Source organism: Brevibacterium permense (assembly GCF_013280495.1).
GTDB classification, from domain to species: Bacteria; Actinomycetota; Actinomycetes; order Actinomycetales; family Brevibacteriaceae; genus Brevibacterium; species Brevibacterium permense.
This window is the reverse complement of the sequence record NZ_JABSSX010000007.1, coordinates 115,344-160,691: the sequence shown is the minus strand read 5'-3', so window position 1 is coordinate 160,691 and position 45,348 is coordinate 115,344. Positions and strand designations below refer to the sequence as shown.

General features: G+C 65.7%; 35 protein-coding genes and 2 tRNA genes (1 of these 37 cut by a window edge). 25 read left to right on the top strand and 12 right to left on the bottom strand.

Going from position 1 to position 45,348, the window contains the following annotated elements; all coding sequences use genetic code 11:
• Positions 1 to 203 precede the first annotated feature (203 nt).
• From HK353_RS11620 to HK353_RS11610, 3 genes are all read right to left on the bottom strand, one after another.
• A tRNA-Gly gene (locus HK353_RS11620) sits at positions 204 to 274 on the bottom strand.
• Positions 275 to 472: 198 nt separating this feature from the next.
• Positions 473 to 2,125, bottom strand: a complete 1,653-nt coding sequence (locus HK353_RS11615) for a solute symporter family protein (RefSeq protein ID WP_173156297.1) — start codon at positions 2,123 to 2,125, stop codon at positions 473 to 475.
• Positions 2,122 to 2,463: a DUF485 domain-containing protein gene (locus tag HK353_RS11610; RefSeq protein ID WP_173156295.1), complete on the bottom strand. Its 342-nt coding sequence runs from the start codon at positions 2,461 to 2,463 to the stop codon at positions 2,122 to 2,124. Before HK353_RS11610 ends, HK353_RS11615 begins: the two co-directional genes overlap by 4 nt.
• Before the next feature lie 107 nt (positions 2,464 to 2,570).
• Between HK353_RS11610 and HK353_RS11605 the strand changes: the two genes are divergently transcribed.
• Positions 2,571 to 3,452, top strand: a complete 882-nt coding sequence (locus HK353_RS11605) for a helix-turn-helix transcriptional regulator (RefSeq protein ID WP_173156293.1) — start codon at positions 2,571 to 2,573, stop codon at positions 3,450 to 3,452.
• 15 nt (positions 3,453 to 3,467) lie between these two features.
• On the opposite strand, the gene proC is transcribed toward HK353_RS11605, so the two are convergent.
• The 3 genes from proC to HK353_RS11590 form a co-directional block, all read right to left on the bottom strand.
• Positions 3,468 to 4,304 (bottom strand): pyrroline-5-carboxylate reductase, encoded by an 837-nt coding sequence (gene proC, locus HK353_RS11600; protein ID WP_173156291.1) that lies wholly within the window; start codon positions 4,302 to 4,304, stop codon positions 3,468 to 3,470.
• A 134-nt stretch (positions 4,305 to 4,438) separates the two neighbouring features.
• Positions 4,439 to 5,440: a sugar phosphate isomerase/epimerase family protein gene (locus tag HK353_RS11595; RefSeq protein ID WP_173156289.1), complete on the bottom strand. Its 1,002-nt coding sequence runs from the start codon at positions 5,438 to 5,440 to the stop codon at positions 4,439 to 4,441.
• A gap of 94 nt (positions 5,441 to 5,534) precedes the next feature.
• Positions 5,535 to 8,942, bottom strand: a complete 3,408-nt coding sequence (locus HK353_RS11590) for a bifunctional proline dehydrogenase/L-glutamate gamma-semialdehyde dehydrogenase (RefSeq protein WP_217278427.1) — start codon at positions 8,940 to 8,942, stop codon at positions 5,535 to 5,537.
• Between the two features lie 154 nt (positions 8,943 to 9,096).
• Here HK353_RS11590 and HK353_RS11585 point away from each other — a divergent pair, with 154 nt between their 5' ends.
• The 5 genes from HK353_RS11585 to HK353_RS11565 all read left to right on the top strand — a co-directional run bounded on the left by HK353_RS11585 (position 9,097) and on the right by HK353_RS11565 (position 15,238).
• Positions 9,097 to 10,638 (top strand): FCD domain-containing protein, encoded by a 1,542-nt coding sequence (locus HK353_RS11585; protein ID WP_173156287.1) that lies wholly within the window; start codon positions 9,097 to 9,099, stop codon positions 10,636 to 10,638.
• Positions 10,639 to 10,690: 52 nt separating this feature from the next.
• The gene (udk, locus tag HK353_RS11580; protein ID WP_173156285.1) at positions 10,691 to 11,302 is read left to right on the top strand and encodes a uridine kinase; all 612 of its coding nucleotides are present in this window, start codon (positions 10,691 to 10,693) and stop codon (positions 11,300 to 11,302) included.
• A gap of 86 nt (positions 11,303 to 11,388) precedes the next feature.
• Entirely contained in the window at positions 11,389 to 13,002 is a 1,614-nt protein-coding gene (locus tag HK353_RS11575) for an HNH endonuclease (RefSeq protein ID WP_173156283.1), read from the top strand.
• A gap of 132 nt (positions 13,003 to 13,134) precedes the next feature.
• On the top strand, positions 13,135 to 13,638 hold the full coding sequence (locus HK353_RS11570; protein ID WP_173156281.1) for a hypothetical protein: 504 nt from the start codon (positions 13,135 to 13,137) through the stop codon (positions 13,636 to 13,638).
• Between the two features lie 88 nt (positions 13,639 to 13,726).
• Entirely contained in the window at positions 13,727 to 15,238 is a 1,512-nt protein-coding gene (locus tag HK353_RS11565) for a hypothetical protein (protein WP_173156279.1), read from the top strand.
• A 19-nt stretch (positions 15,239 to 15,257) separates the two neighbouring features.
• Here the strand turns inward: HK353_RS11565 and HK353_RS11560 are convergent, their stop codons facing one another.
• The gene (locus tag HK353_RS11560) at positions 15,258 to 17,192 is read right to left on the bottom strand and encodes an FAD-binding monooxygenase (protein WP_173156277.1); all 1,935 of its coding nucleotides are present in this window, start codon (positions 17,190 to 17,192) and stop codon (positions 15,258 to 15,260) included.
• A 45-nt stretch (positions 17,193 to 17,237) separates the two neighbouring features.
• Positions 17,238 to 18,641 carry an MFS transporter gene (locus HK353_RS11555; protein WP_173156275.1) on the bottom strand — a complete coding sequence of 468 codons (1,404 nt, stop codon included), beginning with the start codon at positions 18,639 to 18,641 and terminating at the stop codon, positions 17,238 to 17,240.
• 118 nt (positions 18,642 to 18,759) lie between these two features.
• On the opposite strand from HK353_RS11555, the gene HK353_RS11550 reads away from it, so the two are divergent.
• The 6 genes from HK353_RS11550 to HK353_RS11525 are packed head-to-tail and all read left to right on the top strand — an operon-like array spanning position 18,760 to position 25,167.
• Entirely contained in the window at positions 18,760 to 20,250 is a 1,491-nt protein-coding gene (locus tag HK353_RS11550; protein WP_173156273.1) for a fumarylacetoacetate hydrolase family protein, read from the top strand.
• Positions 20,211 to 20,951 carry a GntR family transcriptional regulator gene (locus HK353_RS11545; RefSeq protein ID WP_173156271.1) on the top strand — a complete coding sequence of 247 codons (741 nt, stop codon included), beginning with the start codon at positions 20,211 to 20,213 and terminating at the stop codon, positions 20,949 to 20,951. Before HK353_RS11550 ends, HK353_RS11545 begins: the two co-directional genes overlap by 40 nt.
• Positions 20,948 to 22,453 (top strand): aldehyde dehydrogenase, encoded by a 1,506-nt coding sequence (locus HK353_RS11540; RefSeq protein WP_173156269.1) that lies wholly within the window; start codon positions 20,948 to 20,950, stop codon positions 22,451 to 22,453. The genes HK353_RS11545 and HK353_RS11540 overlap by 4 nt, the downstream gene beginning before the upstream one ends.
• A 7-nt stretch (positions 22,454 to 22,460) precedes the next feature.
• On the top strand, positions 22,461 to 23,597 hold the full coding sequence (gene hpaD / locus HK353_RS11535) for a 3,4-dihydroxyphenylacetate 2,3-dioxygenase (protein WP_173156267.1): 1,137 nt from the start codon (positions 22,461 to 22,463) through the stop codon (positions 23,595 to 23,597).
• 11 nt (positions 23,598 to 23,608) lie between these two features.
• Positions 23,609 to 24,394 carry a fumarylacetoacetate hydrolase family protein gene (locus tag HK353_RS11530; RefSeq protein WP_173156265.1) on the top strand — a complete coding sequence of 262 codons (786 nt, stop codon included), beginning with the start codon at positions 23,609 to 23,611 and terminating at the stop codon, positions 24,392 to 24,394.
• Positions 24,379 to 25,167, top strand: a complete 789-nt coding sequence (locus HK353_RS11525; RefSeq protein WP_173156263.1) for an HpcH/HpaI aldolase family protein — start codon at positions 24,379 to 24,381, stop codon at positions 25,165 to 25,167. Before HK353_RS11530 ends, HK353_RS11525 begins: the two co-directional genes overlap by 16 nt.
• A 62-nt stretch (positions 25,168 to 25,229) precedes the next feature.
• Here HK353_RS11525 and HK353_RS11520 read toward each other — a convergent pair whose 3' ends face one another.
• Positions 25,230 to 27,185 carry an LPXTG cell wall anchor domain-containing protein gene (locus HK353_RS11520; RefSeq protein WP_173156261.1) on the bottom strand — a complete coding sequence of 652 codons (1,956 nt, stop codon included), beginning with the start codon at positions 27,183 to 27,185 and terminating at the stop codon, positions 25,230 to 25,232.
• Between the two features lie 790 nt (positions 27,186 to 27,975).
• On the opposite strand from HK353_RS11520, the gene HK353_RS11515 reads away from it, so the two are divergent.
• Both HK353_RS11515 and HK353_RS11510 read left to right on the top strand, forming a co-directional pair.
• Positions 27,976 to 29,358 (top strand): PrsW family intramembrane metalloprotease, encoded by a 1,383-nt coding sequence (locus tag HK353_RS11515; RefSeq protein WP_245395963.1) that lies wholly within the window; start codon positions 27,976 to 27,978, stop codon positions 29,356 to 29,358.
• Between the two features lie 9 nt (positions 29,359 to 29,367).
• Positions 29,368 to 30,558, top strand: a complete 1,191-nt coding sequence (locus HK353_RS11510) for a MarP family serine protease (RefSeq protein WP_173156259.1) — start codon at positions 29,368 to 29,370, stop codon at positions 30,556 to 30,558.
• 6 nt (positions 30,559 to 30,564) lie between these two features.
• Here the strand turns inward: HK353_RS11510 and HK353_RS11505 are convergent, their stop codons facing one another.
• The 3 genes from HK353_RS11505 to upp all read right to left on the bottom strand — a co-directional run bounded on the left by HK353_RS11505 (position 30,565) and on the right by upp (position 33,327).
• Positions 30,565 to 31,506 carry an endonuclease/exonuclease/phosphatase family protein gene (locus HK353_RS11505; protein ID WP_173156257.1) on the bottom strand — a complete coding sequence of 314 codons (942 nt, stop codon included), beginning with the start codon at positions 31,504 to 31,506 and terminating at the stop codon, positions 30,565 to 30,567.
• A gap of 75 nt (positions 31,507 to 31,581) precedes the next feature.
• The gene (locus HK353_RS11500) at positions 31,582 to 32,400 is read right to left on the bottom strand and encodes a winged helix-turn-helix transcriptional regulator (RefSeq protein ID WP_173156255.1); all 819 of its coding nucleotides are present in this window, start codon (positions 32,398 to 32,400) and stop codon (positions 31,582 to 31,584) included.
• A 288-nt stretch (positions 32,401 to 32,688) separates the two neighbouring features.
• The gene (gene upp, locus HK353_RS11495) at positions 32,689 to 33,327 is read right to left on the bottom strand and encodes a uracil phosphoribosyltransferase (RefSeq protein WP_173156253.1); all 639 of its coding nucleotides are present in this window, start codon (positions 33,325 to 33,327) and stop codon (positions 32,689 to 32,691) included.
• 72 nt (positions 33,328 to 33,399) lie between these two features.
• Between upp and HK353_RS11490 the strand changes: the two genes are divergently transcribed.
• The 11 genes from HK353_RS11490 to gcl all read left to right on the top strand — a co-directional run.
• On the top strand, positions 33,400 to 33,951 hold the full coding sequence (locus HK353_RS11490; RefSeq protein ID WP_173156251.1) for a tRNA adenosine deaminase-associated protein: 552 nt from the start codon (positions 33,400 to 33,402) through the stop codon (positions 33,949 to 33,951).
• 11 nt (positions 33,952 to 33,962) lie between these two features.
• Positions 33,963 to 34,415 carry a nucleoside deaminase gene (locus HK353_RS11485; protein WP_425350547.1) on the top strand — a complete coding sequence of 151 codons (453 nt, stop codon included), beginning with the start codon at positions 33,963 to 33,965 and terminating at the stop codon, positions 34,413 to 34,415.
• Between the two features lie 63 nt (positions 34,416 to 34,478).
• A tRNA-Ser gene (locus HK353_RS11480) sits at positions 34,479 to 34,570 on the top strand.
• A gap of 287 nt (positions 34,571 to 34,857) precedes the next feature.
• The gene (locus HK353_RS11475) at positions 34,858 to 36,318 is read left to right on the top strand and encodes an NCS2 family permease (RefSeq protein WP_173156249.1); all 1,461 of its coding nucleotides are present in this window, start codon (positions 34,858 to 34,860) and stop codon (positions 36,316 to 36,318) included.
• Between the two features lie 195 nt (positions 36,319 to 36,513).
• Positions 36,514 to 37,971, top strand: a complete 1,458-nt coding sequence (locus HK353_RS11470) for a xanthine dehydrogenase small subunit (RefSeq protein WP_173156246.1) — start codon at positions 36,514 to 36,516, stop codon at positions 37,969 to 37,971.
• Entirely contained in the window at positions 37,971 to 40,349 is a 2,379-nt protein-coding gene (gene xdhB, locus HK353_RS11465; protein ID WP_173156244.1) for a xanthine dehydrogenase molybdopterin binding subunit, read from the top strand. The genes HK353_RS11470 and xdhB overlap by 1 nt, the downstream gene beginning before the upstream one ends.
• Positions 40,346 to 41,131: a xanthine dehydrogenase accessory protein XdhC gene (gene xdhC, locus HK353_RS11460; RefSeq protein WP_173156242.1), complete on the top strand. Its 786-nt coding sequence runs from the start codon at positions 40,346 to 40,348 to the stop codon at positions 41,129 to 41,131. The genes xdhB and xdhC overlap by 4 nt, the downstream gene beginning before the upstream one ends.
• 48 nt (positions 41,132 to 41,179) lie before the next feature.
• Positions 41,180 to 42,457, top strand: a complete 1,278-nt coding sequence (guaD, locus tag HK353_RS11455) for a guanine deaminase (protein WP_173156240.1) — start codon at positions 41,180 to 41,182, stop codon at positions 42,455 to 42,457.
• Positions 42,458 to 42,632: 175 nt separating this feature from the next.
• Entirely contained in the window at positions 42,633 to 43,457 is an 825-nt protein-coding gene (locus tag HK353_RS11450; protein ID WP_173156238.1) for a TIM barrel protein, read from the top strand.
• 35 nt (positions 43,458 to 43,492) lie between these two features.
• On the top strand, positions 43,493 to 44,380 hold the full coding sequence (locus HK353_RS11445; RefSeq protein WP_173156236.1) for a 2-hydroxy-3-oxopropionate reductase: 888 nt from the start codon (positions 43,493 to 43,495) through the stop codon (positions 44,378 to 44,380).
• Positions 44,381 to 44,471: 91 nt separating this feature from the next.
• On the top strand, positions 44,472 to 45,348 hold the start of the coding sequence (gcl, locus tag HK353_RS11440; protein ID WP_173156234.1) for a glyoxylate carboligase. Its footprint extends 917 nt past the window's final position; the window shows 877 of its 1,794 coding nt (coding positions 1-877); the start codon lies at positions 44,472 to 44,474; its stop codon lies beyond the right edge, outside the window.

The window sequence follows — 45,348 nt, the reverse complement described above, 5'->3', positions numbered from 1 at the left end:
GAAGAACGCGTCGAGGTGGTCGAAAGGCACTGGTCGCATGATGGGCTCCTTCTCAAGTGCTGTCCCGACCCGACCGTGCTGGTCAGGCCGGGTGTTGCACTAGAAGATAGAAACCGCCGCGCGAAAAGTATCCGATGGTGACCTGAAGTTTCGGAATACCGCGTAGGCACCAAGAGATGTGCACACAGAACGGGCATCAAGAGAGCGGGCGACGGGAATCGAACCCGCGTCATCGGCTTGGGAAGCCGAAGCTTTACCATTAAGCTACGCCCGCACGTCACCGCTGGTCAGCAGGCACCCACCCAGGTGAAACCCGGTGCAGACATGCCACGATCGGCGACTCGACCCAGTCTACAGCTTCCCGCCTTCGCGAACGGCGACGGGGCGTCCTCAGACAGCCACAACCGCGTGTTCGAAGTGCATGCGTGCTGATCGGAATCGGGTCGTCTGCACTTCGAACACGCGGATGGGGTCAGTGCTCGACAGCCTCCTCGGCGCCGAATCCGGTATGGGCGCGGACGTCCATCTCGGCGGCCAGCTCGGGACTCTCCACCGTCTTATCGGTCACCGAGGCGATCCAGCCGAGGATGAAGCCGAGCGGAATCGAGATGATGCCGGGGTTCGACAGCGGGAAGATCGCGAAGTCGGCCCCGGGGATCATTGCGGTCTCGGAGCCGGAGACGACCGGCGAGAAGGCAATGAGCACCATCGCCGAGATCAGTCCGCCGTAGATCGACCACACCGCGCCGCGAGTGGTGAAGCGCTTCCAGAACAGCGAGTACACGATCGTGGGCAGGTTCGCGCTGGCGGCGACGGCGAAGGCCAGCGCCACAAGGAATGCGATGTTCTGCCCCTGCACTCCGATGCCGCCGATGATCGCGACCGCACCGATGACGACGACGGTGCGACGGGCGATCTTGACCTCCGCCTCGGAGTCTTCGACCTTGCCCTTCTTGATGACGTTGGCGTAGATATCGTGAGCGAACGAGGCCGCCGCGGTGATCGCCAGGCCCGCCACCACCGCGAGGATCGTGGCGAAGGCGACCGCGGAGATGAAGCCCATGAGCAGAGGCCCACCGAGCTGAAGCGCCAGGAGCGGAGCCGCGGAGTTCACGCCGCCAGGAGCGTTCTTGATCGCGTCGGCGCCGACGAGTGCGGCCGCACCATAGCCGAGTACGAGGGTGAAGAGGTAGAACGCACCGATGAGCCAGATCGCCCACACCACGGATCGGCGAGCTTCCTTAGCCGTGGGGACTGTGTAGAAGCGCATGAGCACGTGGGGCAGACCCGCCGTGCCCAGCACGAGCGCCAGAGCCAGGGAGATGAAGTCGAGCGGATTCTCGCCGTACTGCAGACCCGGGTTGAGGACGCCTTCCCCGACTCCTTCGGCTGCGTTGTCCACGGCCGAGGCCAGAAGGGTTGAGAGGTTGAAGCCGTTGAGTGCGAGCACCCAGATGGTCATGGCGAAAGCACCGGCGATGAGCAGAATCGCCTTGACGATCTGCACCCAGGTGGTGCCCTTCATTCCGCCGACGAGAACGTAGATGATCATCAGCGCGCCGACGACTGCGATGACCAGCGACTGGCCGACCTTGCCGTCGATGCCCATGAGCAGAGACACGAGTCCGCCGGCGCCGGCCATCTGCGCGAGCAGGTAGAAGAAGCAGACCGCCAGGGTCGACAAAGCGGCTGCCATGCGCACGGGGCGCTGCTTGAGCCGGAACGACAGCACATCGGCCATGGTGAACTTGCCGGTGTTGCGCATGAGTTCGGCGACGATGAGCAGAGCGACGAGCCAGGCGACGAGGAAGCCGATCGAGTAGAGGAATCCGTCGTAGCCGTTGACGGCGATCGCACCGCAGATGCCGAGGAAAGATGCGGCAGAGAGGTAGTCACCGGCGATGGCGAAGCCGTTCTGCGGTCCGGTGAACGACCGACCGCCCGCATAATAGTCCGAAGCGGACTTGTTGTTGCGGCTCGCCCGCAGAACGATGAACATCGTGACCGCGACGAATGCGGCGAAGATCGTGATGTTGAGGACCGGGTTGTTCTCCACCTCGGTGGTCGCTGCGCTCAGGAGGTCGACTCCCGAAGCGACGAAGTCTCCGATTGCCAGAGTGGTCATGAGCGGTGTCCTTCCGATTCGGCCTGCAGTCGTTCACGGATCGCTTCCGCGGGAGGGTCGAGCTTCTTATTCGCGAACGAGACGTAGAACATCGTGATCGCGAAGGTCGTCACGAACTGCAGCAGCCCGAATACGAGTCCGACGTTGATCTCCCCCACGACCTTCGTCGACATGAAATCGTGGGCGTACGTGCTGAGGATGACGTAGAGGAAGTACCAGACGAGGAACGCGATCGACAGCGGGATCACCACCGAGAAGCGCTTGCGTTTGAGGGCCTTGAACTCCGGCTTCTCCTCCTCTGCGAGGAAGTCAACACCGGTGTTGACAGGGTCAGTCATTCTATCTCCTTTGAATGGACAGAACATCAGTGTCCTGAATCACATGACCCAAAGGTAACGTTCAGCATGCGCTAGGGAATACCACCGAAAGTTGGTAGCTTGTTCACATGAATGCGCACGCCAAGGAAACGCGGGCTCTCAAGGTCGAGACCCGTCGCCTATTCGTCGAAGCAGTCGATTCCCTGCACCAGAGCGGCACCGGTGACGTCGTCTTCGGAGGCATGGTCGAAGAGGATTCGGTCGCGGTCGAAGCCGTCGCCGGCGCCGACAAGGACCTGCTCTCGACCCTCATCGTCAGCACCGGGCGCGGCCTCGGCGGACGGGCCATGACCGAAGGCACTCCCCAGCTCACCCGCGACTATGAGATCGACCCTCTCATCACCCACCATTACGATGAGCAGGTCCTCGGCGAGGGCATCCGCGTCCTCGTCGCCGTCCCGACTCTCCACGGAGGTGAGGTCACCGGTATGGTCTACTGCGGCCACCGCGCGGACTACAGCGCCGCCGCCCCGCAGACGGGAGACCTCGTCAGACGGGTACGACAGCTCTCGGTCGATCTCGCTCGACTCGGATATCGACAGGAACCGCGCGGCCCCGTCAAGGAGGAACCGCTCTACTCGGATCTGGATCCCTCGGGACGCGAAGCTCTCCGGCACACCTATGCCGAGCTGAGGGCCATCCGCTCCGGGATCGTCGATGAGGAGACCCGGGAGAAGCTCACCGGCGTCGAGGCGCGCCTGGCCGATATTCTCTCCGGACACAATCCGGAGAACTTCCAGACGCCGGAGCCCGCAGTCAGGCTGTCGCCGAGGGAGACCGACATCCTCTCGCATGTCGCCTTGGGCTGGCCGAATGCCCGCATCGCCGAGGCGCTGTCCCTGCGCGAGTCGACGGTGAAGTCCTATCTCAATACGGCGATGGTCAAGCTTTCGGCACGGACTCGACATGAGGCCGTGTCGATCGCCCGCTCGTCCCACGTCCTCCCCTGAGCGAGGAGATCCGGCTCAGCGGTTGATGACCTCGGAGTTCTCCTGTTCCATCTCCAGGGAACGGTCCGCTGCCGCCTGCGCGGCCGCCTCGGCGATATCGAAGATCCCGGAGTCGAGGAACTGCTGGAGACCGGCCAAGGTCGTCCCGCCCTTGCTGCTCACGGCCTGACGCTGCGCGGCGGGGTCGGGCTTCTCGGTCAGGAGTCGGCCGGCGCCGTCGGCGGTGGCCACGACCATCTGACGGGCGACGTCCTCGCTCAGGCCCTGCTTGACGCCGGCGGCGATCATGGCTTCGGCGAGGAGGAAGAAGTACGCCACTCCGGACCCGGAGATCCCGGTCATGGCCGGGATCTGGGATTCGTCGAGATCGACGACGAGGCCGGCGCCCGACAGCAGGGACTTCAGTGTGTCCACGCTGGCGGCGGTCACCTCGGCGGTCGGGGCCAGCGCGATGACGCCGTGGCCGATGGAACTCGGCGTGTTCGGCATGATCCGCACGATCGGATTCTCGGGGGCGAGCTTCGCAAGGTCTGCGGCGGCGACGCCGGCCGCCATGGACACGAGCACGGAGTCCGGGTCGAGGTCGTCGGCGAGTTCACGCAGGGTCTCGGCCATCATCCACGGCTTCACGCCGAGGAACACGAAATCGGCTCCGGACACGGCTTTCCGATTCGCTTCGGCTTCGTCCTCCAACGCGGTGACCGTGGCGGTGGGCAGATCGGTGCGGAGCCACTGCGCCGAGGCGGTCGAATTCGTCGTCGCGCGGACCGTGATGCTCGGGTCGGCGGTGAGGATTCCCTGGATGAGGGCCGTGCCCATGTTGCCGGTTCCGATGGAGGCGATGGTCGTCAAAGTGCGTCAGCCTTTCGATATCTGTTGTGTGATGGTCGGTGGGTGTCCATGCGCCTAAGCGTGCCGGTGCGAGGTCGGGCGTGGCGATGCAAAGGCGGGCAGGGTGATGTGCGGCCTGGCGGTCGTTCGCGTGTTCAGCTCTCGGCGCCGGCTTTTCCGGATCGCGAGGGCTTGTGCTCGGAGGTGCGGGTGTGGCTGTGGGCATTTCGCCGCGGAGTATCCGCGTCGAGGCCGAGGTGCTCACGGGCGAAGGCGATGGAGTCGGCGAGCATCTTCTCGCGCGCGGACTGTCTGCGGACGAATCGGGTGTTGACTTCGACGACGACGTCGCCCTGCCAATTATGTTTGGCGAGGTATTGCAGGGTCTCGGCGACGGGCATGGTGCCTTCGCCCGGAACGAGATGTTCGTCCTTGAGTGAGCCGGCACCGTCGGTGAGGTGAACGTGGCGGAGCTGGTCGAAGATCTCGCCCACCGTCTCCAGGGCGTTCATGCCGGCGGTGGAGGCGTGGGAGAAGTCGAAGGTGAGGTCGTCGTAGTCCTCGTCCAAGGGGTTCCAGTCGGGGTAGTAGACCTGGATCTCGCGCAGGCCGGCCCGCCAGGGATACATGTTCTCCACGGCCAGTCTCACACCGGTCTCCTGGGCGACCTGGCGGACGCCGTCGACGAAGCCGAGGGCGTATTCGCCCTGCCAGCGGAACGGCGGGTGGAGGACGACCGTGTCGGCGCCCACTGCCTTGGCGAGGTTCGCGGTGATCCGCAGCTTCTCCCAATGGTCTTTGTGCAGCACCCGGGGCAGGAACAGCAGGGTCGGCGCGTGCAGGGAGATGACGTCGAGTCCGGTGTCGCCGGCGAGTCCGTTGATGAGGTCGACGCCTCGCGTCTCGGGGTTATGGGTGACCATGATCTCGACACCGTCGTAGCCGTGTTTGGCCGCTTGGGTGAAGGTCTCCTCGACGGTCATTGGTGAGACGGAGGAGCTGGAGAGGCCGAGCCGGATCCGGTTGTCGGAGACGTGATGGGCGTCTTTCTCATAGATATCGTGCTTGTCGAAGTAATCCTTGTGGCGCTTCGAATTCGAGCGCGCAGAATTCTTGGTGGTCAACACCTTCCGCTGGGACTTCGACTTCTTGCTCATCTCTTCCAGTCTAACGCGGCTCCCCCACCCCAGAACTACCTGACGGCGGCCCAGCAACCGCGCGCGAGGGTGCTGGGCCGCCGTCAGGTAGCAATTAGGAGGTGAGGGTGGCGGCGAGCTCGTGGAAGTCGCGGCTCGGGTTGCCGAAGCGGTGGAGGGTCATCGACACCGCCTGCTCCTGCACGTAGTACCGCAGCTCCACCCGACCCGAGGTGGTCACCGGCTCGTCGATGATCGCAACCTCCGGGCGAGGCGCGGCCGCGGCCAGCAGCTCGTTCTCGAACCGACCGAGGACGCGGATGCGGGCACCCACGGTGTCGTCGTAGCGACCCTGTCCGACCATCTCGGCGAACAGATCCGCCGACTCCGTGCGGGCCGGGACATCGGCGTTCGTCACGGCGATCTTCACCTCGGCCGGCACATCCTCGGCGACGGACAGCTGCACCGTCGACCCCACCGTGGCGGCGGCATGGAGGGAGCGTTCGAGATCGAACAGGCTCGCCTCGGCAGTGACGCGCAAGGTGACCGGGCGAGGACGGTAGCGGAAGATGTTCGCCTCCGCGCGCAGTCCCGTGTGGTCCTTCGCGCCACCGAATTCGGCCTCGAACCAGCGCTTGTCATCGGCCTTGGCCGCCTCGAGGTTCTGGCTGCCGGCATCGGCGAAGTGGCCGAAGAGCATGAGGTAGTTCGGGCCGCCGGCCTTCGATCCCAGGCCGACCGACGACTGCTTCCAGCCGCCGAACGACTGCCGACGCACGATCGCACCGGTGATCCCGCGGTTGACGTAGGCATTGCCGACCTCGACGCGGTCGAGCCAGGTGGAGACCTCCCCGGGGTCGAGGGAATGGATGCCGCCGGTGAGGCCGAAGTCCACGGCATTCTGGAACTCGATGGCCTCGTCGAGGTCCTTCGCATGCATGAGGCCGAGCACCGGACCGAACACCTCGGTGAGGTGGAAGAACGAACCGGGCTTGACCCCGTCCTTGATTCCCGGGCTCCACAGACGCCCCGAATCGTCGAGCTGCTTGGGCTCGAGCAGCCAGGATTCGCCGGGTTCGAGCGACGTCAGCGCTCGACGCAGCTTGTCTGAGGGATCCTCGGTCAGCGGACCCATGGTCGATGCGAGGTTCGACGGCCAATCGACGACCATCGACGAGGCGGCATCGATGAGCTGGCGACGGTAGCGCTCGGAATCGTAGGTCGATCCGACCATGATGCCCAACGAGGCGGCCGAGCACTTCTGCCCGGCATGTCCGAAGGCCGAGTACACGAGGTCGGCCATGGCGAGGTCTCGGTCCGCCGCCGGCGTGATGACCAGGGCGTTCTTGCCCGAGGTCTCCGCGTTGACGTGGAGTTCGGGGCGGAAGGATTTGAACAGGGACGCCGTCTCCGAGGCACCGGTGAGGATGACCCGGTCGACGTCCGGATGGGAGACGAGATGCTGGCCGAGCTCGCGCTCGATCGGAGCGCACAGCTGCAGCACGTCCTTGGGCACTCCGGCCTGCCACAGGCAGTCGATGATGAGCGCCGAACAGTGCGGGGTCGGCTTCGAGGGTTTGTGGATGACCGCCGAACCGGCCGCCAGTGCCGCCACGGTGCCGCCGGTGGGGATCGCCACAGGGAAGTTCCACGGGGGAGTGATGACGACCATCTCATCGGGAGTGAAGGTCGCACCCTCAAGGTTCTCGAGCTCGAGTGAGTTCAGCGCGTAGTAGCGGATGAAGTCGATGGCCTCGGACACCTCGGGGTCGGACTGCGATGGCATCTTGCCGACCTCGGCTGCCTCGACGGCGATGAACTCGCCGCGACGGGCAGCGAAGATGTCGGCGGCGCGGTGGAGGATCTCCGCGCGACCGGCGGCGCCGAGGGCCCGCCAGTCGGCGGCGGCGGCGCGACCGCGGGCGATCATTGCATCGAGTGCGTCCGTGGATTCGACCTTGGGCGCGTTCGGACGGTCGTCGAGGTAGCCGGGGGCGGTAGCCTCGGCGATGATTTTGCGCACCCACTCCTGGTTGGCCGGAAGGGACGGGTCGGTGTCGGGTTCATTGAAGAACTGGGTCGGCACCACGGTCTCGCCGAGTGTTTCGCTCGACCGGTTCTGGTGGCGGTTCGGGGCCGGTGCGGTCTCGCCCTCGGCGTCGAGGATCGATTCGAGTTGGTTGACCGATGCGGTGAATCGGTCGGCTTCGCGCTTGAACACGTCGTTGCCGTTGGCGAGGTCGAAGATTCCGGACATGAAGTTCTCGGACGCAGAGTTCTCCTCGAGCCGGCGCACGAGGTAGGAGATCGCGACGTCGAACTCCTTCGGATGAACGGCCGGAACGTAGAGGAGTAGGTCTCCGACGTCCTCGGTCACGGCGGCGGCCTGCTCGCTGGCCATGCCCTGGAGCATCTCGAATTCGACGCGGTCGGTCACGGAGCGTTCGACGGAGAGGTGGTGGGCGAAGGCGATGTCGAAGAGGTTGTGTCCGGCCACGCCGATGCGCAGCCCCTTCATCCGCTCCGGGGTGAACAGCCAGTGCAGGACCCGCTTGTAGTTCGCATCCGTGGACTGCTTCGAATCGCACGTCGTCGCAGGCCAGCCCGCGATTTCGGCGTGCACGGTCTCCATCGCGAGGTTCGCGCCCTTGACGAGGCGGACCTTGATTCCGACCCCGCCGTTCTCGACACGACGGGAAGCGAACTCGCTCAGCCGCTGCACCGCGCCGAGCGCATCGGGCTGGTAGGCCTGGATGACGATTCCGGCCTCGAGATCTTTGAACTCCGGTTCGGAGAGCAGACGCGTGAACACCGCGATCGTCAGCTCGAGGTCCTGGTACTCCTCCATGTCGAGGTTGACGAACTTCGCGCCGGTCGGGGCCTTCGCGGCCTGCTGGTAGAGGGGGCGGAGGCGGTCGACGACATAGTCGACGGTCTCGTCGAAGGCCCACATCGAGATCTGCGAGGCCACGGAGGAGACCTTCACCGACACGTAGTCGACATCGTCGCGGGCGAGCAGCCGGTGGGTCTGCTCCAGGTGGTTGTCGGCTTCGCCGTCACCGAGCACGGCCTCGCCGAGGAGGTTGATGTTGAGCCGGTGACCGTCGGCGGTGAGGGCGGCGACGGTCTTGCCGAACTGCTTGTCCCGGGCGTCGACGACCATATGGCCGACCATCTGACGCAGGCGGGTGCGGGCGGCGGGCACGACGACCTGCGGGGCGATCTTGGCCAGTGCGGCACCGGCCTTGATCTGCGCACGGTCGAGGTACGACATCGTCTCGGGTGCCAGCTTGCCGACCTCGGTCAAAGCGTCGGCGGCGGCGTGGACATCGTCGGTGCGCACGACCCGATCGACGAACCCGACGGTGAAGTCGAGGCCGTTGTCGTCGGAGAGGACGGCGGAGAGGCGTTCGGCCGCGGGGTTCTTCGCCGTGGTCATCGACGTCGACACTCGCAGCCACCGGCGGACGGTGTCGATCGACTGGGCAGTGAGCGTGGCGAGGTCGGTTTCGGTATGCAGCAACTGTGCTCCTTCGGTGCTCGGATTCGGTGCTCCCACGCGTCGGCGCTGACCGTGGAACCTTGGTGTGAGATCAGTATGCGCGGCCGAAATCCAGGGGTGAAGAGGCGGAGCCGACCGCTGGGAATGTTTGAGTCAGAAGTTCTAAGATAGAGGGATGTATTCCGCTGAGTTCCGTCGTGACGCCGTGACGCTGCTGACGACGTCGACTCTCGCCGAGGCGGCCGCGCGCACGGGTGCATCACCGTCGACCCTGCGTCGTTGGGCTCGTCGGTCCGACCTCGAAGATCGTCCCCGCAGCGGCCGCCCGCCGATTCAGGAGACCGCCGACCGGGTCGTCGAAGCTCTCGTCGCGACCGCGGGGGCCAGGGTCTCCGGACGGGACTATTCGACCCGTGCTCTGGCAGAGGCGACGGGGTTGAGTCAGAGCATCGTCTCCCGTTCCGTGCGGGCACTGACGATCCCCGTCGTCGAGGTGGCCGGCGGCTCGGAACTCGTCCTCGCCGCCAGTGGGTTTCCCCTCGTCATCGTCGGTATTCGCAGAAAAGATGCAGGTGGGGAAGGCCCCGGTGGAGAGTCCACGACGATCGTGCCGCCTCGGCGAATCCAGCGGCGCATCGCGGGAATCACCGCGGCCCTGCGCACCGCGGGCGTCGGGCGGTGGGCGCAGCGCTTCGACAGCGAGCATCGGCAGGTGCCCACCGCCGAACTGCTCGCCCTGCTTCACGGTGACGGTGACTTCCTCGTCTTCGACCCCCTCGGCGAGGTTCCTGATGACCCCTCCGAAGCGGCGGGAGGCCAGGTGAGGGTGTGCGCGGATTTCGATGATTTCGTCACCGCACTCAAGAGCCGCCTCGGCGAGTGTCAGGATATTCCCGGGTCCCTGCTCGATCTGCTCGCCGACCGCGTCCGGAACGGACTCGAAGGTGTGCTGTGGTGGGAATCGGCCCCGTATGAGCCTCAGATAAGTTCCATGACTTCTGACTCAATGGAGATATCGTCGTGGCTGCCGAAGGAGACCCGGTCGATCACCGAGCACCTGGCGATCGCTTTGCGCGAGGAGATCATCGACTCCGGCTACGAACCCGGGGACCGGATCAATCCGCGCCTGCTCTCCCGCCGAATGCAGGTGCCCAGGGCCTCGGTCGATGCGGCGCTGCGAAGGATGGTCGATGACAAACTGCTCGAGGGATCCCGCGGCGGCGCGCGGATTCCTTTGATCACGACCGTCGACGTGCTCGACCTCTACGCCGCGCGCATGGCCATCGGGGAGGTTGTGCTCAGGTCCCTGGCCCTGCGTCCGCAGCGCTACCTCGTGCCCGTGCAACTGGCCCTGCGACAGGTCGAAGCCTCGGCGCCGACGCGCAGCGGAATCGATGTCGAGGACGCCGACCTCCACTTCCAACAGGAGCTGGCCCGTGCTTCGGGCCTACGGGAATCGGCGCGTGCCTTCGAAGCCCTGACTCTGCGGCTGCGCCTGTTCATCTCCATCCTGCAGCTCGACTACTCACCGGCCAGCGACCGGATCGTCAGCGACGATCGGGCCATGTTCCGTGCACTCAGCAGGACCGATGCGAAGACGGCGATCGAGGTCTGGCGCGGCAAGGTCGACAATGCGGTGAGGCATATGGCCGGTCTGCTGGGCAGGCGGCGCTTCGACCAGGAACTGTGGACCCAACTGACCCGCAGCCTCGGATGAGTACGGAAGCCGGGAGCCGCCTCGGCGGAAGGTCGTGGTCTATATTTGTGCCGTGGAGACTTTGGTTGTGGGCGTGGCCGGCGGAACCGGCAGCGGAAAGACGACGCTGACTCAGGCGCTGTTGGACAAGTGCGAAGGACCTCCGTCCGTGCTCTTCCACGACAACTACTACAAACGGCGCGACGAACTCACCTACGAGGAGCGCGAGAAGGTCAACTACGACGATCTCGACGCCTTCGACAATGACCTCTTCGTCGACCATCTGACCGCGCTGCGGAACTCCGAGGCGGTCGACAGCCCCGTCTACGACTTCTCGATCCACAACCGCAGCGACGAGACGACGCGCGTCGAACCCGCGCCGGTCATCATCGTCGAAGGCATCCTCATCTTCGCCGAACCGCGCATCTGCCAGCTGCTCGACATCAAGCTCTTCGTCGACACCGACGCCGATGTGCGCCTGCTGCGCCGGATCAAACGCGATGTCGTCGACCGTGGGCGGACCCTGCAGTCGGTGGAGGACCAGTACCTGGGCACGGTCAAGCCGATGCACGAACTCTACGTCGAGCCGTCGAAGCGCAATGCCGATCTCATCATTCCCGACGGCGGCCACAACATCGTCGCCATGGACATGATCCTCAACCGTATCCAGCGCGGAGTCGGCTGACGCTGAAATAGGGTCTGACCTGGGCGTACTGGGTCAGACGACGTCGTTCGCGCAGTCGTGTCAGTGCCGACGGGTACCGTTTTCATATGGACGTCGACACCGCACGGGAACCAGCGCCGGTTCCAGATCCGCTGACCGAGATCACTCGGTTCGGTGAGCTCCTGCGCGGTCTCGACCCAGGTGGCACCGAGGGACAGACACTCGAGCGGATCACTGCGCTCGAAGAGCTCAAGTCTGCCGTCGTCGCCGCACAGTCGCGGGAGGCAGTGGCGTTCGAAGCGCTGCGCATCGAGCGGGACCAGCTCAATCGGGTGCCCGCGCTCGACTGCGGAAAACGTGCCGGAGACGAGGTCGGACTTGCGAAGAAAGTCTCGCCCGGATCGGGGCGGAAGTTCCTCAGCACCGCCCGCTCGATCGTCTTCGGCATGCCCAATACCTTCAAAGCCCTGTCCAAAGGGGAGATCTCCGAGGACAAGGCGCGCATCATGGTCGATGAGACCGCGGTCCTCGCCGCCGCCGATCGGCGCAAGGTGGACACGCGGATGAAGCGCAGTCTGGAACCGTCCGGGCTGCGCAGCCTGCGGGCCGAAGCGCGTGCGCTCAGTGCGGAGATGGACGTCGAGGCGGCCGCGCAGCGGGCAGCGAAAGCTGAGTCCAATCGTCGTGTGAATCTGACCGTGATCGATGACGGAATGGCCAGGATCTCTGCGATCCTGCCGCTGACTCAGGCCGTCGCCGCCTATGAGAGTCTCCGAGCCGGCGCCGAGTCGATCACTGCCGCCGGTGACGCAGGCGGTCGGAACCGCCAGCAGGTGCGTGCCGACACCTTCGTCGAACGATTGAGCGGCCAAACGAGTGCGACGGCGGTGCCTGCGGAGATCCATGTGCTCGTCGAGGCCGAATCGCTGCTCTCGGACGGGCTCGTACCCGCCTGGCTGCCCGGGTTCGGACCGCTGCCGGCGCAGACAGCACGGAAGTTCATCGCCGCGAACGAAGCAAAGATGTTCATCAGCCGGCTCTTCACTCGTCCCGACGACGGGCAGTTGGTGGGGATGGATGCGAAGAGTCGGGAGTTCACCGGCCGACTGCGGCAGATGATCACCTTCCGCGACGATGTGTGCCGGACACCGTGGTGCGACGCCCCGATCCGGCATGCCGATCATGCCCTTCCCGTTGCCGCTGGCGGAGCCACCACCTGGGAGAACGGTTCAGGTCTGTGTGCATCCTGCAATTACGCGAAGGAACATCCCGGGTGGAATCATGAGGCCACAGCGGACGGGCTGCACGTCACCACGCCGAGCGGACGATCCTACGAGGTGACCACGCCCGCGGTGGTCCGCCGCATGCGGTTCCCGCGTCCCGAAGCGGTGTCCGAACCGGGTGGTTCGCCGCCGGGGCCGGATTGGCGGCAGACCTTCTCCCGTTTCCTCGAACCGGATAGGGATGAGGCCAGCAGAGTCGCCGAAGAGGCTGGCACAGACCAACCGCAAGAGGCGGCTCAGCCGGACCAGCCGGTCGAATATCAGACGATCGAACCGAAGTGCGTGCTGCCCGAGCAGCTGCCACCGCGCTATTGCACTCGTGCCGAGAAGATCGCCGGTTGGCGCAGCCGCAATGCGCACCGACGACCGAGTGCACAGGACTGCAACGGCAGCCCGGTCGAAAGGCAATTGGTTCGGATGGTGTTCGGGCCCGACTGAGCCGCGTGTCGGATCTGGAACATCGCGGGAACACCTGTCACACGGACACTGCAGAGAATCGTAGTTATGGACAGGGCGGGTAAGAGCGGAAGCACACGACTGACGACAGCGCGGGGGCGAAGCCTCAACCTCGTGGCGCGTGTGCTCCCATTAGGGGCGGTGGCCTGCTGGGTGATCACGATCTTCGTGCCGGTCCTCGACAGCGGAGGCCCCGGAGCGATGCAGATCCGCGTGACGTCTCTCGGTTTCTCGCCGATCGATATGAACGACCTCGACGAGGTCTACCTCGTGCTCTGGATCGTCATCCTCACCGGTGCGTTCACGGCCTGGCTGCTGTCCGCGTCGAAGTGGTGGTCGATCGCGGCCATCGTTCTGGGCACGGTGCTGGGGCTGCGACTCCTGCAGATGGTCGCCGATCCGCCGATCATGATGTGGGACGGTCAGACGGCCGACGGCATGCCCACAGGTGGCATGGAAGTCGCCTACCCGGCGGCAGGGTTCGGCCTTTGGGTGCTCGGCAGCCTTCTGTTCTTCGCAGCCGGCATCTGTGGTCTGGTCGCCGCCGCCAAACAGAACCACCACCGTCGTGAACGGATCAAACGCTGCATGTCGAAGCGCCATGGTCCCGCAGCGTGAGGCTCGATCCGGCCGACTGTTTCTGCGATTCGCCCAATCGCTGTCTCTGTCTGCTCTCTGCCTGTGGATCGTCATGCTGTGGGTTCCGGTGGCTGCCAGTCCAGAGGACTCCTCCGACGCCCCGCAGCCGCCACGCATCATCGTCACTGCTCTCGGCGGACCGCCGTTCGACCTCGAGGAGGCCCGGGGCTCGATGGTCTTGGTCGCCGTCGGCGTTCTTGTATGTGCGGCTGCTTCGCTCCTGCTCACCGTCAGGTCTAGGCCCGATTCGCACCCGTGGCCGGACGTCGTCCGGCGCATTTGGTCGGTGGGAACTCTCGTACTCAGTGCCTGTGCCATTTTCATGTTGGTCACGTTGCTCGCGGACATGCCGACGATCATGTGGGACGCCGTCGATGATCAGGGACGGCCGATCTTCGGGATGGTCGTCGCCGAACCGGCGCTGGGTGCAGTCCTTTGGGCCATCGGATGCTTCGGCCTGCTGGCCGCGGGAGTCTGCGGCCTCCTCGGCGACGTCAGGCGGAGGAGGGCAACACCCGCTCACCACGCCGTCTCCAGAATCACCCCGTGGCCCCGAGGGAACCGAACGCATCGTTGGGCGCAGCGGCTGCCGTGGGTCGCGCTCGCCTGCTGGGTGCTGACGATCTGGGTACCGCTCTTCGACAGCGGCGACCATGGTGATGATCGGCTCACGGTGACATCGCTCGGACGGGTACCCTTCGATCTCGCCGACCTCACCCCGGGGGTCATCCTGCCTTGGGTGGTCGTTCTCGTCTGTGCCGCGACCGCGAAACGGTTCGATACCTTTGCCCACTGGCCTCTTCTGTCGGTGTCAGTCGGTATCGGCCTATTCATCCAGCAGGCGACTCTGGTCATCGATCTTCCGCGAGAGCGCGTCGAAAGCACCGACGCCGCCGGCGAAACGTTCAGTGTCTATATCGTCGGGTATCCGTCGGCGGGCCACTATCTCTGGACGATCGGCTGCCTTGCACTCATCACCGCCGGCATCTGCGGACTCCTCAGCGATCGGCGGCGGATCGACCGGCAGATGCAGCGGAAGGCACAGCGTCCGCCGGAGAAGACCATCCGCAGACGCCAACGCAAGCTGCAACGGTGGGCCCGGCTGCTGCCGTTCACCGCGGTCGCCATGTGGATCGTCACGATCTTCGTCCCTGTCGTCGACAGCTTCAACGACGACGGCCCGCGCATTCGAGTGACTTCACTGGGAAAGTGGACCTTTGATGACGGCGGTGATGTCGATCTTTTCTTCCTGATCATCTGGGCACTCGTGGTCGCCATCGCCGCACTCGGGCCCGCCTTCGCCCCTGCCCGCTGGTGGGGCGTGACGGCTGTGATCATCGCAGCACTCATCGTCCTGGTTCTCGTCAGCTGCCTCGTCAGTCCTCCGATGCTGATGTGGGACGGACAGCTGCCCGACGGAACACCGACCGGAGGAATGGAAGTCGGTCGCCCGTCAATCGGCTTCGGACTGTGGCTCATCGGCGCCGCAGCCCTCGTCGCAGCCGGGAGCTGCGGACTCCTCGCGCAGACCAAACGCCCCCGGCCAGCAGTCCAGAGACCACCAGCCGGAGGCGTTTGAGAACAGAATCGTTCCGAAATCACTTCACGGGTTCGAAGACTCCTGCGAAGTAGTCGCCGATCTCGGCATGTGCGTCCAACGGGAAGATGCCGGACACATACTGGTCGGGGCGGACCACGACGACGGCACCATCGCGGCTGATCTCACGGGCGTCGAAGATGTCCTCGTCGGGCAGGGTCGCGTAGATCTTCTCGACGTATTCGAGGTCAAAGGCACCGATATTCGGACGGAAGATCTTCGGCACATCGGGGAACGCGAACTCCTTATGCTCCTGCTGGTAGATGACGCTGAGCTCGACGAGCGCATCGAGGTCCTCACCCTCCCTGCGGTAGGCAACCAGGGGAGAGGCCGGATCCGATTCGAGCCACGCAGCCAGAGCTGCCACCTTCGACTCGCCGCCCGAGGTGCCGGCAGACCCGTCGACGACCGGAGCTGCCCGATCGGCGAAGACATAGACCCTCCAGCGACCGTCGGCGCGGGCCTCGTGTCCGAGGTGGATGAAGTTCGCATCGCAGCTGCGCTTGACCCGAGCCGACTTGAACCGCTTGCCGATCGGGAATCCGGCCGCGAGCTCCTGATGAGTCGTCGGGGACGTGATCATCGACTCCGTGTACTCGGTCATGAACCCGGCGGGGAACTCCGCGGTCTTGACGTAGAAGTCCTCGAGGTAGGTCGTGTCCGGCAGCTCTTCCTGCGGAGTCGCCATGAGCGTCGACCATTCCTTGTCGAATTCGATGAGGTTCTTCGCCGCCACCTGACGTTCGGCCGAGTAGGTGCGCAGCAGTTCCGTCGACGACCGTCCGGAGATGACCTGACCGAGCTTCCACGCGATGTTGAAGCCGTCCTGCATCGACACGTTCATTCCCTGACCGGCTTTCGCAGAGTGAGTGTGGCAGGCATCGCCGGTGATGAACACGCGCGGACACTGAGAATCAGGCGCGGTCTCGTCGGTGTCGTCGAAGGCGTCGGTGAGCCGGTGCCCGACCTCGTAGACCGAATGCCAGGCCACGTTCTTCACATCGATGCTGTAGGGCGAGATGATCGCATTCGCCCGGCGGATGATTTCGTCGATGCTCGTCGACCGCACCTGGCGCGCATCATCCTCGGGCACCTCGCCGAGATCGACGTACATCCGGAACAGATGCCCGCCCTCGCGGGGGATGTGGAGGATGTTTCCGTGCTTCGACGAGATCGCGCACTTGGTGCGGATATCGGGGAAATCGGAATTCGCGAGCATATCCATCACACCCCAGGCGTGATTGGCCTGGTCACCGGACATCGTCCGTCCGATCGACGACCGGACCTTCGACCGGGCACCGTCGCAGCCGACGACATAGCCGGCGCGGATGGTGCGTTCCTCGCCAGCGCGCTCGCCGGCCGTGTAGCGGACGGTGACTGATACCGGATGATTCTTCGCCGAGGCGGCTTCGGCGTCCTGGTCGACCGTGAGGTCGACGAACTCGATCCCATAGTCGGGCGTGATCTTGCCGGGGGACTGGGCGGCGAACTGGGCGAAGTAGTCGAGCACGCGTGCCTGGTTGACGATGAGGTGCGGGAATTCGCTGATTCCGTGCTCGTCATCCTTGGGCCGACCGGAGCGGATGATGTTCTCTGGGTTCTCCGGATCCGGATTCCAGAACGCCATCTCAGTGATGTGATAGCCCTCGCGCATGATCTCCTCGGCGAAGCCGAACGCCTGGAAGGTCTCGACAGAACGGGCCTGGATGCCGTCGGCCTGACCGATGACCAGCCGCGAATCGCGCTTCTCGATCAACCGCGCGTTGACGTCCGGGTACTGCGAGAGCTGAGCCGCCGCGATCATTCCCGCAGGACCGCTGCCGACGATGAGGACATCGACCTCATCGGGCAGATCCTCTGCTCGATCGACTCCGTACCCAGCGGCCTCTTCGATCCGCGGATCGGCGGATACGTAGCCGTTCTGATGGAAATGCATGTCAACCTCCGGTTCGTGACACGTCGTCGTGATGTTTGAATGCTATCAGTTCATATACGATCTGGTCTCGGCGGGGTGGTGCCGGTCACCGTCATCGCTGGTCAGCTGTGGCGATCCGACCCCGATGATCGGGCTCACTGACTGCTCGTCCTCGTGGTCTGGACCCAGCGGAATGCCGGTGCGATCACGCAGCAGCAGGGTTGCCGCGAGGGCGAGCACGGCGACGACGCCCAGGTACACCGCCACCGAGGCGGTCGTTCCCGTCGATGACACGAGACCCTTTGCGATCGTCGGAGCAAAGGCGCCGCCGAGGATCGACCCGATCGCATAGGAGACCGAGACTCCTGAGAAGCGGACGCTGGAGGGGAACAGCTCGGCGTACATCGCCGGCTGCTGACCGTAGGTGAAGCCCAGGCCGATCGTGAGGACGACGAGACCGAGCAGGAGCATGCCCACCGAACCGGTGTTGACCAGCGGGAACAGGGAGAAGATGCCCGCGAGCAGGAGGATCCAGCCGAGGATGTAGGTGTTCCGGCGTCCGATCTTGTCCGAGACGGCTCCCGCGATGATCGTGAAGACCAGCCAGGACACCGCCGAGGCGGCGACGACCCAGAGCACGGGACCACGCTCGAGGCCGATGGGGCCGGCCGGATCCGTGGCGTAGTTCTGGATGTATCCGCCGGTGGTCATGTACCCGGCGGCGTTGTTGCCCATGAACACGAGGGAGGCGAGGATGACGAGCAGCCAATGGCTCTTGACGAGCTTGCCCAACGGGTTCGACACCTGTTCCTTGCGCTCGGCGATCTCGTGGAAGACAGGGGATTCCTCGACTCCGCGGCGGATCCAGTAGCCGACGAAGACGAGCACGATGGAGAGGAAGAACGGCACCCGCCAGCCCCATTCGAGGAAGGCATCGCCCGGGGCGATCGAGGTCATCAGGGCGAGCGCGCCCGAGGACAGCAGAAGGCCGATGGACACCCCGATCTGCGGGAAGGAACCGCGCAGCCCGCGTGACTTCTCATCGGCGTGTTCGACGGCGAGCAGGACGGCGCCGCCCCATTCCCCGCCGGCCGAGATTCCCTGGACTATGCGCAGTGCGATGAGCAGGATCGGAGCCAGGACGCCCGCGGATTCGAAGGTCGGCAGGAAGCCGATGAGCGCGGTCGCGGCACCCATGGCGATGAGGGTGATGATGAGGACCACCCGGCGGCCGAGCTTATCACCGAAATGTCCGGCGAGGAATGCGCCCAGAGGGCGAAAGAGGAAGCTGATCCCGACCGTCGCGAAGGCGACCATGGTCGAGAGCGTCGATCCGAGCGGGCCGAAGAAGAGCTCGTTGAAGATCAGCCCCGAGGCCGCCGCGTAGAGGAAATAGTCGTACCACTCGATGCTCGTGCCGACGATCGTCGCGAACGCCACCCGGGTCTGAGTGTGCTTCTGTGCTGCCATGACTCCTGTGTCCTGTCGTGCGTCCCGACCACGTTCTCTGTGGCCTGGATTACTTGTTCTCGGGAACCGTATCATATACGATTTGTGGTGAAGCTAATCGAAATGAGGTGTGAGATCGATGTCGACTCCAGCAGGTGTTCCGACCCGTCCGGGCAAGATCGTTGCCGTTCATGTGGCCTACGAGTCCCGTGCGGCACAACGAGGAAAGCGCCCCGCCCAGCCGTCGTACTTCCTCAAGGCGGCCAGCTCCGTCGCCGCCACCGGCCAGACCATCGAACGCCCCGCCGGCACCTCGCTGCTCGCCTTCGAAGGTGAGGTCGCCATCGTCATCGGTACCTCCGCCCGCAATGTCACCGAGGCCGAGGCCTGGTCGTATGTGGCCGGCGTGACCGCGTCGAACGACTTCGGCCTCTACGACATGAAGAGCCCGGACAAGGGATCGAACGTGCGTTCGAAGAGCCGCGACGGATACACCCCGCTGGGCCCCGAACTCATCCCCGCCGCCGAGGCGGCCCCCGACTCCCTGCGCCTGCGCACCTGGGTCAACGGCGAGGTCGTCCAGGACGACGGCACGCGAGCCGATCAGCTCATCTTCACCCTCCCGCGCATCGTCGCGGACCTCAGCCGGCACCTCACCCTCGAGCCCGGCGACGTCATCCTCACCGGCACCCCCGCCGGATCCTCCGTCGTCGCCCCCGGTGACACGGTCGAGGTCGAGGTCACGGCCGCCTCGGCGAACGGCGAAGAACTGAGCTCAGGACGACTGACCACCACCGTCGTCGAAGGGTCCGGAGACTTCGACGAGAACCTCGGCAGCCTGCCTGCAGTGAACGAAGCACTCACCGTCGACGCCTGGGGCTCACGCGAAGCCGCCGGACTCGCCCCGGAGGGCGACGCCGATGACACTGCCGAGGCGGCACTCGGCGATGACCTCATCGCCAAACTCACCGAGGCCCCGACCGCGGGCCTGTCGGCGCAGCTGCGGTCGCGCGGACTCAACAATGTCGTCATCGAAGGCGTGGCCCCGCTGAAACCGGGCGCGAAGATCGTCGGCACCGCGAAGACGCTGCGCTTCGTGCCCAACCGCGAAGATCTGTTCAAATCCCACGGCGGCGGATACAACGCCCAGAAGCAGGCCTTCGACTCGATCCGCCCCGGCGAGGTCGTCGTCATCGAGGCCCGCGGCGAATCCGGCTCGGGCACCCTCGGCGACATCCTCGCCCTGCGCGCGAAATCGCTCGGCGCCGCCGGCGTCGTCACCGACGGGGGAGTCCGCGACTCCGCCGAGGTGGCCGAGATCCTGCCCGTGTTCTCCACCGCGAAGCACCCCGCCGTGCTCGGCCGCAAGCACGTCCCATGGGAATCGGATGTGGCCGTGGCCTGCGGAAATGCCACCGTCCTGCCCGGCGACGTCATCGTCGCCGACGACGACGGAGCCATCGTCATCCCCCGAAGCCTCGTCGAAGAAGTCGTCGACGCGGCACTGGCGAAGGAGATCGAGGACGGCTGGGTGGCCGAACAGGTCGCCGCCGGCAACCCGATCGAAGAGCTCTTCCCGCCCAAGGGCGAATGGAAGGCGAAATTCGACGAGTGGAAGGCCTCACGGTGACCGCGACTGCGTCCCTGAGCAAGGCCGAGACCGCCTACCGGTGGATCCGCGAACGCGTCGCCGACCAGACCTATCAGCCCGGGCACAAACTCGTGCTCGCGCAGATCGCACTCGAACTCGACACCTCGGTGGTGCCGGTGCGCGAGGCAATCCGCCGGCTGGAAGCCGACGGGCTCGTGACCTTCGAGCGCAATGTCGGGGCCCGTGTGGCCATGGTCGACCAAGGGTCCTACACCCAGTCGATGGAAACGGTCGCGATCCTCGAGGCCGCGGCCGTTGCCCAAGCGCAGGGCCACCTCGGCGCCGATGATCTCGATGCCGCGGAGCAGATCAACGATCAGATGCGGGCTCTGCTCGATGATTTCGAGCCGGCCGAGTTCACCCGGCTCAACCACGAGTTCCATGAACTGCTCTACCGGCGCTGCCCGAACGATCGGCTGTGCACCCTCGTCGAACTCGAGTGGGACCGGCTCAACCACCTGCGGGATTCGACGTTCTCCTTCGTCCCCGAACGGGCGCTCGAGTCGGTGGAGGAACACTCCCGCATCGTCGCCCTCATCCGGGCTCGTGCCTCGGCGCAGGAGGTCGAACGGGCCGTGCGCGAGCACCGCTCGGCCACGCTGCACAGCTTCCAGAACTCCCAGACGACCACGGCCCCAACCACGGATTTGATTGCAGATTCACGAAAGGACAAGCCATGACACAGTCCACCACCCCGCCGGCCGATCTGCCGGAGAAGATCCGCCACTACATCGGCGGAGAATTCGTCGACTCCATCGACGGAGACGAATTCGACGTTCTCAACCCGGTGACGAACGAGCCCTACATCAAAGCCGCCTCGGGCAAGAAGGCCGATATCGAAGCCGCCGTCGCAGCGGCGAAGACGGCCTTCGACGAGGGCCCGTGGCCGCGGATGCTTCCGCGTGAGCGCGCCCGAATCCTGGGCAAGATCGCCGATATCGTCGAATCTCGCAAGGACGAACTCGCCGCCATGGAGTCCTTCGACTCCGGACTGCCGATCACCCAGGCCAAGGGCCAGGCGGCGCGCGCGGCGGAGAACTTCCGCTTCTTCGCCGACCTCATCGTCGCCCAGGTCGACGACGCCTTCAAGGTGCCCGGCCGCCAGGCGAACTACGTCAACCGCAAGCCCATCGGCGTGGCCGGACTCATCACCCCGTGGAACACCCCGTTCATGCTGGAATCCTGGAAGCTGGGACCGGCGATCGCGACCGGCAACACCGTCGTGCTCAAGCCCGCAGAGTTCACCCCGCTCTCGGCCTCCCTGTGGCCAGGCATCTTCGAAGAGGCCGGACTGCCCACCGGTGTGTTCAACATGGTCAACGGCTTCGGCGAAGAGGGCTTCGCCGGCGACTCCCTCGTCAAGCACCCCGACGTGCCGCTCATCTCCTTCACCGGTGAGTCGAAGACCGGCCAGACGATCTTCGCCAATGCCGCCCCCTGGCTCAAGGGCCTGTCGATGGAGCTCGGCGGAAAGTCCCCGGCAGTGGTCTTCGCCGATGCGGACATCGAGGCTGCAGTCAACGCCACGATCTTCGGTGTCTTCTCCCTCAACGGGGAGCGCTGCACCGCGGGTTCGCGCATCCTCGTCGAGCAGTCGATCTACGACGAATTCGTCGAGCGCTACGCCGCCCAGGCGGGGCGCGTGAAGGTCGGTCTGCCGTCGGATCCTGCCACCGAGGTGGCTGCGCTCGTCCACCCCGAGCACTATGAGAAGGTCATGTCCTACGTCGAGATCGGCAAGTCCGAGGCCCGCCTCGTCGCCGGCGGCGGACGCCCCGAGGGCTTCGAGACCGGTAACTTCGTCCAGCCGACCGTGTTCGCCGATGTGAAGCCCGACGCGCGGATCTTCCAGGAGGAGATCTTCGGACCCGTCGTCGCGATCACCCCGTTCTCCTCCGACGAGGAGGCCCTGGAGCTGGCGAACAATACGAAGTACGGTCTGGCCGCCTATATCTGGACCTCGGACCTCAAGCGCGCCCACAACTTCTCCCAGGCCGTCGAGTCGGGAATGGTGTGGCTGAACTCGAACAACGTCCGCGATCTGCGCACCCCCTTCGGCGGCGTCAAGGCCTCGGGACTCGGCCACGAAGGCGGTTACCGGTCGATCGACTTCTACACGGAACAGCAGTCCGTGCACATCAACCTCGGCGAGGTCCACAACCCCGTCTTCGGAAAGCAGTGAGGCAGCCATGACCAACCGCACTGATATGACCCGGACCTCGGCCGGCTATTTCGTCAGCCAGGAGACGGGCATCGCCACCGACAACCCCATCGCCACTCCGCAGTCGAGCCCTCCCGACATCCTCCGCTGTGCCTATATGGAACTCGTCGTCACCGACCTCGCCGCGTCCCGGGAGTTCTACGTCGACGTGCTCGGGCTCTATGTTACCGAAGAGGACGAGAACACGCTCTATCTGCGCTCGACGGAGGAGTTCATCCACCACAACCTCGTCCTGCGCAAGGGCGAGGTCGCTGCCGTGGCGGCGTTCTCCTACCGGGTGCGCAGCCCGGAGGAGCTCGACAGGGCCGTGGCCTTCTACACGGAACTCGGCTGCGATGTCCGTCGCAGCCCCGACGGGTTCGTCAAGGGCGTGGGCGACTCCGTGCGCGTGGTCGACCCGCTCGGCTTCCCATACGAGTTCTTCTACCAGTCCGATCACGTCGAACGCATGTCGTGGCGCTACGACCTGCACATCCCCGGCGAGCTCGTCCGCCTCGACCACTTCAATCAGGTCACTCCGGATGTGCCGCGCGCGGTGAAGTACATGCAGGACCTCGGCTTCCGCGTCACGGAGGACATCCAGGACGAGGAGGGCACGGTCTACGCCGCGTGGATGCGCCGCAAGGCCACCGTCCACGACACGGCGATGACCGGCGGCGACGGACCGCGCATGCATCATGTCTGCTTCGCCACGCATGAGAAGCACAATATCCTCGCCATCTGCGACAAGCTCGGTGCTCTGCGCCGGTCCGACTCGATCGAACGCGGGCCCGGCCGCCATGGTGTCTCGAACGCGTTCTACCTCTACCTGCGCGACCCCGATGGTCACCGCGTCGAGGTGTACACGCAGGACTACTACACCGGCGACCCGGACAACCCGGTCATCACGTGGGACGTCCACGACAATCAGCGCCGCGACTGGTGGGGCAACCCCGTCGTGCCGTCCTGGTACACGGACGCCTCCCTCGTCCTCGATCTCGACGGCAACCCGCAGCCCGTGCATGTTCGCACGGACGATTCGGAGATGGCCGTGACGATCGGTGCCGACGGGTTCTCCTACACCCGCGCGGATGAGAATGAGGGCAAGCTGGGCAACCAGCTCTGAAAGGAATCCACATGCTCGATGAGGCAACGATCGCGGCCATCGCCGACGATCTCGCTCAGGCGGAGCAGACTCGGTCGAAGATCGGTCTGCTCACCGCGAAGTATCCGGATATGACGGTCGAGGACTCCTATGCGGTGCAGAACGAATGGCGCCGTCGCGGTGAAGCCGCCGGCCGTCGGCTCTATGGTCACAAGATCGGGCTGACCTCGAAGCCGATGCAGCAGGCCACAGGCATCACCGAACCCGACTACGGAGCGATCTTCGCCGACCAGGTCTATGACACCGGGTCCGTGATCGACCATTCGCAGTATTCGGGCGTGCGCATCGAGGTCGAGCTCGCCTTCGTGCTGCGCGACGAACTGCGCGGGCCCGACGTCAGTCTCTTCGACGTCCTCCGCGCCACCGAATACGTCGTCCCCGCCCTCGAGGTCCTGTCCTCGCGCATCGAGATGGAGGGCCGCACGATCGTCGACACCATCTCGGACAATGCGGCACTGGGGGCGATGGTCCTCGGCGGTCGTCCCGTCGCCGTCGATGCCGTCGACCTGCGTCGGGTGAATGCCCTGCTCTACCGCAATGAGACGATCGAGGACTCCGGAGTCGCCGCCGCCGTCCTCGACCATCCGGCTCGCGGAATCGTATGGTTGGCGAACAAGCTCGCCGAGCACGGAGATGTGCTGCAGGCCGGAGAGACCGTGCTCGCCGGGTCGTTCACCCGCCCCATGTGGGTGCATCCCGGCGACACCGTCCACGCCGACTACGGAGAGCTGGGAGTCATCACATGTCGTTTCGAGTAGAGCTTCCGGAGACCTTCGCCGACCGTGTGGCCGGCCTCGGCGACGGCGAGTACCTGGCCGGGATGTGGGTGTGCTCGGGTTCGCCCGTGGCCGCCGAGATCGCCGCCGCCTCGGGAATGCAGTGGGTGCTCATCGACGCCGAGCATTCCCCGATCGGACTCGAGACGACGACGAGTCTGCTGCGCGCGATGAACGGCTACCCGGCGACCCCTGTTGTGCGGGTGCCGGTCAACGACACGGTGCTCATCAAGCAGTACCTCGACCTCGGCGCGCAGAACCTGCTCGTGCCGATGGTCGATACGAAATCCGACGCCGAGTCGGCAGCCGCGGCCGTCCATTATCCGCCGAAGGGCGTGCGCGGGGTCGGTTCGGCCCTGGCCAGGGCCTCCCGGTGGAACGCCGTGGACGGGTACCTGGGGCGCGCCGAGGAATTCGTGTCCCTGACGGTGCAGATCGAATCGGCGACCGCGGTGGACAATGCCGCCGAGATCGCCGCGGTCGACGGAATCGACCAGATCTTCGTCGGGCCCTCCGACCTGGCTGCGTCGATGGGACTGCTCGGACAGCAGACCCATCCGGATGTCGCCGATGCGGTGGCCCGGACCTTCGAGGCGGTGAAGGCTGCCGGCAAACCCGTCGGTGTCAATGCCTTCGACCCCGAACAGGCACGGAAGTACCTCGATGCCGGAGCGTCCTTCGTCCTCGTCGGAGCCGATGTCGGCCTGATGATGAACGGCGCCCGCGCCTGGGCGGACACCTGGGTTCAGGACTGAGCACTCGTCACCCCCGGTTCGCCTGTGTGCGGCCGGGGGTGACGTGCATTCACGCGCGCTTCTCAGTCCTTCTCGCGGCGGCTGCCGGAGATCAGCAGGATCGTTGAGCCGAGTCCGACGAGGACGATGCCCAGGCCGATGAGCATTCCGTTGCCTGTCGTGCCCGTGCGGGGCAGTTCACCGGATGGTGCCGGGGCCGCCGGAGTCTCGGGCGCTGCGGGAGTTTCCGCGACCGGTGCGGCCGGTGGGGTGTCCGGCTTCTCCGGGGTTTCGGGAGCATCGGGCCGTTCCGGCTGTTCCGGGGGAGACGGCGGTGTACTCGGTTCCTCGGGCGGCGTGCTCGGTACTTCCGGCGGGCTGCTCGGCTTCTCCTCGGGCGGACGGTGCACGGTCTCGGCGGGAACGCCCCAGTCGCTCGTCCACGCCTTGTTGACGTCGCTGCCCTCGATCGTCGTGACATAGGTGACCCAGCCGACAGGCATATCGATCGGCTCCGTGTCGATTTCGACACGGCCGTTCTCGTCGGCGTTGACGGTGAAGTCCTGCACGGACAGCTCGGTGCCGTCGGGCTCCTTCGACTGCTCGGGTTGGGCCTCCACGTGGTAAGCGGTGATGGTGAGCACGGCTTCGGAACCCGGTCGCAGTCCGGTCACCGCCACCTCGTCGTGGGTCGATGTTCCCTCGAGCACCGCCTCGGTGTCGGCGGTCGGAGTCCACGGGACGAATCCGGTCTCGCGGGGTTGGCCGTGGATTCCCTTCCATTCCTTCGTTGCCTTGTCTCCGGCGATCGTCTCGGTGAAGTACAGCCAACCGCGGAAGTCCTCGGGTACAGTGACCTCATCGGACGTGTGGGTGCCGTTGCCGACGTTCTTCGAGGTCACGGATCCGATTTCGCGGGCGTCATCGTTCTTGATGCCCTGCCTCGGCGCCGTCGCGGTCTGCCACAGGGTGTGTTCGACGGTGACGGCGTGGTCGCCGATGAGGCCGGAGACGGTGAATTCGTCGGTGACCGTCTCACCAGGTGTCGGTGTCTGGTCGGAGATCTCCGTGGTCACCTTCGGCTGGGAACTCAGCTCCAGTGACGCCTTGTCGGTGACGGAATCGGGGGCGTCCGGGGTGATGACTCGCTGTACCCGCGTGCCGGACGTCGGTTCGAAGACGCGCACGGTCTGCGGGGCGACCTTCGCCGAGGCGGTCACGGACAGAGTGCCGGGGGCGCTCGCCTGCAGTGTCGTGGTCACGGGTTCCTTCCCCGTGGTCACAGTCGTCGGGGCTTTCGCAGTGCCGGTGGTCTTGAGCGTGACAGGAACGTCGGGGACCTGTGCACCTGAGGCGCTGAGCAGGGAGACCGTCAGCGTCGCCTCATCGGTGGGAGTGCCGAGGACCTTCGGCTTGTCAGTTTTGTCGGAGGCCCAGGAGTCAGGAGAAGGGGCGGACTCCGGGGCGGAGTAGGGTTCGAGCACGGGCATGCGCATGACCGGCTCGAGGCTGATGTCAAGGGTGTAGGGACCGGCCAACTTCTTGGCCTCGGCGAGGATCGTCGAGTGCTTCTTCGCGGCCGCCGCGAACTTCTTGCCCAGATCGGCCGGCTTCTGCGGCGGCACCTTGTGATCGTGGGGGAGTGCCTTGTCGAGTCGGGCCATCGCGCTCAACGCGGCCTGCACATCTTTCGACGTCGAGCCGGCATATTCGTGCAGTGCCCACGCTGTGCGAGCCGAGGTGACCGTGTCGGCCTTCGCATTCTTGAAGTACTTCGGCAGCGGAGACTTCTTGCCCGCATCGATGCAGTAGGCGGAGGTGTCAGGGAAGGTCCGGTAGGAGCCGTACCAGGTCTTGCCCTGTTTCGCATGGTGCCAGATGCCCGGACCGTAGGCGTTGGGTGCGGTGTGCACCGGAACCTCGCCGAGGCCGACCGGCGGTCCCGCGGCCATGGCCGGTCCCAGCCCGATGAGCGAAGCGATTGTGAGGACGGTGAGGAGCAGCGCGGTGCGCAGCGATGCGAGTCTGAGAGTAATCATGGACCGATTCGACACGGGGAGCCTCTTATCGCGCTAGGGGAGGTTCGAGGGGTTGTGGATACTGCTCGGAGCATCCACAGAATGTGACGTGCGAGTGGGCGAGGTGCTGGTCGTCGGAAGGAGGGGAGTGGCCCCGGGGATTGACGGCAGCGCCGGGCGCGTGTGGTGGGCGATGCCGACCGTCGGACGACGGTCGAATGGCCCGTGGAGCTTTCACTGTCGTCTGGTTCCTCCGCCGACATCGAGTCGACGAAACTGCGCCCGTCCACAGTCGAAAATGGTTGAGTGGGGCGTGAGACGTTGTTTGAAGAACGTGGCAGTCGGCTGAAGTGTTGCTGGACGGATACACGACGAGGCCTACTGTGGAGGGCTTCGACTCTAGACTTAGGTGAGTGGAATTTCCCCCATTGCAGAAGGACAGACTATGTCGGCACAGAACGGTCCCGGTTCCCAGAGACCGCAGCCGCCCCAAGTGCAGGGCCCACCGAACCCGAACATGCCCCCTGCGCAGGGACAGATGCCGCAGCAACCGGGCCAGGCCGCTCCGCAGCAGCCGCGTCGTCCGCAGCAGGGTCAGCCGCAGAATCATGATCGGTTCCGGCCTCGGCCGGAGGGATCGCAACAACCGAACCAGCAGCAACCCGGCGGGTCGCGGCCGCAGCAGCCGCCCATGCAGGGACAGAATCGGCCTCCAGCGCCGGGCCGATCCATCCCGCCGCAGAACCAACCGCCTATGCAGGGACAGCCGGTGCCGGCACCCGGTCACCCAATCCCGCCGCAGCCACAGCCGATGCCGGGCCAACCCATGGCCGGCCAGCCGATGATGCAGGGACAGCCGGTGATGTATGCGCCCCCGCCTGCGCAGGCACGCGTCTATGCTCAGCCGCGGTTTGCTCCGACGGTGACGCAGGAGATGCGGATCCGCGCAGGAATGCAGGCACCCCAACAGGTCGTCACCGACACTCCCTGGACCGGCGCCGTGCGGAAGACACAACCGGAGACCGAACCCGACTCGACCGGAAACATCGTCCGGCTGGTCGCCGCGATCCTTGTGCTCGTCGGGCTTGTCATCGGGCTGGCACTACTTGCCCTGCTCGGCGGACTGAGCTTCGGCGTCCGCCTCTTCGGTCTCATCGGACTCGCGGCGATCCCGCTTCTCGGCATCGTCGCCTATGTGCTCTGGCTCGATCGCTGGAGGCCCCAGCCGAAGCTGCTCTTGGGCATCTGCCTGCTCTGGGGCGCCGTCGCCTCGGTCATCCTCACCCTCGGCTTCTCACTCGTCGGTGACATCGCGCTCTATATGATCGGCATCAATGGGGTGCCCGACGTCATCGGTGCGGTGATTCAAGCTCCGATCCTCGAGGAATCGACGAAGACCGTTCTCCTCCTCGTCATCGTCCTCGCCGCCCGGCGCCACTTAGAAGGGCCCCTCGACGGGCTCGTCTACGGTTCGCTCATCGGTGCGGGCTTCGCCTTCACCGAGAACATCCTCTACCTCGGCCAGTCGTGGAACGACGGCGAACTTCCGGGACTGGCGGTGACATTCGCCATGCGCTGCCTCGGATCGCCGCTGCTCCACACGGCGTTTTCGACCTGCGCCGGTGTATCCATCGGCCTTGCCGCCCGCAAATGGCCGTGGTGGTCACTCGTCCTCATGTGGCTGCCCGGACTTGCGCTCGGCATGATCCTGCACGGCTTCTGGAACGCCTCGATGATGTTCCTCGGTGTCCTCGGCCAAGCAACCCGCGACGTGATGGGCGGAATGCTCCCGCAGATCATCGGCCTCATCGTCCTCAGCGCCATCCTCTCCGCCGCCTGGGTCGCGCTCGGCCTCATCTTGCGTCGCAGCGAACGTCTGCACACTCAGAACATGCTCGGCGACTATGCGAACTCCGGTTGGCTCACCCATGCCGAGGTCGACATGCTCGGCACCTGGAAGGGCCGGAAGAACGGACGCGACTGGGCGAAGTCATTCCCCGGCGGCAAAGAGGAGATGAAGACCATGATCCGCACCTCCGGCAAACTGTCGACAACGCGGATGCGCGTGCTCGCCGGAATCGGCGGAGAACAGGAACGCAAGATCGAACGGGCCGAACTCCAGCAGTTCGCCGACGCTCGCGAACGTCTGCTCGCGGCCTCCAAACAGACCGCTCCCCAACAGTCGATGCGGTAAGTTCCAGCGGTGACGATCTTCGACATTCTCCTCATCGTCCTCGGCATCGGGGCGCTCTTCGCCGGGTTCCGCCAGGGCATCATCACCGCCCTCGGAACCGCGGCGGGCTTCATCGTCGGCTGGATCCTCGGGCGCTTGCTCTCCCCGCTCGTCGAATCGCTGAGCGCCGGCACCGACGCCATGGACAACCAAGGCGTACTCATGCTGCTGGCCTCGATGCCGTTGGTCCTCAGCGTCCTCTTCGCCTTCGCCGGCAGCGGCATCGGGGCGTGGATCAAGCACAATATGGACTCCGACCTCGGCCAGGGCATCGACGCCGTCGGCGGCACCGTCACCGCCGGAATCGTCTATGTCCTCGTCATCTGGCTCGCCGCAGGATTCATCCGCACCACCCCGCTAGTCGAACCCAACCGCTGGGTCGCCGACTCCTCCGTCATCGCCGCGATCGACCGCACCATTCCCTACTCCTCCCAGAACGCCCTGGGCGGACTGGCGAAGGGACTGAGCGCCTCCGGGTTCCCCCAGGTGTTCTCGGGACAGCCGGAACAGATCCGCGGAGTCGGAGAACCCGACGAAGGTATGGTCGACGTCGGACGCAGCGTCGAGGACTCGGTCGTCAAGATCACGACGACGGCCACCAGCTGCGCCACCGGTTCGGAAGGCTCCGGCTTCGTCTTTGAGGACGGACTCGTCGCCACCAACGCCCACGTCGTGGCCGGATCCACGGAACTGGCCGTACAGGTCGGGGGCAAGGGCAGGCCCTACCGCGCCGAGGTGGTCGAGTTCGACGCCGAAGCCGATGTGGCCGTGCTCCGGGTCCAGGGTCTCGAGGCTCCCGCCCTCGACTTCGGCAACGGGCTCGGACCGGGCGACGACTCCGTCGTCGTCGGATTCCCCGCCAATGGTCCCTATACGATTTCACCGACCCGAGTACGAGAGAAGATCAATGCCCGCGGACTCGACATCTACGATTCGCAGTCGGTCGTCCGCGAGGTCTATGCACTGCGCGGAATCGTCAGGGAAGGCAATTCGGGCGGCCCGCTCATCGATGCCGACGGAAACGTCGTCGGCATGGTCTTCGCCCGCTCCGCCACCGATGACGAAACCGGCTACGCCCTCACCCGAGCCGAGATCGCCGACGAACTCGACGCCGGTGCCGCCGAACGCGCACCGCAGCCGACGGGGCAGTGCACGAACTGAACCCGACTACTTGAGGTCGAGTCCGGCGAGGACGGCGCGGTGGTCGCTCGATCCGCGTTCGAGCACCTCGTCGGAGGTGGCGTCGAAACCGCGGTAGAGGACATGGTCGAGCCGGGTGACGGGGAACTGGGCGGGCCAGGTGAAGCCGAAGCCGCCTCGGGCCTCTTCCCGGGTATCCTGCAGCGGCGGCACCAAGGTCTCCATATTGTTGTCCGTCGTCGCCGTGTTGAAGTCTCCGGCGACGACGACATGTTCGGCGCCGTCGGTCTCCACCGTCGTGGCCAGGCGGCGCAGAGCGGCGTTGCGCATCGATTCGTGACCGGGGCGCACCGAAGGCATATGCACGGCGTAGAAGCGGATGTCACCGTGATCGGTCGAGATCGTGGTCGCGAACGCGCGCGGCCACTGCAGGCCGAGGTCGACCTCCTCGGGCTCCGACATCGGCCACTTCGACCACACGCCGATGGTGTCGACGACCTGCGAATGCTCGAACGAGGAGTCGAGCTCCTTGTGGATGATCTTGCCGGACAGGGATTCGAGTTCCTGGATCGTGACGACGTCCGGATCACGGTCGACGATGTTCTGCGCGGCAGCCGTGGGCTGCGGCATCCTCGCCCCCACATTGTGGGTGGCCACCGTCAGGTCCGGATCACCGGAATCCTCGTTCGGCAGCAGGGCAGGGCCGAACATCCCCGTCCACACGAGAGCAGGCACGAGGAATCCGATGGCCGAGAGCCACGAGAAGCGGATGAGGAACATGAGCAGCACGAGCGCGAGGAAGATCCCCGTCCACGGGAGCACCGATTCGAGGATGAGCGCGATGCCCATCCGCGTCGGCAGCAGATCGTGGAGAAGCAGGAATGCCGCATAGAGGATCCCGAAGATCAATGCGGTGATGCCCTTCGCGGGGCTGTGCCTTCTGCGCGGTGAGGAATATGCCTGGTTCATCGATCACCGATCTTAACCGGGAAGTCTGGCCCCACGCTGGAAGCGACTTGCGACGCGGCTCACAGCCGCACGACGTCAGCGACGCGCAGTCGCGCTCCACACCGTCACATCGGGGTGGGTGTCGTAGCGATACCCCGAACCCCTCATCGTGCGCACGACTGAGGCATATTCGCCGAGGCGGCGCCGCAGTCGGCGGATGTGGACGTCCACGGTGCGTTCGTCGGGAACCTCACCGCCGGACCATACCGCGGTGATGAGGTCCTCACGCGGCAGGGTCTCATCGGCATGGGAGACGAGGGTGGCGAGCAGGTCGAATTCCTTCGTCGTGACATCGACGAGGTCGCCGTCGATGCGGACCTCGCGGCGGGGGATGTCGATGCGCAGACGTTCGCCGGTGACCTGGGTGTAGGCGTCGCCGACTCGTCCGCCGAAACCGCGGGGTGCGGGAGCCGCCGGAGCGGCCTCCTCGCGCAGGGCTGGCGGGTGGATGCGGTTGGGAATGCGCGAACGCACGGGGCCGTGGGTCGCCGCCGGCGCACCGGTCGCGGCGGGGGAGCCGTTGGCCACGGCTCGCACGGCGTCGATATCGCTGCCGCGGCCCTCTGGGGCCAGTGCGATGACGGCCTGGGTCTCGGCCTGGCTGGCGAGTTCCTTGGCGTAGGCCTGCAGCTCAGCGGCGATCGCGGAGAGGTTCGTGCCGTCGGCGGCGGCCTTGGTCTCATCGAGTCCGATGTAGACGATGATGCCGCGAGCGGCCTTCGGTGAGGGGACGACACCGGCGGGCCCGTAGGTGTGCGGTGGGTTCTGCGGGTCGACTGCGCTCAACCTGGCTCCTGCACGTCGAGTGGCCACTGCACTGCGGGGGTGGACGTAGGCGGGTTCTGGATTCGGCATAGCTGTCCTTTGCTTCCGACCATGAGGTCGATATGACTGGAAGAGTCCGCTGCTTGAGTGAACTCGTTCGAGGCCGGACAGCGGGAGTACGATCACCGACCACGAACGCAGGGCATACACATATGTGCGCCCGGCATTCGCATCTGATGGATCGCCGAAGTCATGACTTCATTATTTGTCACAAAACTTCGGCCGCGCAAAGGAAAATCCGAAAATGAGACGACTGTGACGAACTATGACGTCACAGTCGCCGCGGATGGCGACCGAAATCGTCATCCGCGCGTGCCGTCAGTCAACGATTCCGTACATCCGGTCCCCGGCATCGCCGAGTCCGGGCACGATGTAGCCCTTCTCGTTGAGCTTCTCGTCGAGTGCGGCAGTGTAGATCTTCACCTCCGCCGAATCGCTGTAGTCGCGCTCGATGCGCTGGACGCCCTCGGGGGCGGAGACGAGGCACACGGCGGTGACATCGCGGGCCCCGCGGGCGAGCAGGAAGTCGATGGCCATCGCCAGGGTGCCGCCGGTGGCGAGCATCGGATCGACGACGAAGATCTGCCGTCCGGTGAGGTCATCGGGCAGGCGATCGGCATAGGCGCTGGGCTCGAAGGTCGTCTCGTCGCGGACCATGCCGAGGAAGCCCACCTCGGCGGTGGGCAGGATGCGCAGCATTCCGTCGAGCATGCCGAGCCCGGCGCGCAGGATGGGCACGACGATCGGGCGGGGTTCGGCAAGTTTGGTGCCGGTGAACGTCGATACGGGGGTCGAGATCTCCTTGTCCTCGACCGACACCGAGCGTGTGGCCTCGTACGCCAGGAGCATGACGAGCTCTTCGGTGAGCTGGCGGAAGCGCGCGGAGTCCGTGAACTGATCCCGCAGTGCAGTGAGCTTATGGGCGATGAGCGGGTGATCGGCTACGTGAAGATGCATACCCAAATGGTACGGGAGAAGTTCACTCCTCCGGCAGTGGTCAACGCGGGACGAAGAGTTCACAATGGAGGCATGTCGTACTTCACTGAGATCCTGACCGACTCCGGCGACGGCTTCCGCGCCCTCGACGTCGACGTCCGTGACGCGAACGACCTCGACGACCTCGTCGACATGATGCGCTCCGCCGCCGGCGACGACGGAGAGGCGGTGGCCGTCATCGAACACGAAGACGAATGGTTCGGGCTCGTGCGCCTGTGCCGGAACAACGAGGTCAAGGTCTTCCTCTCCGATCTCGCCGCAGTCGAGGCGAGCCCCTTCGCAGAGATCTTCGCCGACTTCCTCGATTCCCGTCCCGATGCCTACGAGGCCGAACCCGAAGAGGACTTCGGCGCCGAGGAGGACGAGACCGCCGTCGACGAGGAGGACGACGAAGACGAAGTCGAAATGCTCGAGTTCGACGCCGATGCCGAATGGGGCGGAGACGCCGACATCTACTCCGACCGCGGAGTTCCGGCCGCCACCCTCATCGACCAGGTCGAAAGCTATCGATCCGACCCGGCCCGCGTCGTCGCCCATGTCGGTGAGACCGTCGGCTTCGCTGATCAGCTCGAGGCCGCACGCTGACCGCTGCGTCCGTGACCCGGCTCGATGAATGGATGGGTCATGCCCTCGCCGAGGCGGCCCTGGCGCCGGCTCATGACGACGTTCCCGTCGGGGCCGTGGTCATCGACAGTAACGGAGTGATCATCGGGCGCGGTCACAATCGACGCGAGGTCGATGCCGACCCGCTCGGCCACGCGGAACTCATGGCGATCTCAGCCGCTGCCTCGGCGAGGGGCGAGTGGCGCCTGGACGGCTGCACCCTCGTCGTCACCCTGGAACCGTGCGCCATGTGCGCCGGAGCCCTCGTCGGCTCCCGCATCGACAGGGTCGTCTTCGGGGCCTATGACGACAAGGCCGGGGCGGTCGGCTCGGTCTGGGATCTGCTGCGCGACCGCGCCGCACTCCACCATCCGCAGGTCACCTCGGGCGTCCGGGCGGAGGAGAGCCGGGCCCTGCTGAGGGGGTTCTTCGGGGCCAGACGCTGACGTGTCCCAGCTCACGGTGAACCGATTTGGACGCAGAAAGTGCACCGCTGTACAGTTGTCGGCGGTGGCGTGTCCGAGCGGCCGAAGGTGCAACACTCGAAATGTTGTGTAGGGCAACCCCCCTACCGTGGGTTCAAATCCCACCGCCACCGCCAAGGGAAGCCCCTGATCAGACGTTTCTGGTCAGGGGTTTCGTCTGTCTCGTCGAAGGATGGCATCGGCGCGGGCAGAGGTGTGATGATTGACGCACCAGGGTCGAGCGGCGAGACTTGCTCGGTGAAACAGAAAGAGTTTTCCGGGATATGGAATTAATTTTGGGTATCCCGGTCCGGTATCCGGGGCTGAAGACTCGACTGCTTCACTGCGCATGTTCAAGGCGCAAGGCCGACGACGATGATGTCGCCGGCTGACCAAATCGAACAACCTGAGGTGGTCCATGAAAATGGCTGACAACGACCAAGCGGTGCAGACCGCATCTTCGAGACCGGGGCTTCTCGACAAATTCTTCGAAATCACCCATCGAGGCTCGACGATCAAGCAGGAGATCCGCGGCGGCATCGTCGCCTTCTTCGCGATGGCCTATATCGTCGTCCTCAATCCGCTCATCCTCGGCGGTTCCCAGGACATCGCCGGAGACAGCCTCGACTTCGCCCAGCTGACCGCGGTCACCGGGCTCGTCGCTGGCGTCATCACGATTCTCTTCGGCATCGTCGCCCGACTGCCCTTCGGCCTGGCCGCAGGCCTGGGCATGAACAGCTTCCTCGCCGTCTCCGTCGTCCAGGAGGTCACCTGGGCCGATGCGATGGGGCTGGTGGTCATCAACGGCGTCATCATCGTCGTCCTCGGTGCCACGGGCATCCGCACCGCGATCTTCAACGCCGTCCCACATGCGCTGAAGATCGCGATCACTGTGGGCATCGGACTCTTCATCGCCTTCATCGGCTTCGTCAACGCAGGGTTCGTCACCCGCACCCCGTCCGGCCCACCCGTCCAGCTGGGTCAGGACGGATCGATCGGCTCCCTGCCGACGCTGGTCTTCGTCTTCGCGCTGGTCCTCATCGGCATCCTCGTGGCGCGGAGGATTCCCGGCGGCATCCTCATCGGCATCATCGTGGCCACGATCGCCGCGATCATCATCCAGGCGTTCGCGAAGCTCGGAACCGTCGGCGACCCGGTCAATCCGGACCCGCTGGGCTGGAACCTCTCCGCGCCGGAATTTCCGAAACAGGTCATCGCGCTTCCCGACTTCGGTCTCATCGGCGCCTTCGACCTTGTCGGCGGCTTCCAGCACATCGGAGTCCTCGCGGCCACGATGCTCGTGTTCACCCTCGTGTTCACGAACTTCTTCGATGCCATGGGCTCGATGACCGGATTGGCCCGCAGCGCCGGGCTGCAGACCGAGGACGGAATGTTCCCGCGCATCCGCGGAGCCTTCATCGTCGAAGGTCTCGGCGCGGTCTTCGGCGGCGGTGCCTCCGCATCGTCGAACACGGTCTTCGTCGACTCCGCAGCCGGAATCGCCGAAGGCGCGCGCACGGGTCTGGCCGCCTGCATCACCGGTGTGCTGTTCCTGCTGTCGATGTTCTTCTCACCGCTCATCGCCGTCATCCCGATGGAAGCCGGAGCCGCGGCGCTCGTCGTCGTCGGCGCCATGATGGTCACGCAGATCCGTGAGATCGACATGACCGACTTCCGCACCTCGCTGCCGGTCTTCCTCACCATGGTGACGATGCCGCTGACCTATTCGATCGCCAACGGAATCGGCGTCGGATTCATCTCCTGGGCGCTCATCCACGCCATGAGCAACCGTGCCCGCCAGGTCCACTGGCTGCTGTGGGTCGTCTCGGCCGGATTCGTCCTGTACTTCGTTCGCGGCCCGATTTCGGCTATCTTGGGGGCATGAGAACAATGGTTGGACACTCAGCTTGGGGAAAGGGCCAGATCGCCCACGGGGCTTGACCTGCGGGGACGTCCAGTCCCCTCTTCCACGTTCTTCTGCGCTGTTCGCATGGATAACCAGAGGCTCGAAGAACGAAGCAAATTGTTCCAACCATGCACTGTGCGCCTCAGTGGAGAGGCGCGGGAGGTGTGAAGTGCGATGTCCGCAGCGACAACGGACCAGTCAACTGCCGAAGTGACAATCAACGGGATCGTCCGTGAGTTCGACGGCCCACCCCATACGAATGCGCTGGACTTCCTGCGCGGTCAGGGTCTGACCGGAGCGAAGGAAGGCTGCGCCGAAGGCGAATGCGGGGCCTGCGCGATCATGGTCGCCCGCCCCGACGAATCCGGCGGCACCCGCTGGACCTCAGTGAACTCCTGCCTGCTGCCGGCAGCAGCCCTCGACGGGGGAGAGGTCGTCACCTCCGAAGGTCTGGGCGACGGAGACGCCGTCCACCCCGTCCAGGAAGAGATGGCCGTGCGCGGCGGATCCCAGTGCGGATACTGCACCCCCGGCTTCATCTGCTCGATGGCCGCCGAATACTACCGGCCCGACCGCTGCGAGGACGGCTTCGACCTCCACTCCCTGTCGGGCAACCTGTGCCGCTGCACCGGCTACCGCCCCATCCGCGATGCCGCGAATGCCCTGGGACAGCCCGCCGCCGACGATGCGCTGGCCGCCCGCCGTGACCGCCCCGCCCCGTCGGCTCGAGCCACCGACTACCAGCGAGCCGACACCGCCACGGGGAAGATCGGACGCTACCGGCGTCCCGCCACCCTCGCCGAGGCGACCTCCATCCTCAGCCAGGATCCCGAGGCCACCGTCGTGGCCGGGGCCACCGACTGGGGCGTCGAGGTCAACATCAAGGGAGCACGGGCCAAGAACATCCTCGCCGTTGATCGGCTCGAGGAGATGCGCGGAATCCGCCGCACCGAATCGTTCGTCGAACTCGGCGCGTCCCACACCCTGTCCGAACTCGAACGTGAGCTCGCCGGAGAAATTCCGCTGCTGGGCAAGCTGTTCCCGCAGTTCGCCTCCCGCCTCATCCGCAACGGGGCGACAATCGGCGGCAACCTCGGCACCGGTTCGCCCATCGGCGACACCCCGCCGGCTCTGCTGGCCCTCGAAGCCGAACTCGTGCTCACCTCCGTGCGCGGGGCGCGAACCGTGGCGCTGGCCGACTACTTCACCGGATATCGGCAGACGATCAGAGAAGCAGATGAACTCATCACCGCCATCCGCATCCCGCTGCCGCTGTCCCCGCTGACGTCGTTCCAGAAGATCGCCAAACGCCGCTTCGACGACATCTCCTCGGTGGCGATCGGCTACGCCGTCGACATCCAGAACGGCATGATCGCGAAGGCCCGGATCGGTCTCGGCGGAGTCGCGGCCACCCCGCTGCGCGCCACCGCCACCGAAGCCCTGCTCGAAGGTCAGCACTGGACGTTGGAGACCGTGCACCAGGCGGCCGAGACCCTCGCCGCCGAAGGCACCCCGATGGACGACCACCGGGCGAGTGCGAAATACCGGACCGCGATGCTGCGGTCCTCCCTCGAACGCTTCTACGCCGAGCAGCTCGGCCACCCGGCTGTGACCAGCAAGGAGGTCAAGTGATGAGCCAGCTCTCCCAGCGCCCCGTCGACCCCGTCGTCGGCGAACGCCACCACCACGAAAGCGCCTTCGGTCACGTCACCGGAACCGCGCTCTACACCGATGACCTCGTCGGACGTCTCACCGGGGTCCTCCACGCCTTCCCCGTGCAGTCGACGACCGCGCACGGCCGCCTCGGCGCCATCGATACCGCACCCGCGTATGCGGTGCCCGGAGTCGTCAAGGTCATCACCGCAGCCGATATCCCCGGCGTCAACGATCAGGGCGTCAAGCACGATGAGCCGATGCTGCCGGTCGACGAGATCATGTTCTTCGGCCAGCCCCTGGCCTGGGTCCTCGCCGCGGATCTCGAGGCCGCGAAGGAAGGTGCTGCGGCCGTCACCGCCGAGGTCGAGGAGCTGCCGTCGCTGGTGACCGTGCGGGATGCCATCGCTGCCGACAGCTACCACGGCAAGCCCCTGTCGATCGACAAGGGCGAGGTCGATTCCGCGTTCGCCGATGCCGCTCATGTCTTCGAAGGCGAATTCGAGTTCGCGGGCCAGGAGCACTTCTACCTCGAGACGCAGGCCTGCCTGGCCCACGTGGACGAGAACGAACAGGTCTTCATCCAGTCCTCGACCCAGCATCCCACCGAGACCCAGGACATCGTCTCCCACGTCCTCGGAGTCCCCGCCCACGAGGTGACCGTGCAGTGCCTGCGCATGGGCGGCGGCTTCGGCGGCAAGGAGATGCAGCCCCACGGCTACGCGGCACTGGCCGCGCTCGGTGCGAAGCTCACCGGCTGGCCGGTGCGTCTGCGTCTCGACCGCACCCGAGATATCACCATGACCGGCAAGCGGCATGGTTTCCACTCGTCGTGGAAGATCGGATTCACCGAGGAGGGGAAGATCCTCGCCCTCGATGCGACGCTGACCGCCGACGGCGGGTGGAGCCTCGACCTGTCCGAGCCGGTGCTCACTCGTGCCATGTGCCATATCGACAACGCCTACTGGGTGCCGAACATCCGGGTCACCGGCCGCATCGCCAAATGCAATAAGACCTCGCAGACGGCGTTCCGCGGATTCGGCGGCCCGCAGGGCATGCTCGTCATGGAGGACATCATCGGCCGTGTCGCCCCGCAGCTGGGGCTGTCCGCCCGCGAGCTGCGCCGCCGGAACTTCTATGCGCAAGGTCAGGACACCCCCTACTATCAGCCGGTGCGCCATCCGGAACGGATCGGGGCGTGCTGGGACCAGCTCATCTCCCAATCCGATCTGGAAGCCCGCGAGGCTGAGATCGAGGCATTCAACCTGAGCCACGAGCACATCAAACGCGGTCTGGCGATCACCCCGGTGAAGTTCGGCATCTCGTTCAACCTCACCGCCTTCAACCAGGGCGGGGCGCTCGTGCTCATCTACAAGGACGGCTCCGTCCTCGTCACCCACGGCGGCACCGAAATGGGGCAGGGGCTGCATCAGAAGATGCTGCAGGTCGCGGCCACCACCCTAGGCGTGCCCCTGTCGACGGTGCGCCTGGCGCCGACGCGCACGGACAAGGTGCCCAATACCTCGGCGACGGCGGCGAGCTCCGGATCCGACCTCAACGGCGGAGCGGTGAAGAACGCCTGCGACCAGATCCTCGATCGGCTGCGGCAGGTGGCCGCGGGCATCCTCGGGGCACCCGCCCATGAGGTGGAGATCTCGCGGGGAATCGTCTCCGCGCTGTCGTCTGCGAAGACGGTGACCTGGGAAGAGCTCATCAACACCGCGTATTTTCAGCGCATCCAGCTCTCGGCCTCAGGTTTCTACCGCACCGAGGGACTGCACTGGAACCTCTCGCAGATGCGCGGCGAACCGTTCAAGTACTTCGCCTACGGGGCCGCGGTTTCCGAAGTCGAAGTCAACCGCTTCGACGGCTCCTACACCATGCGCCGCGTCGACATCGTCCACGACGTGGGAGACTCCCTGTCACCGCTGCTCGACCTCGGACAGATCGAGGGCGGCTTCATCCAGGGCGCCGGCTGGCTGACCCTGGAGGACCTGCGCTGGGACGAATCGGACAAGCCGAGCCGCGGCCGACTGGCCACTCAGTCAGCGAGCACGTACAAGATTCCGAGCTTCTCCGAAGTCCCCGAGATCTTCAATGTCGCCTTCCTCGACAAAGCGCATGAAGAGGGAGCCGTGTACGGGTCGAAGGCCGTGGGCGAACCCCCGCTCATGCTCGCCTTCTCCGTCCGCGAAGCCCTGCGCGAGGCCGTCGGTGCCTTCGCACGACCAGGCCACAGCGTCGAGCTCGCGTCCCCGGCCACACCGGAAGCGGTGTTCTGGGCGATCGAAGAAGCCCGCGGGCAGGACTCGGGGGCGGCCGCCTCGGCGAGGGAAGGACAGCGAGTTCCGTCATGACCTGGATGGACACCGCAGCCGAGCTTCGCGCAGCTCGGGTGCCGGCTGTCCTCGTCACTCTCGCCGCGGTGCGCGGGCATGCCCCGCGCGAGGCGGGAGCGAAGATGATCGCCACCGCTGATGACCTGTTCGGGACCATCGGCGGGGGCAATCTCGAGATGACGGCCCTCACCCGTGCCCGGGAACTGCTCTCCGAGGGGCAGACAGCTCCGGAGATGCTCACCCTGCGGCTCAACGACAAGGCTCCGGCCAAATACGGTCGCCAATGCTGCGGCGGAGAGGTCACCATGCTCTTCGAACCCCTGCCCGTGCCCGCCTCGGTGGCGATCTTCGGCATCGGCAACATCGGACTCGAACTCACCCGGATCCTCGCCCGCCACGATCTCGACCTGACCGTGTCCGATTCACGGCCGGAACAGCTCGAGGCTCTCGACGAGTTGGAGGAGCCGGTGGCGCGGATCCGCCGCGAATTCGCTGTCGTCGGGGAAGAGGTGATCACGGAGCTGCCGGCCGGAGCGCACGTGGTCATCATGACCCATGACCATGCCGAGGACCTGCACCTGTGCTCCGCGGCGCTGACCCGCGGCGACCTCGGATCGATCGGGCTCATCGGCTCGAACGCGAAATGGCAGCGCTTCCGCAAGAACCTCGCCTCCGAAGGCTTCGCGCCCGAGGCCATCGACACCATCCGGTGCCCCATCGGGCTGCCCGACCTGCCCGGCAAAGCACCCGCGACGATCGCCGTGAGCGTCGCCGCGGATCTGCTCGGCCGCATGGCCTGACCATCACCACCACTGACTTTCGCCACCACTGACTCTAGGAGAACCGCTGTGGTCATCTACCGCGCCCGCGTCTTCGATACGCCGGACAACCCATTCACCGGCGGCCGGCTGCGCTCGGCTGCCGATATCGCCCTCGTCGTCGACGACGGACTCATCACCTCCCGCACCGATTTCGACACTGCCCGGGCGGAGCATCCCGAGGCGCAAGTCGTCGACCTCCGCGACGGCGTGCTCATCCCCGGACTCATCGACACCCACGTCCATCTGCCGCAGGTCAGGGCCATCGGCCATCTCGGACGGCCGCTGCTCGACTGGCTCGACCAGTGCGCCCTGCCCGAAGAGGCGAAGCTCGCCGACCCGGCTTACGCGAAGGCGGTGGCCGGCGAATTCCTCACGGGACTGATCTCGGCGGGGACCACCTCGGCGATGGTCTTCGGTTCGCACTTCGCGGGCGCCATGGACGCCTTCTTCGCCGCCGCTTCAGCATCGGGGCTGCGGATCACCTCCGGGCTGGTCACCAGCGACCGGAACCTGCCCGATGCGCTGCTCACCGACGTGGAGCGTTCGACCGAGGAGAGCCAAGCGCTCATCGACCGGTGGCACGGCCAGGGACGACTGCGCTACGCGGTGACCCCGCGATTCTCGTTCTCCGCGGGACCGGAGCTGCTGGCTGCCGGCGGCCGCCTCGTGGAGGAGAACCCGGGCATCTGGGTGACCTCGCACCTGAACGAGAACGTCGATGAGATCTCCGGGGTCGCGCAGATCCACCCGGAGGCTCGTGATTATCTCGATACGTACGACCGGGCGGGACTCGTCGGTCGGCGCACCGTGCTCGCGCACAACCTCCACCCGCAGGATCGGGAACTGGCGCGGATGGCCGAGGCTGGATCCGTGGTCGCGCACTGCCCGACCTCGAACTCGGCTCTGGCCAGCGGCTTCTTCCCGCTGCGCCGGCATATCGAGTCAGGCGTCCGGGTGGCTCTGGGTTCGGACGTCGGAGCGGGCACTGGGTTCAACCTGCTCAAGGAGGGCGTGCAGTCGTACTTCATGCAGCAGCTCGATCCGTCCGGTGGAGTGGCGTTGACCTCCGCGCATCTGCTGCACCTGGCGACGTCTGCAGGCGCCGAAGCGCTCGAGCTCGATGAGGTCGGGGTGCTGAGTCCGGGCAAGCGCTTCGACGCTGTGCTCGTCCGCCCGGCCGAGGGACAGCCCTTGGACGTCGGCATCCGCCACGCCGCCGACGACGAGGACGCCTTAGCGAAGATCTTCGCCATGGGCACCCCTGCCGACATCGCCGGCGTCTGGGTCAACGGCACCCCTCTCTGACCCCAATTACTACCTGACGGCGGCCCAGCAACCTCGCGCGCGGTGGCTGGGCCGCCGTCAGGTAGCAATTAGGGAAAGTCTTGACGGGACCACCGCGGGCAACTTATGCTGATTTCACTGAATGGAAACATACTTCCACAATACGGAAAATAGCGGCAACTCAAAGGAGAGCTCCATGTCCCAGGACTTCACCTCACCTGACAGCTACGTCCTCAACTGCTCCACCCTGCTCACCGAACTGCCCGTTCTCGAGCGCGCTCAGGCCGCTAAGGACGCCGGTTTCGACGAGGTCGAATTCTGGTGGCCCTTCGACGGGAACCCGAGCCCATCCTCGGCGGAGGTCGATGAGTTCATCGCTTCCCTCGAATCCGCTGGCGTCGCCCTCAAAGGCCTGAACTTCTGGGCCGGGAACATGGCAGCCGGCGATCGCGGAAGGGTCTCGATCATCGGCGCCGAAGAGAACTTCGCGAAGAACGTCGACATCGTCGTCGAAATCGGCCGTCGCACCGGCTGCCGCGCCTTCAACGCCCTCTACGGGCTGCGCGCCGACGGCCAGGACACCGCCGCTCAGGACGCCACGGCCGCCGCCAACCTGGCGCTGGCCGCCGGCAAGGTCGCCGAGATCGGCGGAACCGTCCTCGTCGAACCCGTCTCCGGGGCCGAGGCCTACCCGCTCAAGCGCTACGCCGACGCCGCCGAGGTCGTCGGACGCATCCGCGCCGACCGGCCCGAGAACATCGCCGTGCTCGCCGACTTCTACCACATGCACGTCAACGGCGACGATGTCGCGGCCGTCATCGAAGCCGAAGCCGCGAACTTCGGCCACATCCAGATCGCCGACGCCGACGGCCGCGGAGCACCCGGCACCGGATCGCTGCCGCTGCGCGATTGGATCGACCGCGCCTACGACCTCGGCTACACCGGAGGCGTGGCACTCGAATACAAACAGGACCGCGCCACCGCCTTCGACTGGCTCGACCGCGCCGCCCAGACCGCCTGAACATCACCACCGACGACTCGAAGGAAACCCCCACCATGTCCAAGACCATCGCTTTCATCGGACTCGGAATCATGGGCCTGCCCATGGCCAAGAATCTCGTCGCGCGCGGATTCGACGTCCGCGGCTTCAACCGCACCCCGGCCAAGGCCGACGCCCTCGCCGAGGCGGGAGGCAGTGCCGCCGCCACCATCGCCGAGGCGGTGGACGGGGTCGACGTCATCATCACCATGGTTCCCGACTCACCCGACGTCGAAGCCGTGGTCACCGGCGACGACGGAATCCTCGCCCACGCTTCCGCCGGCGCCACCTGGATCGACTTCTCCACCATCCGTCCCGACGCCGCGAAGGACCTGGCCGAGCAGGCCAAGGCCGCCGGCCTCAAACCGCTCGATGCCCCTGTCTCCGGAGGGGAGCCCGGAGCCATCGACGGTGTCCTCTCCTTCATGGTCGGCGGCGACCAGGCCGACTTCGACGCCGTCGCCGATGTCTTCGAAGCCGTCGGCAAGACCATCGTCCTCGTCGGCCCCTCGGGAGCCGGCCAGACCGTCAAAGCCGCGAACCAGCTCATGGTCGCCGGCAATATCGGACTGCTGGCCGAAGCCGTCGTCTTCCTCGAAGCCTATGGAGTCGAGACGGGAGCAGCCCTGCAGGTCCTCGGCGGCGGGCTGGCCGGATCCAAGGTGCTCGATCAGAAAGGGCAGAAGATGCTCGACCGCTCCTTCGACCCCGGATTCCGACTCGAACTCCACCACAAGGACATGGGCATCGTCACCGCCGCCGCCCGCGAGGCAGGAGTGGCGATCCCGCTCGGCGCCACGGTCGCCCAGCTCGTCGCCGCAACAGTGCAGCAGGGCAACGGAGGACTCGATCACTCCGGTCTCTTCACCGTCATCGAAGCCCTCTCCGGTAAGAACGAGAACTGAACGACCGCCTCGGCGCCGGTGATCCCACCACTCAACCAAGAACCGAGCCGGCGACAGCGTCGTCGCCGGCTCACGAACAAAGGACGCACCCATGACACGCATGCGCGCAGTCGACGCCGTTGTGCTCATCCTCGAAAAGGAAGGCGCCACCGAGACCTTCGGGCTGCCGGGAGCGGCCATCAACCCGCTCTACTCGGCGATGAAGGCCCACGGCGGAATCCGCCACACCCTCGCCCGGCACGTCGAGGGAGCCTCCCACATGGCCGACGGATACACCCGTTCGGCACCCGGCAACATCGGAGTCTGCCTGGGCACCTCGGGCCCGGCAGGCACCGACATGATCACCGGACTCTACGCCGCAGCCGCGGACTCCCAGCCGATCCTGTGCATCACCGGCCAAGCACCCGTCGCCGTGCTCGACAAGGAGGACTTCCAGGCCGTCGACATCGCCGCGATCGCGAAGCCCGTGACGAAGATGGCCAAGACGGTGCTCGAAGCCGGACAGGTGCCCGGCGTCTTCCAGACCGCGTTCCAGCTCATGCGCTCGGCCCGTCCCGGACCCGTGCTCATCGACCTGCCCATCGACGTGCAGCAGACCGAGATCGAATTCGACATCGACACCTACGAACCGCTGACCCCGGCCAAGCCCGCGGCCACCTCGGCGCAGGCGGAGAGGATCCTTGACCTCATCGCCGAGGCGGAGCACCCGATCATCATCGCCGGCGGGGGAATCATCAATGCCGACGCCGCCGACCGGCTCGTCGAATTCGCCGAACTCACCTCAATCCCGGTCTCGCCGACCCTGATGGGCTGGGGCGTGATCCCCGATGACCACCTGCTGGCCGCGGGCATGGTCGGAATCCAGACGCACGTGCGCTACGGAAACGCCTCTTTCCTCGAATCCGACCTCGTCATCGGCATCGGCAACCGCTGGGCCAACCGCCACACCGGTGACCTGGGCGTGTACC

Coding starts and splice junctions, on each gene's coding strand:
- HK353_RS11585 (WP_173156287.1), top strand. CDS start 9,097: ATGTATTCCGCTGAGTTCCGTCGTGACGCCGTGACGCTGCTGACGACG.
- HK353_RS11470 (WP_173156246.1), top strand. CDS start 36,514: ATGTCCGCAGCGACAACGGACCAGTCAACTGCCGAAGTGACAATCAAC.
- upp (WP_173156253.1), bottom strand. CDS start 33,327: ATGCATCTTCACGTAGCCGATCACCCGCTCATCGCCCATAAGCTCACT.
- HK353_RS11520 (WP_173156261.1), bottom strand. CDS start 27,185: ATGATTACTCTCAGACTCGCATCGCTGCGCACCGCGCTGCTCCTCACC.
- HK353_RS11445 (WP_173156236.1), top strand. CDS start 43,493: ATGTCCAAGACCATCGCTTTCATCGGACTCGGAATCATGGGCCTGCCC.
- xdhC (WP_173156242.1), top strand. CDS start 40,346: ATGACCTGGATGGACACCGCAGCCGAGCTTCGCGCAGCTCGGGTGCCG.
- HK353_RS11615 (WP_173156297.1), bottom strand. CDS start 2,125: ATGACCACTCTGGCAATCGGAGACTTCGTCGCTTCGGGAGTCGACCTC.
- HK353_RS11550 (WP_173156273.1), top strand. CDS start 18,760: ATGTCGACTCCAGCAGGTGTTCCGACCCGTCCGGGCAAGATCGTTGCC.
- HK353_RS11515 (WP_245395963.1), top strand. CDS start 27,976: ATGCCGGGCCAACCCATGGCCGGCCAGCCGATGATGCAGGGACAGCCG.
- HK353_RS11450 (WP_173156238.1), top strand. CDS start 42,633: ATGTCCCAGGACTTCACCTCACCTGACAGCTACGTCCTCAACTGCTCC.
- HK353_RS11505 (WP_173156257.1), bottom strand. CDS start 31,506: ATGAACCAGGCATATTCCTCACCGCGCAGAAGGCACAGCCCCGCGAAG.
- HK353_RS11530 (WP_173156265.1), top strand. CDS start 23,609: ATGCTCGATGAGGCAACGATCGCGGCCATCGCCGACGATCTCGCTCAG.
- HK353_RS11475 (WP_173156249.1), top strand. CDS start 34,858: ATGGCTGACAACGACCAAGCGGTGCAGACCGCATCTTCGAGACCGGGG.
- HK353_RS11540 (WP_173156269.1), top strand. CDS start 20,948: ATGACACAGTCCACCACCCCGCCGGCCGATCTGCCGGAGAAGATCCGC.
- HK353_RS11490 (WP_173156251.1), top strand. CDS start 33,400: ATGTCGTACTTCACTGAGATCCTGACCGACTCCGGCGACGGCTTCCGC.
- HK353_RS11605 (WP_173156293.1), top strand. CDS start 2,571: ATGAATGCGCACGCCAAGGAAACGCGGGCTCTCAAGGTCGAGACCCGT.
- hpaD (WP_173156267.1), top strand. CDS start 22,461: ATGACCAACCGCACTGATATGACCCGGACCTCGGCCGGCTATTTCGTC.
- xdhB (WP_173156244.1), top strand. CDS start 37,971: ATGAGCCAGCTCTCCCAGCGCCCCGTCGACCCCGTCGTCGGCGAACGC.
- HK353_RS11575 (WP_173156283.1), top strand. CDS start 11,389: ATGGACGTCGACACCGCACGGGAACCAGCGCCGGTTCCAGATCCGCTG.
- HK353_RS11555 (WP_173156275.1), bottom strand. CDS start 18,641: ATGGCAGCACAGAAGCACACTCAGACCCGGGTGGCGTTCGCGACGATC.
- HK353_RS11595 (WP_173156289.1), bottom strand. CDS start 5,440: ATGAGCAAGAAGTCGAAGTCCCAGCGGAAGGTGTTGACCACCAAGAAT.
- HK353_RS11545 (WP_173156271.1), top strand. CDS start 20,211: ATGGAAGGCGAAATTCGACGAGTGGAAGGCCTCACGGTGACCGCGACT.
- HK353_RS11560 (WP_173156277.1), bottom strand. CDS start 17,192: ATGCATTTCCATCAGAACGGCTACGTATCCGCCGATCCGCGGATCGAA.
- HK353_RS11610 (WP_173156295.1), bottom strand. CDS start 2,463: ATGACTGACCCTGTCAACACCGGTGTTGACTTCCTCGCAGAGGAGGAG.
- HK353_RS11525 (WP_173156263.1), top strand. CDS start 24,379: ATGTCGTTTCGAGTAGAGCTTCCGGAGACCTTCGCCGACCGTGTGGCC.
- HK353_RS11500 (WP_173156255.1), bottom strand. CDS start 32,400: ATGCCGAATCCAGAACCCGCCTACGTCCACCCCCGCAGTGCAGTGGCC.